At 56.5% G+C, this 54,774-nt stretch carries 65 protein-coding genes, 1 pseudogene and 1 riboswitch (1 of these 67 only partly in view); of the genes and pseudogenes, 45 read left to right on the top strand and 21 right to left on the bottom strand.

Features of this window, described 5'->3' with window-relative positions:
- From ACAW74_RS25855 to ACAW74_RS25790, 14 genes are all read left to right on the top strand, one after another.
- Window positions 1-38, top strand: partial view of a hypothetical protein gene (locus ACAW74_RS25855; RefSeq protein ID WP_370701165.1) — the end only. The gene continues 229 nt to the left of window position 1, outside the view; 38 of the gene's 267 nt are visible here — the last part of the coding sequence; the start codon falls outside the window, past its left edge; its stop codon occupies window positions 36-38.
- A 43-nt stretch (window positions 39-81) separates the two neighbouring features.
- The gene (locus ACAW74_RS25850) at window positions 82-1,044 is read left to right on the top strand and encodes an ATP-binding protein (RefSeq protein ID WP_370701164.1); all 963 of its coding nucleotides are present in this window, start codon (window positions 82-84) and stop codon (window positions 1,042-1,044) included.
- The gene (locus ACAW74_RS25845; protein WP_370701163.1) at window positions 1,034-1,348 is read left to right on the top strand and encodes a hypothetical protein; all 315 of its coding nucleotides are present in this window, start codon (window positions 1,034-1,036) and stop codon (window positions 1,346-1,348) included. The genes ACAW74_RS25850 and ACAW74_RS25845 overlap by 11 nt, the downstream gene beginning before the upstream one ends.
- Before the next feature lie 18 nt (window positions 1,349-1,366).
- Window positions 1,367-1,909, top strand: a complete 543-nt coding sequence (locus tag ACAW74_RS25840) for a hypothetical protein (RefSeq protein ID WP_370701162.1) — start codon at window positions 1,367-1,369, stop codon at window positions 1,907-1,909.
- A complete protein-coding gene (locus tag ACAW74_RS25835; RefSeq protein WP_370701161.1) occupies window positions 1,899-2,291 on the top strand; it encodes a hypothetical protein in 393 nt (130 codons plus the stop codon). Before ACAW74_RS25840 ends, ACAW74_RS25835 begins: the two co-directional genes overlap by 11 nt.
- Before the next feature lie 11 nt (window positions 2,292-2,302).
- The gene (locus tag ACAW74_RS25830; RefSeq protein WP_370701160.1) at window positions 2,303-2,533 is read left to right on the top strand and encodes a hypothetical protein; all 231 of its coding nucleotides are present in this window, start codon (window positions 2,303-2,305) and stop codon (window positions 2,531-2,533) included.
- A gap of 2 nt (window positions 2,534-2,535) precedes the next feature.
- Window positions 2,536-2,991 (top strand): hypothetical protein, encoded by a 456-nt coding sequence (locus tag ACAW74_RS25825; protein ID WP_370701159.1) that lies wholly within the window; start codon window positions 2,536-2,538, stop codon window positions 2,989-2,991.
- 334 nt (window positions 2,992-3,325) lie between these two features.
- Entirely contained in the window at window positions 3,326-3,604 is a 279-nt protein-coding gene (locus tag ACAW74_RS25820; RefSeq protein WP_370701158.1) for a hypothetical protein, read from the top strand.
- Between the two features lie 197 nt (window positions 3,605-3,801).
- A complete protein-coding gene (locus tag ACAW74_RS25815; protein WP_370701157.1) occupies window positions 3,802-4,248 on the top strand; it encodes a nucleoside triphosphate pyrophosphohydrolase family protein in 447 nt (148 codons plus the stop codon).
- Window positions 4,238-4,690 (top strand): hypothetical protein, encoded by a 453-nt coding sequence (locus ACAW74_RS25810; protein ID WP_370701156.1) that lies wholly within the window; start codon window positions 4,238-4,240, stop codon window positions 4,688-4,690. The genes ACAW74_RS25815 and ACAW74_RS25810 overlap by 11 nt, the downstream gene beginning before the upstream one ends.
- Window positions 4,687-4,818, top strand: coding sequence for a hypothetical protein (locus ACAW74_RS25805; RefSeq protein WP_370701155.1), 132 nt, complete (start codon window positions 4,687-4,689; stop codon window positions 4,816-4,818). Before ACAW74_RS25810 ends, ACAW74_RS25805 begins: the two co-directional genes overlap by 4 nt.
- Window positions 4,815-4,991, top strand: coding sequence for a hypothetical protein (locus tag ACAW74_RS25800; RefSeq protein ID WP_370701154.1), 177 nt, complete (start codon window positions 4,815-4,817; stop codon window positions 4,989-4,991). The genes ACAW74_RS25805 and ACAW74_RS25800 overlap by 4 nt, the downstream gene beginning before the upstream one ends.
- Window positions 4,992-5,075: 84 nt before the next feature.
- Window positions 5,076-5,294, top strand: a complete 219-nt coding sequence (locus ACAW74_RS25795; RefSeq protein ID WP_370701153.1) for a hypothetical protein — start codon at window positions 5,076-5,078, stop codon at window positions 5,292-5,294.
- Window positions 5,291-5,740 carry an LvrA C-terminal domain-related protein gene (locus ACAW74_RS25790; protein WP_370701152.1) on the top strand — a complete coding sequence of 150 codons (450 nt, stop codon included), beginning with the start codon at window positions 5,291-5,293 and terminating at the stop codon, window positions 5,738-5,740. Before ACAW74_RS25795 ends, ACAW74_RS25790 begins: the two co-directional genes overlap by 4 nt.
- 99 nt (window positions 5,741-5,839) lie before the next feature.
- Here the strand turns inward: ACAW74_RS25790 and ACAW74_RS25785 are convergent, their stop codons facing one another.
- The 11 genes from ACAW74_RS25785 to ACAW74_RS25735 form a co-directional block, all read right to left on the bottom strand.
- A complete protein-coding gene (locus tag ACAW74_RS25785) occupies window positions 5,840-6,031 on the bottom strand; it encodes a hypothetical protein (protein WP_370701151.1) in 192 nt (63 codons plus the stop codon).
- Between the two features lie 17 nt (window positions 6,032-6,048).
- Window positions 6,049-8,901 carry a hypothetical protein gene (locus ACAW74_RS25780; protein WP_370701150.1) on the bottom strand — a complete coding sequence of 951 codons (2,853 nt, stop codon included), beginning with the start codon at window positions 8,899-8,901 and terminating at the stop codon, window positions 6,049-6,051.
- Window positions 8,902-8,921: 20 nt separating this feature from the next.
- Window positions 8,922-9,596 carry a hypothetical protein gene (locus ACAW74_RS25775; RefSeq protein ID WP_370701149.1) on the bottom strand — a complete coding sequence of 225 codons (675 nt, stop codon included), beginning with the start codon at window positions 9,594-9,596 and terminating at the stop codon, window positions 8,922-8,924.
- Window positions 9,571-10,158: a hypothetical protein gene (locus ACAW74_RS25770; protein WP_370701148.1), complete on the bottom strand. Its 588-nt coding sequence runs from the start codon at window positions 10,156-10,158 to the stop codon at window positions 9,571-9,573. Before ACAW74_RS25770 ends, ACAW74_RS25775 begins: the two co-directional genes overlap by 26 nt.
- Window positions 10,155-10,637, bottom strand: coding sequence for a hypothetical protein (locus ACAW74_RS25765; protein ID WP_370701147.1), 483 nt, complete (start codon window positions 10,635-10,637; stop codon window positions 10,155-10,157). Before ACAW74_RS25765 ends, ACAW74_RS25770 begins: the two co-directional genes overlap by 4 nt.
- Window positions 10,638-11,069 (bottom strand): phage virion morphogenesis protein, encoded by a 432-nt coding sequence (locus tag ACAW74_RS25760; protein WP_370701146.1) that lies wholly within the window; start codon window positions 11,067-11,069, stop codon window positions 10,638-10,640. It abuts the gene before it with no gap.
- Complete coding sequence (locus ACAW74_RS25755; protein WP_370701145.1) at window positions 11,059-11,850, bottom strand: phage head morphogenesis protein; 792 nt, start codon at window positions 11,848-11,850, stop codon at window positions 11,059-11,061. Before ACAW74_RS25755 ends, ACAW74_RS25760 begins: the two co-directional genes overlap by 11 nt.
- A gap of 56 nt (window positions 11,851-11,906) precedes the next feature.
- The gene (locus tag ACAW74_RS25750) at window positions 11,907-13,256 is read right to left on the bottom strand and encodes a phage portal protein family protein (protein ID WP_370701144.1); all 1,350 of its coding nucleotides are present in this window, start codon (window positions 13,254-13,256) and stop codon (window positions 11,907-11,909) included.
- Between the two features lie 113 nt (window positions 13,257-13,369).
- On the bottom strand, window positions 13,370-13,795 hold the full coding sequence (locus tag ACAW74_RS25745) for a phage protein Gp36 family protein (protein WP_370701143.1): 426 nt from the start codon (window positions 13,793-13,795) through the stop codon (window positions 13,370-13,372).
- A 1-nt stretch (window position 13,796) separates the two neighbouring features.
- On the bottom strand, window positions 13,797-15,386 hold the full coding sequence (locus tag ACAW74_RS25740) for a hypothetical protein (protein ID WP_370701142.1): 1,590 nt from the start codon (window positions 15,384-15,386) through the stop codon (window positions 13,797-13,799).
- Window positions 15,383-15,832, bottom strand: coding sequence for a terminase gpP N-terminus-related DNA-binding protein (locus tag ACAW74_RS25735; protein ID WP_370701141.1), 450 nt, complete (start codon window positions 15,830-15,832; stop codon window positions 15,383-15,385). The genes ACAW74_RS25740 and ACAW74_RS25735 overlap by 4 nt, the downstream gene beginning before the upstream one ends.
- A 220-nt stretch (window positions 15,833-16,052) precedes the next feature.
- Here ACAW74_RS25735 and ACAW74_RS25730 point away from each other — a divergent pair, with 220 nt between their 5' ends.
- The 20 genes from ACAW74_RS25730 to ACAW74_RS25635 all read left to right on the top strand — a co-directional run bounded on the left by ACAW74_RS25730 (window position 16,053) and on the right by ACAW74_RS25635 (window position 32,240).
- Window positions 16,053-17,027: an HK97 family phage prohead protease gene (locus ACAW74_RS25730; protein ID WP_370701140.1), complete on the top strand. Its 975-nt coding sequence runs from the start codon at window positions 16,053-16,055 to the stop codon at window positions 17,025-17,027.
- Window positions 17,028-17,098: 71 nt separating this feature from the next.
- Window positions 17,099-18,010 (top strand): major capsid protein, encoded by a 912-nt coding sequence (locus ACAW74_RS25725; protein WP_370701139.1) that lies wholly within the window; start codon window positions 17,099-17,101, stop codon window positions 18,008-18,010.
- 77 nt (window positions 18,011-18,087) lie between these two features.
- Window positions 18,088-19,254, top strand: coding sequence for a DUF2586 family protein (locus ACAW74_RS25720; protein ID WP_370701138.1), 1,167 nt, complete (start codon window positions 18,088-18,090; stop codon window positions 19,252-19,254).
- Between the two features lie 5 nt (window positions 19,255-19,259).
- The gene (locus tag ACAW74_RS25715) at window positions 19,260-19,676 is read left to right on the top strand and encodes a hypothetical protein (protein WP_370701137.1); all 417 of its coding nucleotides are present in this window, start codon (window positions 19,260-19,262) and stop codon (window positions 19,674-19,676) included.
- A 2-nt stretch (window positions 19,677-19,678) separates the two neighbouring features.
- The gene (locus ACAW74_RS25710; RefSeq protein ID WP_370701136.1) at window positions 19,679-20,149 is read left to right on the top strand and encodes a hypothetical protein; all 471 of its coding nucleotides are present in this window, start codon (window positions 19,679-19,681) and stop codon (window positions 20,147-20,149) included.
- Window positions 20,149-20,640: a M15 family metallopeptidase domain-containing protein gene (locus ACAW74_RS25705; RefSeq protein WP_370701135.1), complete on the top strand. Its 492-nt coding sequence runs from the start codon at window positions 20,149-20,151 to the stop codon at window positions 20,638-20,640. Before ACAW74_RS25710 ends, ACAW74_RS25705 begins: the two co-directional genes overlap by 1 nt.
- Before the next feature lie 60 nt (window positions 20,641-20,700).
- Complete coding sequence (locus tag ACAW74_RS25700; protein ID WP_370701134.1) at window positions 20,701-21,060, top strand: hypothetical protein; 360 nt, start codon at window positions 20,701-20,703, stop codon at window positions 21,058-21,060.
- 47 nt (window positions 21,061-21,107) lie between these two features.
- Window positions 21,108-21,242 carry a hypothetical protein gene (locus ACAW74_RS25695; RefSeq protein ID WP_370701133.1) on the top strand — a complete coding sequence of 45 codons (135 nt, stop codon included), beginning with the start codon at window positions 21,108-21,110 and terminating at the stop codon, window positions 21,240-21,242.
- Complete coding sequence (locus ACAW74_RS25690; protein ID WP_370701132.1) at window positions 21,242-23,185, top strand: tape measure protein; 1,944 nt, start codon at window positions 21,242-21,244, stop codon at window positions 23,183-23,185. Before ACAW74_RS25695 ends, ACAW74_RS25690 begins: the two co-directional genes overlap by 1 nt.
- Window positions 23,182-23,631: a DUF6046 domain-containing protein gene (locus tag ACAW74_RS25685; protein ID WP_370701131.1), complete on the top strand. Its 450-nt coding sequence runs from the start codon at window positions 23,182-23,184 to the stop codon at window positions 23,629-23,631. Before ACAW74_RS25690 ends, ACAW74_RS25685 begins: the two co-directional genes overlap by 4 nt.
- A 15-nt stretch (window positions 23,632-23,646) precedes the next feature.
- Window positions 23,647-24,678 (top strand): hypothetical protein, encoded by a 1,032-nt coding sequence (locus ACAW74_RS25680; RefSeq protein WP_370701130.1) that lies wholly within the window; start codon window positions 23,647-23,649, stop codon window positions 24,676-24,678.
- Between the two features lie 54 nt (window positions 24,679-24,732).
- Window positions 24,733-25,287 carry a hypothetical protein gene (locus ACAW74_RS25675; protein WP_370701129.1) on the top strand — a complete coding sequence of 185 codons (555 nt, stop codon included), beginning with the start codon at window positions 24,733-24,735 and terminating at the stop codon, window positions 25,285-25,287.
- Entirely contained in the window at window positions 25,284-25,562 is a 279-nt protein-coding gene (locus ACAW74_RS25670) for a hypothetical protein (RefSeq protein WP_370701128.1), read from the top strand. Before ACAW74_RS25675 ends, ACAW74_RS25670 begins: the two co-directional genes overlap by 4 nt.
- Window positions 25,555-25,839, top strand: coding sequence for a LysM peptidoglycan-binding domain-containing protein (locus ACAW74_RS25665; protein WP_370701127.1), 285 nt, complete (start codon window positions 25,555-25,557; stop codon window positions 25,837-25,839). The genes ACAW74_RS25670 and ACAW74_RS25665 overlap by 8 nt, the downstream gene beginning before the upstream one ends.
- Window positions 25,840-25,851: 12 nt before the next feature.
- On the top strand, window positions 25,852-26,676 hold the full coding sequence (locus ACAW74_RS25660; RefSeq protein WP_370701126.1) for a hypothetical protein: 825 nt from the start codon (window positions 25,852-25,854) through the stop codon (window positions 26,674-26,676).
- Between the two features lie 3 nt (window positions 26,677-26,679).
- Window positions 26,680-28,638 (top strand): hypothetical protein, encoded by a 1,959-nt coding sequence (locus tag ACAW74_RS25655; RefSeq protein ID WP_370701125.1) that lies wholly within the window; start codon window positions 26,680-26,682, stop codon window positions 28,636-28,638.
- On the top strand, window positions 28,638-30,092 hold the full coding sequence (locus tag ACAW74_RS25650; protein ID WP_370701124.1) for a hypothetical protein: 1,455 nt from the start codon (window positions 28,638-28,640) through the stop codon (window positions 30,090-30,092). The genes ACAW74_RS25655 and ACAW74_RS25650 overlap by 1 nt, the downstream gene beginning before the upstream one ends.
- A 1-nt stretch (window position 30,093) precedes the next feature.
- Window positions 30,094-30,690: a hypothetical protein gene (locus ACAW74_RS25645; RefSeq protein ID WP_370701123.1), complete on the top strand. Its 597-nt coding sequence runs from the start codon at window positions 30,094-30,096 to the stop codon at window positions 30,688-30,690.
- Between the two features lie 3 nt (window positions 30,691-30,693).
- Window positions 30,694-31,329: a hypothetical protein gene (locus ACAW74_RS25640; RefSeq protein ID WP_370701122.1), complete on the top strand. Its 636-nt coding sequence runs from the start codon at window positions 30,694-30,696 to the stop codon at window positions 31,327-31,329.
- Between the two features lie 104 nt (window positions 31,330-31,433).
- The gene (locus tag ACAW74_RS25635; protein ID WP_370701121.1) at window positions 31,434-32,240 is read left to right on the top strand and encodes a DNA adenine methylase; all 807 of its coding nucleotides are present in this window, start codon (window positions 31,434-31,436) and stop codon (window positions 32,238-32,240) included.
- 74 nt (window positions 32,241-32,314) lie between these two features.
- Here ACAW74_RS25635 and ACAW74_RS25630 read toward each other — a convergent pair whose 3' ends face one another.
- The 7 genes and pseudogenes from ACAW74_RS25630 to ACAW74_RS25600 all read right to left on the bottom strand — a co-directional run bounded on the left by ACAW74_RS25630 (window position 32,315) and on the right by ACAW74_RS25600 (window position 38,539).
- Window positions 32,315-32,512: a hypothetical protein gene (locus tag ACAW74_RS25630; RefSeq protein WP_370701120.1), complete on the bottom strand. Its 198-nt coding sequence runs from the start codon at window positions 32,510-32,512 to the stop codon at window positions 32,315-32,317.
- 60 nt (window positions 32,513-32,572) lie between these two features.
- Window positions 32,573-32,827: a hypothetical protein gene (locus ACAW74_RS25625; protein WP_370701119.1), complete on the bottom strand. Its 255-nt coding sequence runs from the start codon at window positions 32,825-32,827 to the stop codon at window positions 32,573-32,575.
- Window positions 32,828-33,137: 310 nt separating this feature from the next.
- Window positions 33,138-33,539 (bottom strand): hypothetical protein, encoded by a 402-nt coding sequence (locus ACAW74_RS25620; protein ID WP_370701118.1) that lies wholly within the window; start codon window positions 33,537-33,539, stop codon window positions 33,138-33,140.
- Between the two features lie 217 nt (window positions 33,540-33,756).
- On the bottom strand, window positions 33,757-33,972 hold the full coding sequence (locus tag ACAW74_RS25615) for a hypothetical protein (RefSeq protein WP_370701117.1): 216 nt from the start codon (window positions 33,970-33,972) through the stop codon (window positions 33,757-33,759).
- A 405-nt stretch (window positions 33,973-34,377) separates the two neighbouring features.
- A pseudogene (locus ACAW74_RS25610) lies at window positions 34,378-35,874 on the bottom strand (DUF7133 domain-containing protein); the annotation flags it as partial.
- A 242-nt stretch (window positions 35,875-36,116) separates the two neighbouring features.
- On the bottom strand, window positions 36,117-37,124 hold the full coding sequence (locus ACAW74_RS25605; RefSeq protein ID WP_370701116.1) for a homoserine O-acetyltransferase family protein: 1,008 nt from the start codon (window positions 37,122-37,124) through the stop codon (window positions 36,117-36,119).
- Between the two features lie 98 nt (window positions 37,125-37,222).
- Window positions 37,223-38,539 (bottom strand): O-acetylhomoserine aminocarboxypropyltransferase/cysteine synthase family protein, encoded by a 1,317-nt coding sequence (locus ACAW74_RS25600; RefSeq protein WP_370701115.1) that lies wholly within the window; start codon window positions 38,537-38,539, stop codon window positions 37,223-37,225.
- Window positions 38,540-38,708: 169 nt separating this feature from the next.
- Window positions 38,709-38,818: riboswitch (SAM riboswitch) on the bottom strand.
- Window positions 38,819-39,002: 184 nt separating this feature from the next.
- Here ACAW74_RS25600 and ACAW74_RS25595 point away from each other — a divergent pair.
- The 11 genes from ACAW74_RS25595 (at window position 39,003) to ACAW74_RS25545 (ending at window position 51,916) form a co-directional block, all read left to right on the top strand.
- The gene (locus ACAW74_RS25595) at window positions 39,003-39,830 is read left to right on the top strand and encodes a rhomboid family intramembrane serine protease (RefSeq protein WP_370701114.1); all 828 of its coding nucleotides are present in this window, start codon (window positions 39,003-39,005) and stop codon (window positions 39,828-39,830) included.
- A 179-nt stretch (window positions 39,831-40,009) separates the two neighbouring features.
- Window positions 40,010-40,723: a C40 family peptidase gene (locus ACAW74_RS25590; RefSeq protein WP_370701113.1), complete on the top strand. Its 714-nt coding sequence runs from the start codon at window positions 40,010-40,012 to the stop codon at window positions 40,721-40,723.
- A gap of 59 nt (window positions 40,724-40,782) precedes the next feature.
- Complete coding sequence (locus tag ACAW74_RS25585) at window positions 40,783-41,775, top strand: YheT family hydrolase (protein ID WP_370701112.1); 993 nt, start codon at window positions 40,783-40,785, stop codon at window positions 41,773-41,775.
- A gap of 135 nt (window positions 41,776-41,910) precedes the next feature.
- A complete protein-coding gene (gene serA / locus ACAW74_RS25580; protein WP_370701111.1) occupies window positions 41,911-43,842 on the top strand; it encodes a phosphoglycerate dehydrogenase in 1,932 nt (643 codons plus the stop codon).
- A gap of 137 nt (window positions 43,843-43,979) precedes the next feature.
- Entirely contained in the window at window positions 43,980-45,062 is a 1,083-nt protein-coding gene (locus ACAW74_RS25575; protein WP_370701110.1) for an aminotransferase class V-fold PLP-dependent enzyme, read from the top strand.
- 173 nt (window positions 45,063-45,235) lie between these two features.
- Window positions 45,236-45,964, top strand: coding sequence for a hypothetical protein (locus ACAW74_RS25570; protein WP_370701109.1), 729 nt, complete (start codon window positions 45,236-45,238; stop codon window positions 45,962-45,964).
- Window positions 45,965-46,100: 136 nt separating this feature from the next.
- On the top strand, window positions 46,101-47,111 hold the full coding sequence (locus ACAW74_RS25565) for an SDR family NAD(P)-dependent oxidoreductase (RefSeq protein WP_370701108.1): 1,011 nt from the start codon (window positions 46,101-46,103) through the stop codon (window positions 47,109-47,111).
- Between the two features lie 115 nt (window positions 47,112-47,226).
- Window positions 47,227-48,888: an alpha-glucan family phosphorylase gene (gene glgP / locus ACAW74_RS25560; protein WP_370701107.1), complete on the top strand. Its 1,662-nt coding sequence runs from the start codon at window positions 47,227-47,229 to the stop codon at window positions 48,886-48,888.
- A 45-nt stretch (window positions 48,889-48,933) separates the two neighbouring features.
- A complete protein-coding gene (locus ACAW74_RS25555; protein ID WP_370701106.1) occupies window positions 48,934-50,046 on the top strand; it encodes a D-TA family PLP-dependent enzyme in 1,113 nt (370 codons plus the stop codon).
- Window positions 50,047-50,166: 120 nt separating this feature from the next.
- On the top strand, window positions 50,167-50,781 hold the full coding sequence (locus tag ACAW74_RS25550) for a trimeric intracellular cation channel family protein (RefSeq protein WP_370701105.1): 615 nt from the start codon (window positions 50,167-50,169) through the stop codon (window positions 50,779-50,781).
- A gap of 28 nt (window positions 50,782-50,809) precedes the next feature.
- Window positions 50,810-51,916 (top strand): dipeptidase, encoded by a 1,107-nt coding sequence (locus ACAW74_RS25545; RefSeq protein WP_370701104.1) that lies wholly within the window; start codon window positions 50,810-50,812, stop codon window positions 51,914-51,916.
- A 105-nt stretch (window positions 51,917-52,021) separates the two neighbouring features.
- Here ACAW74_RS25545 and ACAW74_RS25540 read toward each other — a convergent pair whose 3' ends face one another.
- The 3 genes from ACAW74_RS25540 to ACAW74_RS25530 all read right to left on the bottom strand — a co-directional run bounded on the left by ACAW74_RS25540 (window position 52,022) and on the right by ACAW74_RS25530 (window position 54,661).
- Window positions 52,022-52,954: a bifunctional riboflavin kinase/FAD synthetase gene (locus tag ACAW74_RS25540; protein WP_370701103.1), complete on the bottom strand. Its 933-nt coding sequence runs from the start codon at window positions 52,952-52,954 to the stop codon at window positions 52,022-52,024.
- A 31-nt stretch (window positions 52,955-52,985) separates the two neighbouring features.
- Window positions 52,986-53,675: a tRNA pseudouridine(55) synthase TruB gene (truB, locus tag ACAW74_RS25535; RefSeq protein WP_370701102.1), complete on the bottom strand. Its 690-nt coding sequence runs from the start codon at window positions 53,673-53,675 to the stop codon at window positions 52,986-52,988.
- Between the two features lie 122 nt (window positions 53,676-53,797).
- Window positions 53,798-54,661: an undecaprenyl-diphosphate phosphatase gene (locus ACAW74_RS25530; RefSeq protein ID WP_370701101.1), complete on the bottom strand. Its 864-nt coding sequence runs from the start codon at window positions 54,659-54,661 to the stop codon at window positions 53,798-53,800.
- Window positions 54,662-54,774 lie beyond the last annotated feature (113 nt).

Here is a 54,774-nt window from a genome sequence, read left to right as displayed (position 1 = left end):
TTAGTACCCGTTTAGAGACCCTTGCCGCCGCCGTTTAAACGGCGTTTAAACGCTTACTAGTACGCTTAACAATACATCGAGATGATTACGAACGAACAAAAATCAACCATTCAAGCGGCCGTCAAACGGGAGTACCAAACTCTCGGAAGCTGGTCGAAAGTCGCCACCAAAACCGGCGCATCTACATCAACGCTCAGCCGGGCGATGATGGACTCAACGTTGTGGCACGAAATATCGGACACGATGTGGCTACGCGTGGCCAGCGCCCTGGGGGTGGCCATTCATGCCGCCGAGTGGGCAATCGCCAAAACGCTGAACACTCAGATTGTTAGTCAGGTACTGTCGGACGCTCAAAACGAGGCCATGTTCATGGCGATCTCGGAGAAGGCGGGATCGGGCAAAACCGCCTCGATCAATCACTACAAGGCCAACGATCAGGAGGGCATGGTGTTCGTGCTCCAGTGCGAAGAATGGCACAAGCGGCCGTTTCTTTTCAAGCTGAGCGAAACCCTGGGCGTGGCTACGCGGGCCGATATGAACGTCGACGCCCTGACTGATGGGGTGGTAAAGTTTTTCAAGCGCAAAGCAAAGGACGGCCGACCACTGCTAGTGCTCGATGAGGCCGATAAGCTGCGGCCAGCGGCGCTCCGGTTCCTCATTGTGCTCTACAACCGGCTCGAAGATGAGATCGGCCTGGTGGTGGCCGGAACCGAGTTTCTGAAGCGGCATATCCAGGCGGGTGTAAAGCGCGCCCACAAAGGATATGACGAGATCGACAGCCGTCTCGGACGCACTTACATCGAATTAGTTGGCGCACAGTACAATGATGTGGTGGCCATTTGCCAGGCAAACGGCTTGGCTGACACATCAGCGATCGGACGGGTATGGGACGAGTGCAAGCCAGAGCAGCGGTCAATCGAGGTGCCTGATGAGAAGAGTCAAACAGGCAAAACGAAGAAGTATATCCAGGTCGTGGACGATCTGCGTCGCGTGAAACGGATTGTCAAGCGTGAACGTCTGGCTCTGTCGCGCAATGGCTACTAACCGCTTCAAGGTGAAGGTCTACCTCAAGGAGGAAGTCAATCGCACCAAAGGCCAACCGCCTGTAAAAGTGACGCGCTGGACTTACATGCTGGCACACAGCCGGGAAGAGATCAGTAGGGTGAAAACCAACGACGGCGTGATCATCATCTACCGCTACTTCGGACGATACGCGAACGGTGCACAGTGGAAACTACGCGACATCGACGCCTTCGTCAACCTGGTCGACGCGGTATTTCAAGGACGCTATAAAGTGCATGACAGGCCCATCAACGCGGGCCTGGCGCACAAAGACGATAACGAGTAACTCCCCAATCCAATCCCAATGAAAACGCTAAAACTGCAAACTGACATCGAAGTACGCGTCGTTATGGCCGCGCTGGAGCAAACGCGCCAGGATATGGGTGCGATCCTGCTGAATCCGGGCCTCAACTGCCTACAGGCAGCCAGTTACGGCATGACTCAGGACGTCGCCCACCAGTTGATCGAGCGCCTCTCTGAGCAACCTGTAATGATCGACGTAGAAGCCCTCAAAAAGGTAATAGTTGAGATGGGTAGCAAGGCTTACGAATTTCAATTGATGCCGGATCAGTATCGGGCCTACATTCCGCCAGTTGGCCACGAGCTTCTGCTTGGGCACATCGATCAGTTGGATCGGTCAGGGCTGGAAGAGTTTCTCGGTCATCAGTCCTATTTCACCAACTACGCTACAGCCCGACTCGATCAGATGAAGATCGAGGCTGAGCACGAGCAGACCCGCGCCATATGGGGCGGGGTTGGCCCGCTCCGGCCAGTTAACTCGATAGTCGCCGAAGAAAATGCAGCCCTCGCCCGTCGCGGCGTTAGCGACTCCGGCCGTGCTGACTAGGCAGATCGTATTGAAGGGCAACCGGCAAATCCTATTCAGATGGGAAGAGGTCGAGGGCCAAACGCAAACAGCCTACTACTACCCTGCGCCAGATGCTGATCTGGCCGGGGTGGTCGAGTGGCTTACCAGTGTCCCCTTCGTACATCCTGCAAAACTGGTCGACGGCGCAAGGCCCGCGCTCTCAGGTGATTCGTATGGCCCTTCGGCCGTCTATCGACTGGTCGTCTCGAAGCGGCAAGACGGCCAGTACCGTGTCACACGCTACGACAAAAACGGCAACGGCGACGGCGTCGAGATCGTCGGTAAAGAGCAACTCCGAGGCCGGATCAACGCCCGGCTCCGGCAAATCGAAATCGAAACAGGCTTTCAACCAATCAACTAACCAATACCCCAATGACTGAATACGAAAAATTAGAAAAGCTCGGCAAGGATGTGACGAAGCTGTTTAAGGACGCTGGCTTCGACCAATTTGTGGTGATGGGCCACAACTGCCAGAAAGACCAGGTGTGGATCGGTCGGTCAAGCCAGATGTGCAACTTCACTCGGACCGTCAACACGGTGGTCGAGTCTATCAATGCGAGTGCCGGTGGTATGAATCTGATGAACAACCAATCTCAAAACTGACCATGAATCCAAGCAAAGCACAACTCAGAAAGCTGGCTGAAAAGATCGCCGATTATAACTCCCGGAACGCCTCTAAAATCCTCATGGATCGGCAAGTTGAGACGATGAAAAAAGAGCTTGAGGCGACAAAGGCCGAGATCATTCAGATGGTCGAGCCGTATGCCGATCAGTTCATCGATGGCGAGTGGATCGTGCTCGATCCGGATGCCGCCAACCGGGTGGGTACGTTGAAAGCCAAGTTTAGCAGCCCCAAACTAGTCCTGGCTGACTCGGAAAAGAAGCCTTCCGACGCTCAAGTCGCTAAGCTGGTGAAGGCCATACCAAAGCGGTACGTGGGCGTCAAATTGAACCTGGCCCAAATGCGCGAGTCGATGGAGACCGACGAAGCGTTAGCCAAAGCCCTCACTGAAGTCGGCGTCACGGTGGTCCGCTCTGTCGAGTACGAGGTCAAGTTATGAAGCGTAAGCCTTGTGCAAAAAAGATTGCGTACAGCAACGCACAGGAAGCTATAAACGCGGCTGTGAACTATCAGGAGCAGCACGGGAACAGTAAGCCCAATCGCCACTACAAATGCCCCCACTGCTACAAATGGCATTTGACATCGAAGGGTAACAGGCAACTGATAGGAATCAAGGCTGAAAAACCTAATCCAACAGCCGACTACTGGAAGCATCGACTCGGAGTGAAAGACGAGTAACGGGCGCGTGACGCGACGGCGGGGATGGTCTTTGGGGTTCGACTCCCCACCCGCCGCAATGGCAATAGTGCCAGATTCTAAACCAGTTCAGCCACATGGCTAAGCAGCAAACACCTCCACCGGCTCCGGCCGCTACTCCAGAGACGGCTCCCGCCACAACGGGAACCGTTTCTCAGCCCTCAAAAACGGGTACGTTTCAGGTAAACCACGTCGACGGCGGCTCGGCGCACCTGGGCAGTCTTCAGGCCGTCGACGGTCGGCCGACCGATCTACTCGGCGCAATGAGCCTCAACAGTGCCGACGACGGCTTCTTCGTGTCAGGCTCCAGCTACACGGTGACCGTTACGAAGAACGCACCCAATCAGATGGTGTAGGTTTTACCGCGACGGGGGCATCAGCTCCCGTCGCTCTTATCAAACAACGAGATGATCCTGAAGAACAAACCAACTCAAACCGTGACCCTAATGCGCTGTGTGCGCTGTGGTCACACCCTGCTGATCGCCTTGCCGATCAAGCTGTCTAACCCGCTCTACGGCGCGGAATCTGCTCACGTTTGCAAACCCTTATACCCATGAAAGAGCAAATTATCAGTATGATCCGGGCCGAGCGCGCCCGGCAAATTCAGAAGTGGGGCCATCAGGATCAGCCACTTTTTGTCTGGCTGCTTATTCTACAAGAAGAGCTAGGCGAAGCGGCCAAAGCCATGCTAGAAGAAAAGCAGATCGATGAGATCGTTGCCGAACTGGTGCAGGTAACTACGGTGGCGATCCAGATTGCAGAGGAGTTTGTCAAAGGCGACAACAAAATGGAATGGCTCATCGAGAAGCGTTTCAAAGTGATTTACCACGACGTGTCTGTGGAAAGTGCCTTTATGAAACTGTGCGAGGGAGTCGGCAAACTTGCCAGCGTCATCCATCGGAATGAATGGGATTATACCACCTTCAATTTCCTGAGCTACATCATTGAAAAAGGGGCTACGACCATTCATGAACTAATGAAAAAGCAGGATGAAAAATAACCCCAACGAACCGCGCACCCTCTGGCAGAACAACCGCTTTCATCAACTCATCCAACAGTGCAAGCTGGAGAAAGATGAGAAGGAGGAACTCGTGTATCTGGTCAGCGGGGAACGTACCCGCACCAGCGCCGAGCTGACCTTCCACGAGATGGATAAGGCCATCAAACGCCTGGAAGGCCCGATCAGCAAGTCGATCAAGAAAATGCGGGCCAAGATTTACGGGCTATACCGCGACATCGCCGAACTGCCGCCAATGGAGGAATACACGTTCCAACAAAAGGACTTCGACGCAGTGAATAGCTTCCTGGTCAGATGCTTCAAACTGAAGCTCCATGAACTCGACTACAAGACGCTGACCAAAGCCGTCACGGCAATGGAGAAGTGGCATAAATGGGGAATTGACAAAGCAGTTAAACGCATCTTAAACGATCAGCAACAATGATACTAATTAGCATTCTCACCCTCGCCGGTGCCTTTATGATGGGCTTTCTCGGTGGTTATCTCTATCGGGCACGAGATCAGCGCAAGTACGGCCCTTATGACAGCTATCATTCAGACAAAACGCCATGATCTACTTAGCTATAATAGGCATCGGCATCGCGCTGGTGATCTACGGATTATTGATGGTCTATCTGTGGATCGAGCAAAGGCGGCTGAAAAAAGCCCTTGATCATCAAAACGACGTTTGGGGCCAGATTTGGGCCAACATGCAAAGCAAACTGACGAGTTATACCGAACTATAAATCAAGTATTTACACATGAAAGCATTAGGGAATTACGTTGTTGTGTGGTTAATTGTACTACTCTTTTTACTCAGCACACAATCAATGACACCTCAACAACTGCGTCTCCACCAGCGCAACGAGGCAATCCGCTCTAAATACTTTTCGCGGCATGACAAAGGGTTTCGCAACGAGATCATCGTGGCTGACCTGGCAATGGAGTTTTTCCTGTCGTTGGACACCGTGCAGAAAATCGTTTGGCAGCGCGGCCACTACCGCCAGCGCGAGTCGACTGTGGCCACTCAACAAACCTTACAGGCATGATCACGAAAATCTACGCCCTGTCGAGTGACAGGTATGTGGGGAAGGTGATCCTCAAGTATGGCGGTCGCGATGAGTTGCGCGAGTTCAGTAATCAGGCCGAGCTTTCGGATATGCAACTCGACTGGTTTAAGCAGATGTTACCCATGTCGCACATGCAGTTTCAGGCGTTTCTCACGCAATATCCGAACGCCTTTAAAGTGAATGTGATCCCGCCCGATCTGAGCTTCGAGGTCTTTTGGGAAGCCTACAACAAGAAGGTTAAGAAGGCCCGGACGCAACGGTTGTGGGAGGCCATGAATGACTCGGAGCGGATCGCCTGTTTGAACTCACTGTCGGGCTATCACTATTATCTCGACAAAAAGAAGATCGCCAAATGTTATCCCGATACGTACCTGCGGGATAAACGGTGGCTCGAAGATTACGTCGCGCTGGCCAAACAGCGTTAACGTTCATTAGTATAAGTTGTTTGACAAAAAAGCCCGTCGGCAATGCTGACGGGCTTTTTCAATACATGAGATGATTTGAATGAACAAATCGGGACAAAGCTACGCCTCGTTGAGTTCGCTCAGTTCAATGGCCACTAAAATGAGCGCCTGGGCGCAAAGCAGCGACTGAGTTACCCAGGTGGGCGCGGTGGTCAACGAGGCCAGGATCGGCGCAACCAGCCCCTTTTGAGCCAGGATCAGGATGCCGTAGAATTTTCTCGACATCCGAAAGCATTTGGGCAGTGGATTCATGGTGGATAGGGTGGCGTTTAGCGTAAATAACCTTTAACGTCGACACTCCAGGTCTGAGTCGTTCCCTGTGCGGGGCCGGTGATGTTCAGCTTGAGAGGCTTGCCACTGTTGATCCAACGCCGGGCCGCGATTGGCGTCAGGGTGTAGGTGCCTTCCTGAAACGTCAGGCCGGTCAGAGTTTGCGACGCAAACTGGTCGTTGGTGCTGTTGTCCTGCCCCACCTCGACCGTCGCTGGAGCGGTGATGGCGGTGCTGACGTTAGCCCGGATCACAATCTCGGTAATCACTGCCAATCGGGTCGAGGGCACCGTGTAGATCGTGGTCACGCCCGTCGTGGTGCCGCTGATCCCTGACACCGTCGCCAATACACGAGGCTGGGTGGCTGGGCTGATCCAGCTTGTGCCGTCCGCGACAACCGGGCCGGTGGGTACGTTTACCGCGTTGGCCGTCGCTACGAACGAGTTACCGGCTGTCGTGGCCACGATGGCAGGATCGATAGGCAGATCGAGCGTCACGGCGTTGATCACCTCCGAACCGGAGCGCACGACGGCCGAGTTGTTCCAACCAGTCCATCCGCTCCCTTTGATGATGAGTGAGGCACCGCCAAACACGTAAAAGGGGTTGTTCTGCGTGCCATTCAGGGTGAGATTGGTGTAGTTGACCCGGACGTTAGCGTTCGACTGTACGATGCGGTTCATGCCGTTCAGCGTCAAGTTCGACAGGTTCAGCGTGGTGGTTACCGATGTGCCAGCGGTCGACTCAAAAAGCCGCTTCATCGTGTTACAGGTCGAGCCGTCGACGTTAATGACGCTTACCGATCCTGGTCCCTCGACCAGTGCGGCGGTGCTGTAATCAAGGCCCGTAAAATCGCTGTTCCGCACATTGATGGTGCCGACTGTCGTGCTGCCTGGAGCGTTGATAACGGGTACGGTAGTGACCACCGTGTTGGTGACTACGTTGTTAAGCGTCATCTGGTCGACGCGCCCATACAGTCCGGCCATTGGTACGCGAAGGGTAAGGCGCGCGTTGTTGATGGCCAGTTGTCGGATACGGCTCGACAGGGCTGACATGCCCAGGACACCGCGCTCAGTGACGCGCGGGCTGTTGATGATCAGATTGTCGACGGTCGCATCCGTATCAACCACCACCAGGTTGTCGGCCGCACCCGTCAGACTGGCAATGTCTGAGACAAAAAGCTGTTCAATGTGGCACGTACCGTACACGTTCCCGCCGCCGAGGCCCGGATCGCGGCTATCCCGCGCGGCCAGCACCACGTTTCCCTTCGCTGTGGCGCGGGCAATATGCACCTTGCCAATGTTCTGGTGGCGAATCTGGATCGAGCCAACGGCGTCCTCGATGGCCAGGTCGTCAATGCGGCCCGTCGTGTAGGCACCGTCACCGGTGGTCACGGCGGGAATGCCGACAGCCCGCTGAATGACGTTCCGGACTATGACGTTACGGAGGGTATCCGAAACGACCCCAAACGTGAGTGCTCTGGTGTTGTTAAGGCCAACTACGCCGTCCACATAAAACCCATCGATAGTGCCTTTCGAGTCGTTTAACAGATCATAATCCTGCGTAGTAACTCCGACAATGTCGTCGCCAAACTCGCCGATCACGTCATGCACAAACGCGTTTTTGCCCGGACCCGTGAAGTGCAGACAGTCGCTTCCGGTCTTGCCTCTGATGTGCTCAGCCACCACGTTGGTATAATTCGCAAAACTGGCGGCATATTTGGATATGTTGGCCGGGGTGTAAAAGGTTACGTAGCTCAGGGTTACGTTGTCGCAAGCCCGGAAAAAGAGGGTGTGGTTCTCATTGCCCACGCCACCATTGACGCCCCTATCAAACGTTGTGTTTCGGATCGTCAGGAAGGACGTGCGTCCAGTACCGCTTACTCCTGCGCGGGTGCGAAGCATGTTGTTACTCGTGTTGGGCAGGGATCGGAAGTAGGCACCGCTGATCGTCGTATTGCTGCCTGCGATCAGATACCCGTTAGTGCCACCATAGGCATACGTCGTATTAACTGGTCCCTGCAAGGTGCCGCCACCAATCGCCTCGATGTAAGCCAGGCATCGGTTTAGAGCGGCCAGGTCGTTGGTGCTATTATCACCCTTTGCGCCGAAAATTTCGGGCGCAAAGACGTTGTTTGCGACACGCCGTTTGTAGCAGTACAGGCCGTTGGGGGCTGTGCTCATGTAACCCTGGCCGATGGTGGTGCTGAGCGCGCCGGTGGGAATGCGTTCCCAGGTGGAGCCGTCGTAATAGATGTACAACTCGGTCCGGGTCTGGAGCGCCGCAATGCTGTTTACCTGGGGCAGAAGTACCCGGCTGATGTCGCTCACCTTTGCCGTATCCGCTTTCGTGCCCATCTGAAAGATGGTGGCATAACTCGCGTCGTTGGCGAATACGCTGACGTTTGTCGGCTTTCCCGTCAGGTCGGCGTAGACTCCCGACGTAGCCACGGGCTTAAGCCCGTCGATGGTGCTGGCGGGCTGAGTGCCGGTGTGGTTGGCCCGTTGAGTGGCGTCCACGTTGGGCACCAGCGGCAAACCGACTTGCGCCTTTGTCACACCGTGCGGATTTAGGATGTTGTTGGCGTGACCGAGCAGGTTGGCGCTGGTGGTGTTGAGCTGCGTCTGAAACGAGTTATTCAATCCGTTCTGCGTACTCAGGTAGTTGTTAAACGACAACAAATCCAGTTTAAGCGCAAGCCGGTTGCCCACCCAGGCGGTGGTTGGGATCGGCTGCGTCACGGTGGTTGTTCGGCTCCGGTAGGTGATCAGCCCGTCAGGCGTTTCGTTGCCGAATTGAGCCAGGCATTGCACACTAATGCACAGGCAGAAAAGCAATTTGATGTACTTCGTCATTGGGTGGATAGATTGAAAAATTAAAGCAATTGAGTTAAGAATTTCAGGCAGCGGCCGTCCGGTTGTTTGATGCACCACACGTCGGTCTCGTCGCCTTCCACGTCGCTGGCCACGACAAACAGGGTGGTCCGCTCGACGGGAATTTCCCGTACCGCCTGAATGGTCGGCGCGTTGCCGAAGCCGATGTTCAGGCTGGCGGCGATTGATTGGGCAAGGAGTGCGGCCTGTTGCGCCAGGCTGGCCTGAAGCTCCGCGTTCTGGAGGGCGATGTTGGCTTCCTCGGCGCTGGTCTGAGCTGCGATCCGGGTGGCTGACGCTTGGGCGATGTCAGTATTGACTAAAGCCGTCACGTCGGCGTCGACTAGCCAGGACGTTCGACGGGGTGCGTCGGCCCACATCGACGGTGTCAGTGGGCTACTGATCCGGAACAGCCCGCGCCAGAACACTTTGAGGATGTACACGCCGGTTTCGATGGTGGCGGTCTGCTCAGCCGAAAAGGTGAACGTCACGTCGCCGGTGCCTTCCTGCGGTGCCTCTTTGGTAGGCCGAAGGCTCTCCTCCTCCTCGGCCGGTGAGTAGCGGTGGTATACACCGGCCGTCACGTCGTCGGGAATGCCCCATTTGAAGCGAAGCGCCAGCGTCCAGGCGTTACCAGGAAAGAAAACGAATTCACTCGTTTGTTGCTGTTGGCACATCGTTAGGGTCGGGTTTGACGCGTTTGACGAAAGGCGACTGGAGCTGGTAATAGTGCCTTAGTAGGTAGCGGCCCAAAAAGAACAGCCCAGCCAATAGAAGTAAACCCAGGCCAATGGCGATCCACATAAACTTGTTGGCCCGACGACGGTTGTTATCGGCTTGCTGATGATACTGCTCAGCCAGCTCCTGGTATTTTGGATCGACGCCCCATTTCTCAGTGACGGTTTTGACCATGACCAGCGTGTCTTTTTCGGCTCCAGCGCAATCGGCCAAGACGGTCGTGTTGGTTGGCTCCCGGATGATCGTGACGGTGGCTCGGCCTTGCGTCTGTTTTTGCGTCAGTGGCGTCGTCGCGGTGGGCACGACTAGACTGGTCGAGTCGGCTGGTACGGCCACCGTGATAAGCTGGTAGGTGGTGTCGACGTGCGTGGTTTGAAAGCGGGCTTTCGCTCGGTTATAGAGCGATGTACAGCCCGACAGGCAACCGGCAATCAGGATATAGCTGGCTAGGCTGAGTAGAGTGGCCACGAGGCCGAAGCCCCATTTGGGTGTGGTTTTCACGCGGTGGGTGGATTGGTGGAGGTGGACATAAACGCGGTGACGTGCGGAGTCAGGGAGACGTAGTTATACGACGGGCCTGACTTGAAGGCAACCTCGAAGGTTTCCTCCACGACGAAGAACGAACCAGATGAATACTCTCTCGTAGTGAGCCGACTCATCACGCCGGGCACACTCAGGATCGTGGCGCGCACCCGATCCGCGATGGTCAGCTTCGCCAGGTTATCCTGAGCGGTGGGGTGACTGATGTGGGTGGCGGTGGGCAGGGTGAGCACCGTCTTCGTGGTGACGGTGCCCTTGCCGAGTTGATTGCGGCCTGCTAGTTGGCTCCAGGTGAGATCGGTCTGGCCAATAAGCAGGGCGGGCGGGATCAACGAGTTGAACTTGTCCGGGTTGTCGAGCTGACCTTTGTCGAGGTCGACCCATTTGAGACCCGGCACGTCTAAACAGGCGTTGCCGAGCAAGAGGTAGGTGGATAGCATTTAACTGTTGTTTAAAATACGCTGGAAGTCACGGTCGAACTTGGCGACGATCTTGTCGTCGAGGGCTTTCGATGGCCCCATAAATTGACGTTGCGGCATGACATTGTCGCCCTCGTTGTGGCGCTTCGCATACGGCCGGTCGCTGCTAAAGACCACGTCCTCATCGCCGTCATTGCGCGCCGTGATGCTGTTGCCCAACTTGCCGGTGTCGGTCAGGATCGGCGGAAGGTTGCCGTTTTTCTTCCGCTTCTGATCCTTGCGGGCATTGGTGATGTCGGGCCACTTTTCGAGCGTTTCGTCGGTGAAACCTTCGTTCCGGAAGGACTCTTTAAAGTGCTTGGTGCCCTCGACCCGAACCACCGTTCGCGCGTGGTTCTCGATGTAGTTGCTGATCCGACCAGCCAGGGCCGCGAACAACTTGTCATTGTTCATCGTCCATCAGCTTTTCACCTTCCTCATCGATGGCCTTGCGCTCCTTGTCGGTCAGGCTGTCGCTGTATGGGTGGGTTTTCGAGAATAGCTCACCGGTTTTGCCCACGTTGTGATCGAGACCAGGCGCGGCCTTTGGCGCTTTGCCCGGTACGTCGGTCACCTCATCGTCGGTCTGCTCGACGCCGCACATGCAGTTATACTCCGAGGGCGGGAAGTGATGCACCCAGAAGTCGTCATCCACCGGCCGCACCACGTGGTAGAAGGGCTTATGCTCATCTCTGGGCGTGGCCGCGCGCGACGGCGTATAGATGAGGTTGGGGTACACGTCGACCTCGGCCTCGAAGGCTTTCCACCGGCTGGCGTTATAGGCGCTATTGACGGCCGTGTTATACTCGACCTGGAGCCACGTCTGATTGTAGGCACCGGCGACGGGTTGGGCGGCTTCCTGGAATTGCTTCCAGGTGCGGAGCTTGCCTTTGTCGTCGGCCAGGAGCGCGGCCAGATCGATCCGTTGGCGGTACGTCTTGCGGGCAGCAAACCAGGCGGCTGATTTGCGTAGCTGTTGCACGAAGTCCCAATTCGGATCGCCGGTTTTCACCTTGCCGAAACCGGCCGTGATGGCATGGTCGAGGGCGTCGAAAGTGAGCCGGAATAGATTCGGCTCGACCAATCCCTCGAAGCCGTCAAACAGGTTCTTCAGCGCGGCCCGTACCAGCTTCTTGATATTGAGAAAGCGCGGCAACTCATTCTCACCAGCGGCCAGGTGCAAATGATGCCCCAAGTACAGCGTGTGGAGGTCGGCCCCGAATGAGCTAAGCTGGCTCAGCTCATCGGGGCCTAGCGAAAATTTGCAAACGGATCAGAGCCGAACACCTTTCTAAACCAGTCGGTTGCTCTGGCCTTCAGCTCCTCGAAGCTCGGCGCGCTGTTTTCCTGCTTGCCCTTCGCTGGCTTCTCCTTCTTGTTGGGCTGCTCAGCCGCGTCCTCTTCTTCGGGATCGTCTTCCCCTTGCTGGCCCTTGCCTGGCTCCTTCTTCTTTGCCGTCTTGTCAAATTCGACGTGATACTCTTCGGCGAAATACTCCTGCGTCAGTGGGCCGACTTCCTTGTGAATCTTCAAATCGCCGTCGAGGCGATCCTTCCAGGCAACGCTTTCCTCTTCGTCGGCAAACTGGAAGTTTCCATCGGCCGGAATGCCCTGCGCGATAAGCATGGGTTTAACAAGGCTTTCCAGTACCAGGATCACGAACTGGCGATCGGACATGCCCACACGGTCACCCACGCGCTCGTGAACCTCCGACTGGCTTAATGACGATCCTGAGTCTGTGGTCATGGTCTGCCCTACAAACAGCTTGCTTAGCTCCTTGTCAAAGTGATCGATGGCCATGCTGTACGTGGTGGCCGATGCGGTCTGGTAGTTGCCCATCACCTCCATGTTAGCGCCTTCCGGAATGATCGAGTAGCCTGCGCGGCCCTGCTCATTGGCCATCCGCTCAAGTTGCGCTTTCTGCTCGATGGATGAGTAGGTGTACTTGCGGTGGGGTTGCCCGAAAATCTCGTTAAAGCTGCTCCAGTCGGAGACGTTGCCCCGCTTGAGCAGCACCAGCGGCGCGGCCTTAAGCAGCTTGCCCAGGTCGTCGGGGTTGCCCACGCCCAGGTACAGGTTGGTGTACGGGGGCTGCGTGTAGTCGGTGCCGTCGAAGGAGCCGGGCTGTTCGACCACGATCCCGAACTGCGGCACCACGTGCGCGCGCGGAACCAAGTCGACGGCCGGGCCTCTGGGCGCGGTGAAGTCAGCCCGGATCAGGCTATACCCATACGCCACACTGTCGATGATGTGACCGAGCAGCGCCAGAAAGCCCAGACTGTTGATCAGGGCGTTGATCTGCTCGTTGGGTTTGCCGTCCTTCTGGAAGAGCAGCGCCGAGGTCGTGATCGCCAGGCGACGCTGTTCCATGACTGAGGTCAGGTGGCCGTCGAGCGTGATGTCGTCGTAGAGATCATACAGCAACTTCCGGTTGGGGCTGAGTATGCTTTCTGCCGACTGGAGCGCGGCTTTCCAGCGCCCTAAATCTTTCGGGGTGCGGTCGAGTGTCCGAAGCTGAATCCCGAAATCGTTAACGACGATCTGCTTGGTATTGGCGACGGCGGCTGGCTTTTGCTTCGCTTTGTTACGGTTCTTGGCCATTTTTCAAAACAGGCCGACAGGGCGGCGATTGATTAGCGGGTGGGTACTTGGACTAGTTGTGTACCGTTTGCCTGTTGTCGGGCGTTTTAAACGGCACTTAAACGGGGTAGGGGTTAAAGCACGTCGGAGAGTTGGACGCGTTTCTTGCCCGAACCCCACGCAATGGCCCCTGCACCCTCGGCGGGTAGCTCGGTCGGAACCATCGGGACGCCAGGCAAGGCGCTCTCCCCTTTCTGGATCAGGCGTAGGATGGCGATGGCCTGATCGTAGCGTTTCTCCCGGTGCTCCGGGATTGTTTCCTGAAGAGCGTACAGGTGGTAGATCGCCAGATCGCGCGCCAGGCCGAGCAGAAATTCGTGTCGCGCTTCGCCGACCTTTTCCAGTTCCGGCCGGATCAAATACCGGTTGGCCAGGTACGTCTCGATCTCACCTTCAGCCCTGGCGAGTTGCATCCGGATGATGGTCTCGGAATAGTTGGCAATGGCTCCGGCGATTTCGGGGTAGAGCGAGGCCGATAGGTCTTGACGGGTCAGAAACATATTAGTAGCGGGTGTTACGCCGGTAGGAGCCATAGACAGCACCGGCCGACGTGCGGTTTTTTTCGTTGGTCTTGAACACGGCTCCCTCCCAGGCATCCGGGCCGTCGTCGTGGCCAGTGGGGAAGTTGAGGAGCTGATCGGTAAAGGCCCGGTGATCCGGGTCACGTTTGAGGGCTTCGTTGATGCGGACGACCTTGCGCTCAAACAGCGGCGAGGTGCCCTCGATCCGGGCGTACTTGTCGGGCTTGTCGCGTTTGTCTTCGCGCACCGGCAGCATGAACCCGGCCGTGATGGAGTGCTCGGTGTAGTCCTCCATGATCAGGTCTTGCAGGAAGTTGGCTTCCATCCAGTGATCGATCAGCTTCGCGCCTTTCTCCTTCAGCCGGGCATCCATGTCATAGTGCGCCTGCACCATCGCCGTGCGGGTGGCCTGACGTACCCATAGATCAAGGATGTCGTAATACTTGCCCACTTTGCCCACCGCGACGATGGCCTTGAAGTCGCTTTTCTTCGTAGCCTTGAAGCTCGGATCGACGTACACGACGATGCTCTGATAGACAGACAGGTCGGGCATGGGCGCGTAGAACAGCCAGTCCCGTTTGAAGACCTTGCCCTCGACAATGTGCTTGTGGAAGTATTCGCGCTGAGCAGATCGGTAGCCAATTTTCTCGAACTGCTTCTCCAGCTTTTTGCGGGTGAACCGCGACGGCCAGGCGGGTTTACCCTCTTCGCTCTGATCTTCGGCGTGGGTCTTCGGGTCTTCCAGGGCGTAGACCTTGACGCGGGTCACGGCCGGGTTGACCGGATCATCCTCCTCGACGTCGCCGACCAGGTGCGCCAGGATACTCGCCTGGTGGATGCGGTTGCCCACCAGTAGGAACCGGCCTTGCGTCCCGTCGAAGCACCCCATCAAATCCTCACGCACCCAGGCAACGGCCTCCTCGACGCGCTCCTGATTCTTGCAAATCTCCTTATCATCGATGTCGTCACAGATGATCAGGTTGGGGCGGCGTTCGCCTTTCCGGGTGCCACGCGGTGACTGGCCACGACCATACGCCCAGAAGCCGATCCCGGCTTTGGTGCTGAAGCTACCCTCGGCCCAATCGCCGTGCGTCTTCTGCTCACCGAAGTCCGCGATAAACTTGGCGTTGCCTTCGAGCTGAACCTGAATATCGATCAGGAGTTGGGTGGCTTTCTTCTCGTTCTGGCTGGCCACGATCACGCCGTCGAGTTCACCCTTCGCCAACAGATATAGGACGATAAAGACGTTGGCGAAGACCGATTTGGCATGGCCGCGTGGCCACTCCAGGGCGGCAAAGATGTCCGGGTCGTTGATGATCAACTCGGCCGCTTTGTTGTGAAACCAACCGAACCGCACCCGCTTTTTGGTCTTGCGGTCGGTCATGTAGTTGGGACAATAGTACCAACAGAACGCCTCGAAGTTACCAGGTGCCAGGAGCATGGCGATCCGCTTTTGGCGGTCGGCGGTGGACTCCTTCGGATCGGCTCCGGGCTGCGCGGTCTGAATGACCAGGGCGGCGCTGTGATACTCAGCCAGCGCCTTTTTGTCTTTGGCAGTTAGCTGGCTCATTCGGCGGCTTGGGTGGCTAAAAACTCGTTGGTGTAGGGCACCAGCTCACGCGCCAGGTCCGGGTTCTGTGCGGCCACAAACTGAATGATCTCTTTGACCAGGTTGACGACGGCGGCATAGGCCATGTCTTTCCCTTTGATCTGAGCGTACATCTTCGACAGGGCATCGACCTGCCCTTTGTCGAGCGGCTGAAACGTACCCGCCGAGCGGTTGGTCTTAACGTGTTCCCGGAGCACGTCGACGGCGTACTCGATGACCTCTAGGAGGCCATTTTCGAGGCTTTGCTTCAGGGCACGGCCCTCGGCGCGCTCTTCCCGCCAGCCGTTTCTCTTCACCCAATTCGATACGGTGGTTTCGCTCACGCCGAGCGTCGAGGCAATCTTCTGCCCGGACACATCGAGCATGTAGAGCAGTTTTCCAGCCTCCTGGAGTTGGGCACTAGTCATTGATTCGTCGGTGGGATATGGGTCAAAATTGCCCATTAGACAGACGATCGGCCACTCGCATGGGTAGGGATAGTCGCCCATTTCGGAGCGCCTACGGAGTCGCTGATGCTTACTCCGGAAGGGCTACTCGACCCGGTTGGCGTGGGCCGAACCGCGCCCAAACTTTGGGTCAGTTAGCGGGCTTTCCGTACCCATCCACACCGTTCATTCCCTATTACCAATGGCCTTCTGCGTCAGTGACGAATCAGTCAACTCACACGGCTTCCGCGTCCTCCAAAGTGGCGCGGACACCGAAGCGTTTGAACGCAACCCCATCATGCTGTACATGCACCAGCGTGGAAAGGTCATTGGTAAATGGGAAAATCTACGGTGGGAAGACGGCAAGCTGTACGTCGATGAAGTGTTCGACCTGGATGATACATCCGAAGGAGGCGGCAAAGAAATCGGCGGCAAAGTAGAGCGCGGGTTCCTACGCGCGGCCAGCATCGGCCTGGTGGTAATCGAGTCCGCTTGGGACGACGCGCTTCAGTGTCCCGTCGTCACCAAATGGCGACTTCAGGAGATCAGCATTGTCGACGTGGGCAGCAACAGCAACGCCCTTCAATTGTACGACCAGGCTGGTGAACCGCTGGGCGAAATGCAGCTCTCGGCCCTGCTCAACAAGTATCGGCCCCCGGCCACATCCACACGCACACAATCCCAAACAACCACAATGGAACTTGCCACCGTCCTGACGGCGCTCGGCCTGGCTGCGACTGCCAGTGACACCGACGTCCTCAACATGGCCGCGAAAGCGGCGGGCTACGATGCCCTGAAAATTGAGCACGACAAGCTGCTGAAAACGCAAAAGGAGACGCTCGAACTGGAAGCGAAAACCTTAGTCGATCAGGCTCACGTCGAGAAACGCATCACGGCTGAACAGAAGCCGATTTACATGAATCTGTTCGCGGCCGACCATGCCAACGCCAAGCTGGCTCTGGAGGCACTCCCCAAACCCAAAGACCTGGTCGCGCTGGCCGCAAACGGCGGTGCTGCTGCTCAGGGAGATGACGCTACACGGGAAGCTGACAAAAAGCGGTTTCACGAACTCGACAAATCGGGTGGGCTAATGAAGCTGGCTCAGACCGACCGCCCCACGTTCGAGCGGCTGTATGAAGCCGCGCATGGCGTAAAGCCAACCAACGTGCAGGTGTAGCCTTGGCTGCTTCTGCGATCACCTCCAGTGCCTAGTACGCGTACCACACCACACCACACCGTAACATAATCATGGCATTACAGCCGGAAATCTGGGTTGCCCAGCTTGTAGAGAATTTCTACAAGGACAACGAGTTTATGCAGCATGCGACTCCTCATGACGAGTTCGTGCTGGAGGGCAAGGTCGTCCACCTGGCACAGGCGGGAAGCCCGTCAGGCGTGTCGGTTAACCGCACGTCGCTGCCCGCGACTATCTCGGAGCGTACCGACACCGAGACCACGTATGTGATCGATGAGCTGACCAGCGACCCCGTCCTGATCCGCAACATCGACGTCATTCAGCTCTCGTATGATAAGCGCCAGTCGATCATCTCGAACGACATGGCCAACATCAAAGAGAAAGGGGCTGAAAACCTGCTCTCACGTTGGGTCGCCAACCTGAACGCCAACAACATCATCCGCACCACTGGCGCGGCGAGGTCGTCAGCCATTACCGGCGCTACGGGCAACCGGAAGGCGTTCGATAAGTCGACCATGTTTGCGATGAAGGTGAAATTCGATAAGGATAAAGTGCCTGCGGCTAATCGCAAGTGCCTGCTTTATCCGGATCAGATCGACGCCCTGCTTCAGGACAAAGACCTGGCCGTCAACTTCGTCAAATACGCCGATCTGGCGGCTGGTATCGTCGGCCGGGTGGCCGGGTTCGACATCTTCATGCGTGATACGGTGCTGCGCTTCAGCAACGACGCCACGCCGGTGGTGAAGTCACCGTCGTCGGTGGTTGCCACTGACGAAAACGCGGGCGCACTCTTCTGGCATCCCTCATGTGTAGCCCGCGCAATGGGTGACGTGAAGATGTTCGAGCGCCTGAACGATCCCACCATGTACGGCGACGTGTACAGCTTCCTGCTGATGTTCGGCGGTCGCGGTCTGCGTGCTGACGGCAAAGGCATCGGCGCGGTTGTCGAAGCCGCATCGGCTTAATAAAGGGGTTTCATGAGGTCGCTATTGGACCGGCTCGGCTGAGCCGGTCCAATGCTTAACCAACTAATCGCACACACATGGCACTGCCTGACGTACTTATTAACCTCCAGAATGGAGGTCTCGGCCGGATCGCTTTCGCAGATGATCGCGTGGTGGGTCTGGTGCTGAACGGGACGCCCCGCGCGCCGTTCATGGTCCGCTCGATGGATGACTACTTTGACATCGTCAACCCGACCCGCGTCGTCCAAACTTCCTATGGTCTCTACTGGCAACAACAGGTGCAAGACTTTTTCCTTGCTGCTGGTGAGGGGGCTGAGTTGTGGGTGATGATTGTTGATCCTACCGTTTCGCTGGCTGACTTATTTACCGGCACGACCATCACTACGTTGATGGAGGCGGCTGAAGGGCGGCTCAATGTCATCGGGGTTAGCCGGTTGTTGGAAGCCGAAACGCCGACCCTGACCGAAGGGCTTCACCCTGATACGCTGGCGGGTATGGATGAGGCGTTCGCCTGGGCGGAAGCGCAAAACACGCTACATCGACCGTGCCGGATTCTGCTCGACGGTAAGTTTCTCGACCCTGCGCTGGCCAACCTGCGAAACCTTAAGACCCACACGTTTAACCGCGTGGGTGTGGTAGTTGGCACCAACCGGGCGGGTCGTAACGCGGCAATGGGATTGGCCCTGGGGAGCATTGCTGCCATACCAGTCCACCAGAATCTTGGCCGATTCCGAAATGGTTCGCTGCCAATCTCGGAAGCTTACACGACCAATAACATTGCCGTGAAGGCCAACAGCACACAGGCCGTTACGCTCGATCAGAAGGGGTACATCTTCCTCCGGAAGTACCCGAATCAAGCCGGGTATTATTGGGTGGGTGACCACATGGCTTGCGCCGATACTGACGACTTCAACAGCCTGGCCAATGGCCGCGTGGCGGATAAAGTCGCCCGGCTGCTGTACACGAACCTGTTGCCTGAACTGCTCGACAACGTACCTGTCGACACCGAGACCGGTAAGATTCCCGCGACCTGGGTGAAGAACCTTCAGGGTAAGCTCGACCGGGCCATTAGCCTGGGTATGATCACCAACGGCGAGAGCGAGATCAGTGGGGTCACCACCTTCATCGATCCGGCTCAGGACATCCTGGCACTCTCTAAACTGGAGGTTACGTGCCGCGTGACGCCCCTCGGCCTGGCGCGCGACATCGTCGTAACTCTTGGTTTCTACAACCCTAACGCCTAACGATCATGCCACAATTTAATAGTGAACAATACTCTTGGTCGAGCGTGACGGTGCAGATCGGCAGCGACATCATCGTGGAGTGCCAGGGCATCAGCTACAAGACCAATCAGGAGAAGGGCTTCGTGTACGGTAAGGGCAATAATCCCCTCTCGATCCAGCGCGGCAACAAGTCCAACGAGGGTAGCGTGAAGGTGCTCCAGAACACGCTCGAACGCCTGATCCAGAAAGCGCCCAACAAAGACCTGAATGATTACCGGGGTCTGACCTGCTCGATCAGCTACGAGGCCGAAGACGGCCGCACGGTGGTCGACAACATCCTCGGTATGGAGTTCACCGACGTCGAGAAGGCCATCGAGCAGGGCAAGACCTTCATGGAGGTCGACTTGCCCTTCATCTTCCTGCAAATGAAGTACGACGTGTAATTATGAGAAAATTCTGGAAATCGTTCGATTCATCGAACCTGCCTTTAATCATCTTCAGCATTGTCGCCAGCGCGGTCATGCTCTATCCGGATGCACTGATCCTCAAGCGGACGATGCTGTTAATCGAGAAGGCGTGGGACGCGCTTGAGCCGAAGCAGATTTCCGTGATTTTCTTCAGCCTATTGGCCAGCGTCCTGGCATCACGTCAGGATGCTGGTCTGGGCTTCGGCTTCTGGCACCGCGTCAGTAACATCATCTCCGGGTTCGCCGGGGCATCGCTGGTAGGGATGGGCCTCCTGGAAACCGGTTGCCCGCAATGGCTGGCCACTGGCCTTTCTTACCTGGCTGGCCACTGTGCGAACCGAATCATCAACGCCGTCATCACGGCAGCCAAACAGGCTGAAGGCGATCCGATTGACTTCGCTAAGCGAGTCATCGCCTTAGTCTGGTTCTGGAAAAATCCGAACTCCTAATGGGCGTTTCACGCGACATCAAACAGTGCGTACCCCTCCTTCAAACGGTATGGAAGTACGTCAGTGAACACTATCCGAAACGGTATCCCGAAGCGCCTCGACTGATCCTGGTCGAGACGTTTCGGAGCCTGGCCGTGCAGGAAGCCTACTACGCTCAGGGCCGCAAGTCTCAGGCCCAAATCAACAAGCTGCGCGAAGCGGCGGGCCTGTACCTGCTCGATGCCGACGAGGCCAAGCGGATCATCACCAAAAAGCAGCCCGGCACCAGCAATCACGGTGCCGTCGACGCCAATGGCCAACCGGCGAGTCGGGCCTTCGACGTGGGCTTCGTGGATAAGGAAGGCAAAATGGATTGGTCGGAGCGTAATTATCAGCGCGTGGCCACCATCATCCGGGAAGCCTTTCCAGCCGTGACCTGGGGAGCCGATTGGGACCAAGACGGTCAGACCAGCGACGAGAAATTCATTGACATGCCTCACTTCGAGGTCTAGTGCCTGGCGTTTAAACGCCGTTTAAACAGTTCGTTTCCACACCCCAATAAGTTAAATCCAATGCCTAAGCAGCAACCCAACGACCTGACGGTCGAGCAACTCAAAGAAAAGTACGGCGAGGTTCATCAGATTTCGGTCGAACGCAAGCCCGTCAAGTACGACCCCTACAAAGCGCCTACGGCCGACGACGAGGAGATTGAAGACGCCGTCGTTGCCTACATCCGCAAGCCGAATGACCGCGAACTCGGCCACGCCATGTCGAAGCTCCCGGCCATCATCGAGGCGGGGAAAGTGATCGTAAAGAACTGCTTTGTCGGCGGCGATGAAGCGATCCTCAATGAACCGGCGCTGCTGACGGCGGCGGCGCTGCAATGCGTCGAGCTGCTTGAAACCCGGAACGCCCGGATAAAAAAGCTCTAGACGACTGGCCTCCGATCACGGACCAGTCGGGCGGTGGGCTTACCGCAATGGGTGCCCAAATCCGCTACCTGTTTAAGATCGATCCGGATACGCTCGATGAGGTCGAGTTCGTCCGGCTCTGGCGCGAAGCCGATTACATCATCAAGTCATTCAAGCTGATTACGGCTGACCCAAAAAAGTAATGAACTACGAGTTCCTCTTCAAGCTGCGCGATCTGATCAGCCCGGCCCTGATGCAAGTTCAGGGCCGGTTTGATGGTGTCCTGGGCCGAATGCGGAACGGGATGTCGCGCTTTCAGGGCATGATCAGCCGCTCGGCGACGACCATCGGCCAGTTGCGCGATAAGCTGATGGGCCTCGGCTCGGCCAACCGCACCATCGACGGCCTGAACAAACGTCTCGATGAACTGACCAAACGCCGCGATGTGACCACCTCCTGGTCGGGGCTTCGCACTCTAAACCGGCAGATCGAGCAGACCGAAAAGAAGCTGGAGCGAATGCGGTCCGTTGGAAGGACGGACGGCGAGAAAGGCTGGTTCGGGAACATGATGGGCAAGGCCGCGCCGTTTTTGGGTGCGGCGGCGCTCGGTGCAGGTGCGATCTCGTTTGCTCAGTCGGGCATGGATCGGGAGCAGACGAAGGTTGCGTTCGAGCAGTTCGTCGGCAAACAGGGCGTCGACCCGCTCATGGGGCAGCTCAACAAGTTCGCCGACGTGACACCCTACAGCAATGAGGATGTGTACGGCTCAGCCCGGACGCTCCTTTCGGCGAAGGTCAACCCGGCTCAGCTTAATTCGGTGATGACTCAGATCGGCAACATGGCCGCTGTAAGCCAGAAGGATTTTGGTGAGTTATCGGCGGCTTATGGCAAAATCTTGCAGAAGGGGTTCATTGACGGCGGCGAGCTTCACCAGGAATTTGGTGGTACTGCCTTGATGGACCAGTTGAAAAAGACCCTGAAGGTTGACGGCGAAGGGCTGTTTAAGATGGCCGAGAAACGCCAAATCAGAGCCGCCGATGTGGCCACCGCTATCGAGAATCTATCCGAAAAAGGTGAGCTGTATTCCGGTGGTCTCGACAAGCTCAGCCAAACGGCGGGCGGCAAATGGTCGACCTTCCTGGGTACGCTGGAGAACAAGTTCGCCACCTGGGCGGAAGGCTTGAACCCGATGCTCGGCAAGCTCTTCGACTTCGGTACGGACCTACTGAGCAAGATCGATCCGATGCTGGAGAAGCTCCAGCCCGTCTTTGCGGTCATCCGCGACGGCATGATGCAGGTCTGGGATGCCACCGCTCCCCTGCGTGATCTGTTCGGCCAATTGTGGGATGTGATCGTGAACCTCTTTGCTGCCTTCGGCAACCTGACGGGTGGCGCGTCGGGTCTCTCGACGGTTTTCGACATCCTCTCGGCCGTAGTCTGGACGATCTCGACCGCGCTGAAGTACGTGGGCCAGTTGGTTCTCTGGCTGGCCGACTCGTGGATCGTGAAGCTGATCGGCGTTGTCTGGCTGTGCGTCCGGGCCTGGTCGGCCTTAAACGTGGCGATGGCTGCGAACCCGATTGGTCTGACCGTCGTCGCCCTGGCGGCGCTAATCGCCGGGCTGAAATACGCCTGGGACCATGTCGAAGGGTTCCGGCGCGCGATCCTGACGTTGTGGGAAGTGGCCAAATCGATCTTCAGCCGCCTGGGTCAATTGATGCTGGCGGGCATGACGATGGATATCCCCAAAATCATCAGCCTGGTCGCCGACGCCTGGAAAGAAGGGACAGCGAAGGGTGGCGCTGCTTACCGGGCCGATCACGAGGAGCGGTTCGGGAAACTGGCCGACCGGCGCGCTGGGCGCAACAAACGCTTGGCCGAGGTCAACCCGACCGGTGTCGGTGCGGCGGCGGGTAAAGGGGCGGCGGGTGCGGCGGGTGGTGGCGGTACAGTAGGCGACAAAGCGGGCCTCTCAGCCACGACGGGCGGCACCAAATCAACGACCGTTAACATCCACCTGGAGGCACTGGTGAAGGGCTTGACCATGAACGTGGCCGACGCCAAAGTGGGCGTCGAGGAGCTGAAGAACATGGTCATCGATGAATTAACCCGCGTTCTGGCCGGTAGCCAGGCAGCGGCGCAATGAAGAGCGAGGTAATTGTTCCGTCGACCGGCATGGTCATGCAGTGCCCGGTGTCGATCTCGATCAAACGCGACGGCTCCGATGCCTGGACATTGCCCCTTGAACCCACCGTCAGCGTCAGCGGTGGGGCCACCATCGTGCGACGCCAGGTCAACTCAGCCGCTGGCCGGGTGGGCAGCGTCAAGGAGGAATGGAGCCAGAACGATCCGCAAATCAGCGTGTCGGGTGTCCTGATTGGCGAAGGCGAGTATCCCGAAACCGACGTCGCGGACCTGAAGAAAATGCTCACGTCGGGCGTCAACCTGCAAATCCGCTGCGTGTTGCTCGACACGCTCGGCATTACCCAAATGACCGTCGAGAGCTGGGATTTTCCCGCCACGTCGGGCCTTGAAAATCAGACCTACACCTTCAGCGGCTACGCTGATACGGACTTTGAGCTTTTAATCTAACCAATCCACAATCCAATGAAACGCTTCCTAGTCATCGGCACCATCGGTGCCACTCTGGCCGTCTCTCACCTTGCCACCGCTGCTATGTTTAAAATGACGCACGAGATCACGATTGGGTCTCACAAGCTGTCGGCCGTCGAGTCGGTCGTTGTCGAGTCGTCAACTGAGTTGCTGGCCGACGAAGCCACGATCACCATTCCGGCCAAATACCTCAACCAGGCGCTGGCCATCGAGTCACAGATTAAGCGCGGCGACGCGGTCACGATCCGGCTTGGTTACGACGGGCAAAACCCCGTCCGGTTTACCGGGTTCGTGACGGCGCTGAAGCCGAACGCGCCTTTTGTGATTAAGTGCCAGGATGGAGCCTACCTGCTCCGGAAGGGCATACCCGACAAGACCTTCAAAAAGTGCAGCGTCCGTCAGGTGCTCGATTACGTGGTCGACCAGGTCAACAAACAGGGTGAACAAAGCCTGACGGTTGTTGGCGACGCCGGGCAAATGCAGCTCGACTCCTTTACCATCGTCTCGGCCACCGGCATCCAGGTGCTGGAGAAGCTCAAAGACCTCGGCCTGGCGCTCTATTGCAAAGGCAACGAGGTGCGGTGCCACCTGCGCTATACCGAGAAAACCGGCGACGTCCGCTACGACTTTACCCGGAACGTGGAGACCAGCGACGATCTGGAGTTCGTCCGGGCCGACGACATCAAGGTCAAAGTCGAGGTGATCGGCGGCGGTAAGAAGAAGAAAGGCAAGGCCGAAGGTGGCCAGGATGGCGGCGAGAAGGTAACGCTCCACAAACCCAATGTGAGCGACACGGCCACGCTGAACAAGATCGTCAAGGAGGAGCTGAAGAAACGATCGTTCGACGGGTTTCGCGGGTCGCTGAAGACCTGGCTCGTGCCGTTCGTGGAGGTCGGCTACACCGCGCGCCTGGCTGATCCTAGTTATCCGGATCGTGCCGGTGCCTACTATGTGACGTCCGTGAAAACCGAGTTCAGTTCGTCGGGTGGGCGGTGTACCGTTGGCCTGGGCATCAAGGTCTCCTAACCAAACAAAATTCTGAACAGATCCGTCGGCCGGCCGAGGATATCCAAATAATCTATGGAACGTGAAGCCAACCTAGTCGGCGCATTCAAAGGGCTGGTGCCTCCGGCTCCTATTCAGGTACGTCCCGCGACGGTGGTTTCTGTCGAGGGACGTACCTGTACGGTCGACATTGTGGGCACGGACTTGACGTCGGTCGACGGCGTGAACCTGTGCGCCGACGAGGAAGGCGAGGAGGGGCTACTACTGACGCCGAAGGTCGGGAGCCTGGTGTACGTGGCCATGCTGGAAAACTCATCGGGTTCGCTGTTCGTGTGCCTGGCCACTGAACTCGAAAGCCTCGACGCCACGATTGGCAAAGCCTCGATCCACCTGGAGGCCGACGAAACGACGGTGCAGCATGATCAGGCCGTGATCCGGTTGTCGGGTGGCGTGGTCACCATCGAGAACAACACCACTAACCTGGCCAGTCTATGCGCCGATCTGCTCGGCATTCTGGAATCGTTTCAGGTCGTTTGCGCCTCGCCAGGCGCGCCATCGCCATCGGTGTTTCCGGCCACGCTGGCCAAGATCACGACCCTCAAAGCCAAGTTTAAGCAGCTTTTAAAATGAAAGACCTCCAACTCATCGATGGCGAGGTGACCATCGTCGGCGGCGCGATCCAGGCGCACGACAGTGTCCAGCGCCACCGGGTCGATCTGCTTCGCTTTAATAAGGGCGATAACGTATTCTTTCCTACGCTCGGCGTGGGGATCATGAGCTACCTCAACGATAACGAGACGCTGCCCGGCGTCGGCGGCGCGCTCCGATCCGAGTGCAACCGCGACGGGATCACCCCACCGCGCAAGGTCGACGTCGTCGGCCAAACGATTACCCTCTATGACTAGCAGCTACACCGTGCAGGAAGGCCAGAGCCTGGCCAACATCGCCGTCGAAGTATACGGCGACGTGGCGGGCGTGTTCTGGCTGCTGGCCGACAACCGCGACCTCAAGCATCTGTCGGATCGGCTGTTTGCCGGTCAGGTACTCACGCTTCGGGCCGATGTGCTCAATACCCGCGCCCGGACGTACCTGGCCGACTTTGCCCCCTTCGCCACCATCGAGGACATCGACAAGCCAGTCGGTATCGGTTACTGGCGGATCGGGGAATTTCCAATTTCTTAATTAGCCACACCCATGCGTACCGAAGCACAGATTATCGCCGAGCAGGATGCTGTCCAGGCCACTATACCCGAACTGGCCACGCTCGACACCAACTCATCCACCGGGTTCTTTCCGTACCTGAAGAAAATGTTTGCCCTGCTGACGATGGCGCTCGAAGCCCTGATCGATCAGTTGGGCGCTGACCTGACGGCTGAGCTGGATGCCAAACAGGTGGGCTCGTTAACCTGGTACGTCGCTCAGGCCAAAGCGTTCCAGTATGGGGAACGTACCCAGGTCATTGGCGGTCGCGTGGGTTACGCCACCGTTGATGCCACCAAACAGATCGTTAAACAGTCCGCTGCCGTCGAGGAAGGTGGCAGGCTCACCATCAAGGCCGTGAAGGCGGGCGGCGGTGGGCTGATCCCGTTGACGGCCGATGAACAGACTGCTTTTGCCGAGTACATGGGTCTGGTCAAATACGCCGGGGTTCAGCTCTCGATCCTGTCGCTCTTCGCCGAAGAGTTGGGCTTGGACATCAACGTAAAGATCGACCGTCAGGTGCTGGCTCCCAACGGGGCGCTGCTCAAAGACTCGGCCCGGTTCCCGGTGCTGGAGGGCATCGCCACGTACCTGGCGGCGTTGCCCTTCGATTCGGTGCTCTCCTGGACGCTGCTCACCGACTACATGCAGACGGTGCCAGGCGTGGTCGACTTCGTGATCGTTCAGGCCCGGAGCCGCGCTGGTCAGGCCAACGACCCGATCAATGGCCTGACGTGGGTGCCCTTCGTCGGCTCTTACACGTCGCGGTCTGGTCACATGCGCCTGGTTGCCGCTGAATCTACCATCCGTTACGCCTAGCCCATGTTCGATCTAATCAGTTTTATCCGGCAATACCTACCGCCGACGTGGCGGAAATCGCGCACCATCGCGATGATTCAGGTCTTGCTTTCTCCGATCACCACGCTGTTCACCCGCGCTCAGGTGCTTTCTGAGACGCTCCTGTTCAAGGCCGGTGCCGGTGGTCAGGTGGCCACGCTGGAGTATGCCCTGAACCTAGCCGCTGGCCTGGACAGTGGCGTGATCTACATTGTCGACGGCAACTTCATCGACCACGAGTTTCAGATCGTTGTACCCGCGACGCTGTCGGCCAACGTGATCAGCCAGCTTCGTGACACGGTCGACGCGCTGAAGCTGCCGTCCAAACGGTACAAGGTTGTCACCGAGATCGAGTGGGGGGGCGGCGGCGATCCGGGCACCGGTGGCACCGACTTCGCCTTCCGGCCAGGTTATCCACGCATCGAAAACGGTCAGATCATTGTCGGCCTGGAGCCGGGTGGTGAGTTCGAGATCGGCTTCAGCCGGGAAGGGGTGGCGCTGGCGACGCTGCCCTATACGCTGTACACGGCCCTCGATGAGATCGTCTGGCCGAACGACTCGGCGTTGTCTGATGGCCTGTATAAAGTAACGGTGCGCGGCCTTGTCGTGACGCCGACGTCGGGTGAGATCGTGGCCACCATTACGGTCGGTTCGGGCCGGGTGTGTGACCTGGCATTTGACGACTCGACCAACGGCGGTATTTCGTTTTATGCGAACGCGATCGGAGCGGCGAACACCGACGCCACCCGCCAGGTCGAAATGTACCTCCGCTATTACAGCGCCTACCCGAACCTGGCACCGTTTGCCTACATCGTGCAGAAATCCGATGGCGCGTCGGTGGTCACCCGTCAAGGCTTCACCACCAACCCAATCCGGGAAACGATCACCCTGGCACCTGGCAACTACCGTGTGCGGGGCCGCGACAAAGATGGGTGTATGACCTCCTGGAAAGAGTTCACCGTGCCGGTGTATGCGCCAGAGGTCTGCGATTTGGCTTGGGCTTTGAACAATCCGCTTCAGGTCGTGCGCTCAGCCAGTGGCCACAATGTGACCGTCCGGGTGACGTCGACCCGGTCGGGCATTGCCCCGTATACGGTGCGGATTCGCGATAGTTCAAACAACGTCCTGCAAGCAACGGAAGTGACCACGATGCCCGCCACGGTGGCCGTGCCTTCATCCATCAGCGGCGGACTGACCATCGAAGTGAGCGACGCAAAGGGCTGTTTGGCAACAGCTCGGCCGCTGTTTTTTCCGGCAAACAGTGCCGTGAAAGGGGCGTTCAACCGCTACGGGCCGTCACGCGGGATCATGTTTTATCTCAACCCACCCGACGACGCGGGCTGGTCGGTGACGCTAATCGGGCCGAGTGGCAACGTGCTGGCTAACCTGGGCGGCGAGCGACTGATGACTCAGGTCGTGAACGAGGTGTTCCTGAATCAGTTCTGGACGCGGATGTACCAGTACAACCCTCCAGGTGGCACCACGCCGGTGGAGGCCGGTACGTACCAGATCGTATTCACGCGACAGGCTGAACCCCGCGATACGATCACCTATAGCCAGACGCTAACCAATGACAATACCAGCGGTGAGTTGACCAATGCCCCAACGCAACCACCTCCAGGCGAGGAGGAGTTGACGAGCCGCACCTTCACCGGCCGCGTCGAAATGGGCTGGCAAACCGACCCCAACTACCTGAACGTGGTGCCGGTGCTTGGCAACGATGGCATCGTGCGGGTGACGAACTCGGCCAGCTTTAGCGTGCCCGGCGACCGGCTGCTCAAGTACGTCGTCAACGGTGGGGTGCTGGACTCACTGTCAGGTTGGCAAGGGCTACCCGGTGAGCCGACCCTGATCCTGATGCTGTTTGTCCGGCCGTCTGATCCTGATTATACAGAGCGCGGCAATTCATCTATCCACATCGAGAGTTCTTTCACCGTATACTAATGACTGTAGTCGCTAAAGTGTTGCATTACCCGGAATTGTCGTATGGCCAGCTCTCGCAAGGCCATACGCTCCGGACGACCTTGCCACCTGGTAAGAAATTGATTTATACGCCACCGCTGAACCTGAACCCGCAAGAGTATTTAGCGGCCGGTGCCACCGCGATCAATGTCAATGATGGGGTCGTGGGGACGAACTTTAATATCGGCTCGGAGCTTCGCGGCGTGTGTGGTAACTCGGATTTTATCCGGGAATATGGCATCAACGTATTGGGGGGGAAATGGCTGAAAGATTGGACCGAGCAGGAGGTTCGGGACTGTGCCCGTCGTCACCTGTCTAATCCCGTTCAACTGAAGAAGGAATGGACGAGCCAGGCGGGTGAAGCGTATGGCGAAAACATCCCCTTTGGTCTGGCTGATGGCTCCTGGCAGAAACGAGTACTCGAAGAGGAGACAGCCAAGATTCTGGATTCGTATGGCTATAATTATTGGAGCCAGTACCGGGGCGTGGTGCTGACGCGTTCGTTTACGACTGACTTCGACAAAAACGCCATCGAGGTGCTTCGGCCGGGCTTCACAAACACCGCTGAGGCGCTTCGGCTTTGTCGGATGTCGACGGCCGACGACTACTTCTGGGAAGCCTGGAAATTCCGGAGGGCTATCATTACCAGCTACTACTCCGGGAATATCAATCCTCAGAAGTTTTTCGCGGGTCATTTGACCGACATAGCTCTCTATCGTCAGGCTTGTATCGAGTTAGGCGCGAAAGCCGTCGCCAACGACGTGCTCGGCTTTGGCTGGTATGGCGAATACCAGACAATGGACCAGGACGTCTGGCATGTTACGTATATAGTAACCGGCTATCCCGATGGTGGCTTCTCGCTACATACGCGCCCGCCACGTTACCCCATGCCGGTGAACGTGGGGCTGGCCTTGATCGACCTACTGTTACTGACGGGTTTGTTTGCCTGGGAGTCGACCTTGATGGTAGGCACTAATAAGAACTACATCTACCCTAACAATAGGGACATCGGCAATGCAGGGCGTTATTATGGCGGCTCAAATCCGGCGTTTTCTGAAGGGACAGCCTACTGGCAACCTTCCCACAACGCCGGATATGCTCCTCATCCATTAGGCTATCAGGATGCCCCGCTGGTTGCCGGAAAGTGGCTGTCGATTGCCTACCGACACGCGGGTTTAGGGAATATTCGCTGGTGCCGGGGGAAACGCTCCAGCTCTAACAATTTCTTCAGCAACGATCCGTCGTATGTGATCGATCGCTACCAACAAGATCAGCCCTGGTTTCTGGAGGGTGGCAATGGCTCAAAAGGCTGGCTCCTGGTCCTCGACTTTTCGGGCACCTACGGCGAGATCAGGGATTGGGACATCGATACGTCGCTAGGTATTACATCAATTCGTCACGCGTCGGGTACATCCCGGCTCTATCTCCTTAACTAATATGGCTGTTGTAAGCAGAGCCACGCTCTACACCATCTTCGGGGTGCTCGGCAAGATTCCCGGCGCTCAGGACTTCAAAAACTGGCTGGACTCCTACGTCCACAAAGACGAATTGGCCGAAGTGAACGCGGCCACCATCAACCGCAAGATCACTGCCTACGATCAGGGTTTGCGAACCGAATCGAACGCGCTGTTTGTGTCGACCCTTGGTGATATGCTGAAGGCTTTCGCTCAGTGGCCACGCGGTCAACGCCTGATCGATTTTATCACGTCGGCGGGCTTGGATTGGTCGAAGATCAACAACCGTCCGGCAGCGGTGGCCCTGCGCTGGAATGAGCAGATCGTCTCCGTCGACCCGACCTCGACGGCGTTCGGTGCCATCGGCTCGTACCGGCCGAGCGACTTCACCGTCACCAAATGGCTGCTTAGCGAAGTGGCGGCACGTACCACCGGCACGATGGTGATCATCGACATGCAGGTGTCGCGCAAGCTCACCGGTGCCACCACTGAGACGAACTCAGTCGTCACCCCTGCAATGGTGGTCGACGTCATTACGAAAGTCAAGATCGGGGTTAACCCATCTGTTAACTTAACTTAGGTCATGGAAACCAGAATTTTGATTGTCAATAAAGACGGCTTCTTCTCGGCATTGCCCTCCGAGGCCGAATACCTGGAAGGTGGTTACCTCGACCACGCCAGCATGTTTCTTACCTATAAAATTGTCGTCAGCCCGGACGATTTTATGATGATTCACGCCCTTCGCAATGACTTGATCATCATTGGCCCGGACCTGCCCATCAAACACCCGGAGCAGATCATCGACGTCGACCATCAGTATGTCGAGCTGAAGCCCTACGGTGCGGACGCCTGGTCGTTCCAGCGCGTGACGATTCCGGAAGCGGCTTACCTGGCTGAAGCCAAACGCGGCCGACTAAGTCAGTTGGCGAATGAGGAGGGTAAAGGCTTCAGCGTAACGACGCCGCTGTTTGGGGAAGCCCGCACGTTTGACAGCGCGACGCTGGCCGGACTTCGTTCGTGGGTGGTGCCCGATGGCCAGACGATCAACTTGCCGTCAACGCGTCAGGGCATGACCTCGGTCGATCCCTACAATCAGGAGCAGATCACGCAACTGATAGCCCTGTATGATCAGGAGCGGGCAACCTTCCATAACAGCTTAATGGCGCGGGTTGGTCAGGTTCACCAGGCCACGTCGCGGGCCGAGTTAGCCGTCATTTAAACGGCGTTTAAGGGGTCGTTAAAAATAGCCAGTCGAACCTTTGGTCGGCTGGCTATTTGCTTTGTAATATGCATTCAGTTTCATCTAAAACATCCACACGTAACATGACACAGACTGCCACACCCCCACCCGTCCGCTACTACGGCGGCAAAACGCGGATGCTGAAGCATCTGCTCCCACTGATCCCGAAGCATCGCACCTACGTCGAGGCGTTTGTCGGCGGCGGCTCTCTCTACTGGTCGAAGGAGCCGAGCGACTTCGAGGTGCTCAATGATACCAACCGCCAGGTACTGGATTTCTATAGAGCGATTAAGTATGATTTCAAGTCGCTGGCCAACTTGATCGATCAGACCTTTCACAGCCGCCATCAGTACAACGAGTCGAAAGAGGTCTATAATGATGAAGAGGCCACGACCCTCGATATGGCTTGGGCGGTGTGGGTACAGGCAAACCAGGGCTTTGCAGGTATTATGAACCACTCTTGGGGTTATAGTCGGGATGCGTCCTCAACCCTAGCGGTTTACAACAAGAAGAAGCGGTTTATTGATGCCTACCAGCAACGCATGAAGCACACGACCATCGAGTGCCGCGACGCGCTGAAGGTGATCGAGGTCTTTGACTCACCCAACACGTTTATCTACCTCGACCCTCCCTACGTCAGCAGCGACCAGGGCCACTATGGCGGGTATACTGAGCAAGACTTCCGCAACCTGCTCGACAGGTGTGCGACGATGCAGGGCAAGTTCTTGCTGAGCAGCTACCCGGAGTCGATCCTAAAGGAGTACCGCGAACGCTACGGCTGGCAGACTCGTGACATTGAGCAGACGTTGGCCGTGACGGGTAAGCGCACAGGACCAGCCAAGAAAAAGGTCGAGTGCTTGACTTGGAATTACGACCTGAAGCAGGTGTAGCTATGTTTTCACCGCTAGTAAAGAGAAACGCCCGGACCAGTAATGGTCCGGGCGTTTTGTATGGGTAGTTGACCTTATGCAGCGTATTCGTAACCGGCCTTGTGCAGAATGCTGGCGTCGCGGTTTGACAACACCCAAAATTTGCCGTTATCGCCAAGTACCGTGGCCCATTTTGAAGGTTGATGGCATCCGTAGATGTAAGTCTGAGCGGCGGCGGGTGATGAAAATTCGGCGCGGAGGCTACGGGTGGCGGTGATCTGCTGAGCGGTCATTGTCTGTGCGTTTTAGTATGTCTAAGGTACGTCGGACACGCCGCGACACCTCATCAATTCTCACACATTGATCGTGTGGCCCTGACACGCCGGGCGTTCGTAAACCTCGACGCCACCAGGCATCTGGTAGGTCTCAGTATAGTCGGGTTTCGTCTTCCTGCGCCGCTTCACGCATCCGCACTTGGTGCAGGTCGTTTGTTCGCCCCATGCCGGTTTGCCGTCCCATTTGTGGCGTTCGTGGCCAGGCACCACGCGCGGCGGTTTGGCCTCGAAGAGGTGAAAGGTGCCGAGTTCGGGTGTGTAGTAGAAGCTCATCTTAGTAGGTGCTCATGCTCGGTTCCTGCGTACCGAACTGCCAACATAATTTTTAACGCATTGGAACCGCTGAGAGCCGCATTCTTAATTGCTTCGGCTAGTCCTTCGGGCGATCCGTATCGTTCGTGTTCTTGCTCGAAAATGCTAAGGATGCCGTTTACCTCAACCTCAGTAAAGAGTTTGCCTAGCATAGCACCTAACTCTTGCCTCGCTACTAATAGGCTTCTTTGCTTTGCATCATAGTCCTGACCCATTATCATCCTACTGATTGCGGCCAAGTCTTCCCGTGTAAACATGCGGCGCTCCGTGTTCATCGTTTCCCGGCGTTGTGGTTAAAGGCCCTGGTGGGTTTGTGGAACGCGGGTTCGGCTGAGGCTATCGTTGTGATAGGTAGTCGAACGACGATCATAAACCATTCTACCGCCATGAACGCCGTCTTGCCGGTGACGTCTTCAACGATGGCCGTGTCGTTGATAACCTGCTTTAGCTTGTAAATCCCAACACCGCCAACCGGCGACCAAACGAGTTGATCTTCCTTGATCTGGCCACCCATCCGAACATACTGCGCTAAACTTATCTGTGCCTCTATTGTGGCATCAGGATCGACGGGTGGTCGACGTGGCTCCATGCGGATGTTTTCGTAAGTGCCGAAGTAAGGGTCGTCACTGGATAAGTGATGGACGACCTCTTCGTTGATGTTTATAGGTCTCATCGTACAATCACTTCTTCGCGTTCAACATCTAAAGAACGTAATATGGGATGTCCCATAAACTTGCCCGGTGGATTGATAAGCGACAGATTAAACCGGGCTTTTGAGTCGTGTACTAATTCCTCCCAGGCTTCGGGGTGCATAACTATCGTCTCAGTCGGAAGGCCCCGATTCCTCCTCTCTCTAATGGCAAACCATATTGACTCTGCAATGCTCATTGCTACTGTTTTTCTGTTAGACGAAGCTGAAAACTAAAATCCGTGCCACCCAAAGTGCCACCACCACCAGATACTTCCAGCTTTCGCCCATCATCTTGCATCAATCTGTACAATCGTTTCAATACAGTCCCGCCGAGGTTTTTGTTGTCACCTGAGCAGACCAGGTAAGGCTCTCCAGTATGTTCACTAAGCACTATCTTGATTGTCGTGTTGTCCATGCTTTAGCTTGGGTAAAAAAAGATCGTCGTTCTGACGTCAATTTAAACGACTCTTAAGGCGAAAGGCAAATCGGCGCTCCAGTTCGAGACCTTCATTTGTGCAGGTTGGCGGGATGCGCTGAAGGGGCAAAATTGGACTGGCGAGGAAGGTGGCAAATCTTCGATCTGAGCGATTTGACCATTATTCTCTTAGAAAAGCAGGGCAAAAAAAAGATCGCTAAACAGCGATCAACTTAAACGGGTCTCCGTCGAAAAAGTCATTTTTGGGCCTTTTTTTGGTGTGGATAACTCTTGTCCAAGAAAGTTGATCAGCTTGTCCGGATTCGCGGGAAAGTGCAAAATCGGGTTTTAATGATTCTTTCTTTTTGGAAGTGTAATTCTTTCTTTTTCGTTTTGTGATTAATATGAGGAACTGGTCAGGCCGGCCAGGAATGGCTCTAGCGGTACGGACGCTGCAAGTGCCTTGCGGTCGGCCAGAGCGCGGAGCGCATATTCCTGCATCGTTTCGTCAGCCGTTAGTTTGACCAGATTAGGGATTCCGGCATTACCAGCTGACTGCGCATACGTATACATGGCCGCAATGCGACCCGGTAGGGCTAACCGTTTATCGGCAGCAATCGGCCAAACTGTTTTCGGTACGTTGGCATCGGCTCGGTTCAACAATTCCTGTTGAGCCGCCAGCCGGGCTACGGCGCTGTTTGAGCGCAGCAACTGGGCCAGTTTTTTGACCGACATTTTCTTGACGTTGCTAAAAGGTACGTATGTCCAGTCCTTCGGAACGGCCCGGGCTACGTACCCTTTACCAGCGTTGCCGGTGTAGCCAGCGCCGTCCCAGGCGGCTAGGTACATCCGCCCGGAGCCATCAATATCGACGTCGGTGATCTGAGGGAGTTTGATGAAGGCTTCCTCTTTTTGCGCAAAGCTGGCTCCGTCGCTTGTCACCCGGTGCAGGTAAAGCTGGTTGCGGCCCCAATCAGCCATCATCGGTACATGGTTGTATTTTTCGGGCCACGAAGGTTCATCCATGTAGAGCGAGCCAGTGCCAGATCCTCCACCCACATCGACTAGCGCTGGAATGATTTCGTTAGTAAAATGCTTAAACAGAACGGGATAGCCGTACTCGCCCGACTGAATGTGGTGTGAGAATCGAATATTCCAGCCTCCTCCGTCATTGGTGTTGTCGCGGGTAAACGTATTCATGTACGGATCGATGGCTATGTCGTAGATGTTTCGGGTACCGTGCGTGTATACCTCCATTTCGGTCCCGTCGGGCTGCACCCGGACGATACCGCCCCCTAGCATAGTCAGTTCGTTACCCGTCCGATCAACTGCCTTGTGAAACCCAAAATCGCCCACCGCAATATACACCCAGCCATCAATGCCCATCCGAATGCCATTGGTAGCGTGGTCTGTACCGCGCTTCTGGATAAAGTTTACGTTGCTGATATGCTGAATCAGGGGCTTGGACGGTCCATCGGCGACCCCATCCTGGTTTTTATCCTCAAAAACGACCAGATCCATGCCGGTCGCTTTTTTCGTTTCCGGCGAAAAGGTGGTGTGCAACACCAGTAACTGATCGCCCAGCGGCAAAATCCCCCGTGGGTTATCGACCTGAGCGAATTCCGTGTGGCTGTCCATCCGCCCATCGTTGTCTGCATCGATGAGCCGCACAATGCTTCCTTTACCGGGCTCTTTGCCCAGCGATCCCATTTTATCGACGCCCACATACACTTCGCCCGTAGGCGCCACGGCTAAACAAGCCGGGCTGGGCGTTAGCGATGGGCCTGCGAAGGCGTTCAACAGTAACTCATCGGGCCAACTGGCCGCTTTCAATAATGTATCAGGGCCTTGCCGAAATAGCGATCCATTCATTCGGAAGGAAGATGACTCTTTGGTTATCATTCCAGCCATTACCCCGAGGGTTGCCGCCCCTACTACTATTGCCCGTAACCTCATTGATTTTGATCCAGTGAACCTGCTTACGTAAGTAACACTAGGCGCATTACCTACTTGATAAGCATGGTGTAAATGTTCCTTTTTTCCCACTTATCGATTGATACCGATCTTAAAAACCTCTTTTTAAGCGACGAATGGCTGCGCTGTTGTGCTAACAGACGTACCTGGCACTAGCCAATCAAACTGGGTTAACTCATCCACTTCCGGATGATCTGGGCGAGGGGTTTGAACTCGATCAGGAAGCCGTCGTGGCCGTAGAGCGACTTGATTTCTTCGTACACCGCGTTGGGAATGTGGCGCGCCATAAACTGCTGTTCCGACGGCGGAAACAGAATGTCGGAATGAATACCGACCACCAGCGTGCGGGCTTCGATAAGGCCCAGTGCGTTGAGGATACTGCCCCGGTTGCGCCCCACGTTGTGCGAATCCATGGCTTTAGTAAGCAGCCAATACGTGAAGGCGTTGAAGCGGCTCACCAGTTTTTCGCCCTGGTATTGCTGGTAGCCCGCCGCTTTGTAATTATCCGTCTGCTCGTTGTTGTCGAGCGCCTGCGTAAAAGCGTAGGTTTCGTAGGTCCGGTAGGAGATAAGCGCCATCGACCGGGCCGCTTTCAGGCCTGCCTGACCCGCCTCAGGTACGTTGTCGGCCCAGGTAGGATCGGCTTGCAGGGCCATGCGTTGCGCTTCGTTAAAGGCAATGCCCCAGGGCGAAAACACGGCGTTGGTCGCAATCAGGATCAGGTTCTGAATAAGTTTGGGCTGCATGATGGCCCATTCAACGGCCTGTTGCCCACCCACCGAGCCGCCCACGCAGGTGTGAATCTGCTCGATGCCCAGCTCCTGCCGTAGCAGGTCCAGCGCCCCCACCATGTCGCGGATCGTCAGCGTGGGGAAATCATGGAAATAAGGTTTGCCGGTCAGCGGGTTTTCTGATAACGGTCCCGTTGAGCCGTAGCAGCCTCCGAGTACATTGGCGCACACGATAAAATACTGCGCCGGGTCGTAGAACTTACCCGGCCCGACCAGCCCGCTCCACCAGTCGCCGGGGTCGGCGTTGCCGGTGAGGGCGTGGCAAATCCAGACGACGTTGCTGCCATCCGCATTAAGGGTGCCGCGGGTAGTGTAGCCCAGCCGAAAGCCCGGCAGGGTGTCGCCCAACTCTAACGAATACGAAAACTTATAGTCGAAGTACTGCAAGGGAAGAAAGGTTGCAGTTTGAGGTTTGAGGTTTATGGTTTGACGTTGGGTTGCAGCTAGTTTAGCAGAACGTCAAACCATAAACCTCAGACCTCAAACTAAACAGAAACGGCGTCCTTTACGCTGGCGAAGGCCTGCGCGAAATCGGCTTTGATGTCGTCAATATGTTCAATGCCAACCGAAACGCGCAACAGACCCGGCTCAACGCCCGCCGCCGTTTGGTCGTCGGTCGAGAGTTGGGAGTGGGTTGTGCTGGCCGGATGGATAATCAGCGTTTTGGCGTCGCCTACGTTGGCCAGGTGGCTCACCATCTTCAGCGAGTTGACCACCTGATCGCCCGCGTCGCGACCAGCTTTGAGCTTGAAGGCCAACACGCCACCCGCGCCGCGCGTGAGGTATTTCTGCGCCAGCGCATGGTATTGATTGTCGGGCAGGCCGGGGTAATTAACGTACTCGACCTCGTCCTGCTCCTGAAGCCACTGCGCCAGCGCGAGTGCGTTTTCGCAGGTACGTTCGGCCCGGAGCGAAAGCGTTTCCAATCCCTGAATCAGCAGCCAGCTGTTAAACGGGCTTTGCGACGGCCCCCAGTCGCGCAGGCCTTCGACCCGGGCACGGATGATAAACTGGATGTTGCCGAAGGGTCCTCCGAAACCGAACACATCGTTCAGCACCATGCCGTGGTAACTGGGTGATGGCTCGGTAAACTGCGGGTATTTGCCATTGCCCCAGTTATACGTACCGGCATCGACAATGACGCCGCCCATGGTGGTGCCGTGGCCGCCGATCCACTTGGTAGCCGACTCCACCAGAATGTGCGCGCCGTGTTTGATGGGTGCACAGATGGCCCCGCCCGCCCCGAAGGTATTGTCGACGATCAGCGGAAGGTCGTATTTGTTGGCCAGCGCGGCAAACGCCTCGAAATCGGGGATGCTGAAGCTGGGGTTGCCAATGGTTTCGAGGTAAATAGCTTTGGTCCGCTCGTCGATCAGCGGTTCAAAACTCGACGGATCGTCGCCGTTGGCAAAGCGCGCTTCCACGCCGATATTCCGAAACGAATTCTTGAACTGATTGTACGAGCCACCATACAGAAACGACGTCGTTACGAAGTTGTCGCCAACGGTTGTGATGTTGTTGATTGCCAGAAACTGCGCCGAGTGGCCCGATGCCGTGGCCAGGGCCGCTACTCCACCTTCCAGCGCCGCGACGCGCTTTTCAAACACGTCGGTGGTGGGGTTCATCAGGCGGGTGTAGATGTTGCCAAACTCCTGCAAGGCAAAGAGCCGGGCACCGTGGGCCGAGTCGTTGAACTGGTAGGCCGTGGTTTGGTAGAGAGGCACGGCCCGCGAATGCGTTACCGCGTCTATTTCCTGTCCTGCGTGCAGTTGCAGGGTTTCAAATCTGGGTTGAGAAGTCATACGAATGCTGCTATATGTGAAAAGAAAACGAGTAAGAGGTGCGTTGCGCCAGATGGACGGCGTACGCAGAGGCGCTGATGACTCATGAAGAGCAACAGGCGGGAGGTGACGGATCAGTAGCCCGGTTGGGGCATTCGTCGGCAGCAGTGAGTGAGCATGTCGGTATGTTGGTTTATATCTCCCAGCAGCACCATGCTGTGGGCAGGATGTAGCACCTTGCCATTGGGTAGGTTGCCTGAGGTTCGCAGAGCCTGGTCTCTCCCCTCATCTGTATAAATCAACGGGTGCCTGTATCGCCCGAACGGGCAGCACCATATTGACTTGAAGCTGCAAGTATACGGCTGAAATCCGGTTTGCACAACGAAACGGGGCGGGCGCGTTTCGCGTTTATGGGGTAACGGTTCGCGTTGGTGCCTGCGGATAAACGGCACGGCGACGACCGTTCGACGTCAATCCTTTTCGTATGGCTTCCACCGGAACAATAGGCTTGCTACTGGCCATTATCACATCCCTGATTACGTTTAGCGCGTTTCGGCGCCCCTCGGTATTCGAGCGCTACGCCTTTACCGTCGATGGCATTCTGACGCATCGCGAATACAGTCGGCTCATTTCCGCCGGGTTTGTGCACGTCGACTGGCGGCATCTGTTTTTCAACATGTATGCGCTGCTGTCATTTGCGGGCACGGTCGAGTGGGTCGTGGGGCTCTGGAAAGTGCTCGTTCTTTATCTGGGCAGCCTGATCGGTGGCAACCTGCTGTCGCTCTACATTCACCGCAACGACAGTTCGTACCGGGCCGTTGGTGCGTCGGGGGCGGTCGCCGGGCTCATTTTCGCAACCATCGTCTTGTATCCCGGCCTGTCGATCAGTCCGCTGTTTTTACCGTTTCGGATGCCCGCCTGGGTGTTTGGCCTGGTTTATACGCTGTTCTCGATCTACGGGCTTAAATCACTGAACGATAACATCGGGCACGATGCCCACCTGGGCGGGGCGCTGGCCGGTATCTTCACCATCTGCCTGCTCGATACCGACGTCGTGCGCGTCAACTGGCCCTTTGTGCTGTTGCTGACAGCCCCGACGCTGGTGTTCCTGTTTTTTATCATTAAACGCCCCGACTGGCTCTATATCCGTGGCTTTTCGCTCAGCCGGCATGAGCCCGAATCAAAAGACGAACGGTACAACCGGGCTAAATTTCAACGGCAACAGGAGATTGACCGGATTTTGGACAAAATCAACGAACACGGCATGGGTAGCCTCACCGAGCAGGAGCGGAGGTTACTAAAAGGGGATTAAAATTTCTGAGCGAATGGTTGGCTATTATGAGCTAACGGTCAGTTAGTTAAGTATAAACAGTGTGGTGGGTATTCCCCAATTATGTGGAACGTGCACCACATTTTTTCAGTTGAAAATTTGGTCGTACGGGCCGATGGGCATAGTTTCGTTGCAGCAACCCCAACGAAATAGCCTTTTCTATGTGTAAAAGATTGCTGGTTACGGTGCCCGCCGTACTCGTTTTTGGAATTGCCAATGCCCAACCTCTGCACGATTATTCACGCGATACCATCCGTGTAACGGCCCAATGGAGCCACAGCGCAGAAACCCCTGCTAACCACCGTGCTGTTGACGCCCGCCTCACGCGTGCAAACACTATTGTCAGCGCATCCCCGATTGCCCAGATGGCAGTATTGCCCACGGCCATCCAGAAACAGGTAGCGCTGGCCAAACAAACGGAAGCAGCCCCCGAGGTGGTTGCGCCTGAAGCCGACGAAAGCTACGATATACCAGTTATCCAAAATCTGTTGGGGTTTGCCCGTAAGCACCTGTCATCGCGGTATCGGTCGGGTGGCACCTCGCCGAGTGGCTTCGACTGTTCGGGTTTTGTGCGGTACTGCTTCACAAAATTCGGGGTGAGTCTGCCTCATTCGAGCGCCGCACAGGCCGGCATCGGTGCCAAAATTGACCGTGAGTTTGCCAAGCCCGGCGATCTGATCTTCTTCAACGGGCATGCGGCGAGTAAGTCGCGCGTTGGGCATGTGGGCATCATCACTGAGGTGATCAATGACCAGATCAAGTTTATCCATTCGGCCAGCAGCGGCGGGGTGAAATTCGACTTCCTGAACGCCGATTATTACCGCAAACGCTTCGTGACCATCCGGCGGGTAGCCCACATGGTTGCCAACAAATAAGCCACAAGCCATACCTTTGCAGGGCCGTTGCTGATCAGCACGGCCCTTTTTTGTTGGGTATGCCCCTGAATACAACCCCTTCGTTCCGGCCCACGGCCTACCTGCCAAACGGGCATTTGCAAACGGTGATTCCGTCGCTGTTTCGCAAGATTCCGGTCAGGTACGTTCGGACGCGGCTGGAAACGAATGACCACGACTTTCTGGATGTTGACTTATGCCGACAGCATTCTGCCGATGAGGTGGGTACGTCCCCGCCGGGCGGCGCGCCGCTCGTGATTATTTCGCACGGGCTGGAAGGCGACTCTACTCGGCAGTACATGGCCGGGATGGTTCGTGAACTGACGCGAGTGGGCTTCGATTGCATGGCCTGGCATTACCGGTCGTGCAGCGGTGAAATGAACCGACTGCCCCGTTTTTATCATATCGGCGAAACCGGCGATCTGCAAACGGTGATCGATCACGCGCTGGGGCTGGGCTACCGGCAGATCAGCCTCGTGGGGTTCAGTGCCGGGGGTAACATTACGCTCAAATACCTGGGCGAACGCGGCGCGGCGGTTGATGGAGCGATCCGGCGGGCTGTAGCGATTTCGGTGCCGCTCGATCTGCTGACCACCGCCGACCGGCTGGAGAAGTGGGACAGCATGGTCTACAACATCCGGTTTCAGCGGACGCTGAAAGAAAAAATCAGGCAGAAAGCGCCCCTGCTACCCGACACCATCCGCAACGTGGATATGGCCAAAATCCGCTCGCTCCGGCAGTTCGACGACCTCATTACGGCCCCGCTGCACGGCTTCGGTAACGCCGATACCTACTATCGGGTAAACAGCTCGCTGGGTTTTCTGACGAAAATAACCGTGCCTACGTTGGTCATAAACGCCCGGAATGATCCATTTTTGTCGTCGGAATGCTTCCCGGAGGCCCTGGCTAAGGAACTGACCTCGGTCTGGATGGAGTTTCCTGAACAGGGCGGTCATTGCGGGTTTACCACCAATGAGGGCCTTCAGGCGCCCACCTACGCCGAGAAACGTACCGCCGCGTTTCTGACACAGTAACACTTCACCATACAGACAACAGCGGTTTGCTTGACGAGAGAACAGATTGGCACGACGTAAAACCCGCCCCAATACCTTGTTCATCTGGTCGACTGAGCCCATCGTGAGACTAAGTTTTCTGTAATCTTTTTCTGTATGTTAACGCAATCGCCAACACTGGAATCGACGGCATCGGCCCCCGATCAGACGTATTACATCATTGATTTCGACAGCACATTCACGAAGGTGGAAGCCCTCGACGTGCTGGGGGAAATCTCGCTGTCGGGACGGCCCGATCGCGACGATGTACTCGATCAGATCCGAACCATCACCGACCGGGGCATGGCGGGCGAACTCTCGTTGGCCCAATCGATTCAGCAGCGGCTTAAACTGCTCAACGCGCACCGCGACCAACTCCCCGCGCTGGTCGAACGCCTCTCGACGATGGTGTCCGACTCGTTTCAGCGCAACCGGGTATTCCTGACCGAACACGCCGATCGGATTTTTATCGTGTCGAGCGGCTTCAAGGAGTTCATTGTACCCATCGTGACGGCACTGGGTATCAAGGCCGAAAACGTTTATGCCAATACCTTCCAGTTTGATGAGTCGGGTAGCATTGTCGGTTGCGACGAGACGAACCCGCTATCGCAGGACAAAGGCAAGGTGAAGCTGATCCGGGAATTGAATTTCGACGGCGACGTGTATGTGATCGGCGACGGCTATACCGACTACGAAATCCGCGAGTCGGGGCTGGCCAACCGGTTTTATGCCTTTACCGAAAACGTGGTGCGCCCGTCGGTGGTGGCCAAAGCCGACCACATCGCCGCTTCACTGGACGAGTTTTTATTCGACAACAAATTGAGCCGTAGCCAATCGTATCCCAAGAGCCGCATCAAGGTGCTGCTGCTCGAAAACGTGCACCCCATCGCGCTGGCCCTGTTCGAGAAAGAGGGGTTTATTCTGGACGTGCGGAAAGGAGCCCTCGACGAAGACGAACTGATCGAGGCGCTTCAGGGCGTGCATATCCTCGGTATTCGTTCGAAAACCAACGTAACGCGCCGCGTGCTCGACAACGCGCCCAAGCTCATGACGATCGGGGCGTTCTGCATCGGCACCAACCAGATTGATCTGACGGCCGCCACCGAAAAAGGCATTGCGGTCTTCAACGCGCCGTACAGCAACACCCGCTCGGTGGTGGAACTGGCCGTGGGCGAGATGATCATGCTCATCCGGAACATCGTGCCGAAGAGCAACAAAATGCACGAGGGCATCTGGGATAAATCGGCGACAAACAGCTTCGAGGTGCGCGGCAAAAAGCTGGGTCTGGTAGGCTACGGCAACATTGGCACGCAACTATCGGTAGTGGCCGAGGCGCTGGGCATGGAGGTTTACTTCTACGACATCGTGGATAAACTGGCCCTTGGTAACGCCCGAAAATGTGGGTCGCTCGACGAACTGCTGGCCGTTTCAGACGTGATTACGCTGCATACCGATGGTCGGAAGGAAAACAAGAACCTGATTGGCGCCCGCGAATTCGGCCTGATGAAGCAGGGCGTAATTTTCCTGAACCTGTCGCGGGGGCATATCGTCGACGTACCTGCGTTGGTAGACGCCATTAAATCGGGCAAAGTAGCCGGGGCCGGTGTCGACGTGTTCCCCTACGAGCCCAAGACCAACAACGAAGAGTTTATCAATGAGTTGCGCGGCCTGCCCAACGTGATCCTGACGCCGCACATTGGTGGCAGCACCGAAGAAGCGCAGGCCAACATCGGGCAGTTTGTACCAACCAAATTACTGGCTTACATGAATAACGGCAGCACCTACGGAAGCGTCAACTTCCCGGAGCTTCAACTGCCGTTGCTGCATGATTCGCACCGGCTGCTGCACATTCACGCCAACGTACCTGGCATTCTGGCGAAAATGAACAACATCTTCGCCAAGTATCACATCAATATTCAAGGGCAGTACCTGAAAACCAACGAAACGATTGGGTACGTTATCTCCGACATTTCGAAGGAGTACGCCGACGAAGTGGTACAGGAACTGAAAGACATCGACAATACCATTCGGTTCCGGTTATTGTATTAACATAAGTCTTGACAGTCAGTAGAAATAGAAGTTCCGAGTCTGGAAAGTCTGTATAGGTATTGCTTACACGAAGCAGATGCATAGACAACTTACCAGACTTTGGACTCTGCTATACGGCTTTCCAGACTATTCATCTTATGAGCAACACCTACTTTACACCCGGTCCGGCTGAGCTGTACCCGACATTTACCCAACACCTGCAAACGGCCATGAACGAGCAGATCGGGTCGATTTCGCACCGGAGTCAGCGGTTTCGGGATATCTATAAGTATACCGACGAGCAGCTACGCACGCTGCTGACGATTCCGGCTACGCACGACATCTACTTCATGGGGTCGGCGTCGGAGGTGTGGGAGCGGATGCTGCTCAACTGCGTGGAGCATGAGAGTTTTCACATGGTGAATGGCTCCTTTTCGCGGAAGTTTTACGACTATGCCCAGAGTCTGCGCAAGTTTGCCTACATCGCCGAGAAACCCTTTGGCGAAGGCTTCGACGCGGCCGATGTCGACGTACCTGAATATGCCGAACTGGTCGCATTAGCGCACAACGAGACATCGTCGGGCGTGCAGATGCGGCCCACGGAGATTCATAAGCTGAAGCGGAAATACAGCAAGAAGCTGTTCTGCGTTGATATGGTATCGTCGGCACCTTACCCTGATCTGGATTATGGCCTGATCGATTCGGCGTTTTTCTCGGTGCAAAAAGCGTTTGGGATGCCCGCCGGGCTGGGCGTCTGGATCGTGTCGGAAACCTGTCTGGAAAAAGCCGAACGCCTGCAACAATACGATTCGATGACGATCGGGGCGCATCATACGCTGCCGGTGTTGCACAAACATTACCAGACGTTTGAGACGCCAGCCACGCCTAACGTACTGTATATCTACTTGTTAGGTAAAATTGCGGCTGACCTCAACAAGATCGGAGCTGGTGCCGTTCGGAAGCAGACCGAAGAAAAGGCCCGGCAGATTTACAAGTTTCTGGAGCAGACGGATGGCTACGACCCGTTCGTGAAGGAGGAGCGCCACCGCTCGCAAACGGTGATCGTGGCCAACACAACGCGCCCAGCCAACGAAGTAATCAGTGCGGTGAAAGAAGCCGGTATGGTCGTGGGGAGTGGCTACGGGAAGCACAAAGACAGTCAGATTCGGATCGCCAATTTTCCCGCTACGTCGGCGGAGCAAGTCGGTAAACTGCTCGATCGGCTGAAGCAGGTCGGGTAAAGAAGCGTTCGTTCGGAGATCAGCGTCCAGCGCTGAAGGTGAGTTGTCGGGGCCGGATGGCGCTCGTCAAAACAGCCTTCGGCGCTGGACGTTGCTCGTTAAAGCCGTCCTGCCTGCCAAACCAAACGCAACTTACTCGGTTTATAGGGCAGAAGTGCTTACTCAACGAACCAATGAAAACGATTTTCTACACAGCTGCTTTAGTAGCGGCTTGCCTGGGTACGTCGGTTGCTCAGACCAACTCACCCACCGACTCATCGCGCTCGAACCGGCAGAGTGACCGGCCGCTGATCGACGAGCAAACCCGCGAGAATGTGCGCGAGAAAGCGCAGGACGTTAAGCAAGACGTCAATCAGGCGGCCGACAAAGCCAAGGTGCGGATCCGGGAGGAATATGAAGTGAGCCGCTCGTATCAGGAGCGCAACCAACTGACCTGGTTTCAGAAAGGCAGCACTATGGCGGGCGCCTCGTTAGGCTTCGGTACGGGGTCGGGCAGCGGTACGTACCTGGCTTTTTCGCCCAAGGTTGGGTATTTTTTCCAGCAGGGCCTGATTGCCGGTTTGCAAATGAGCTTCGATAGTCGGCTGAATACAAGCTACAAGGCGACTCAGACGGGTGTTTTTCTGCGGTACTATCCGTGGCGCACCCGCATCAGCGGCTTTGGTGGTGTATCATACAACATTGGCCGGGAACGGTCGAGCAACATCGGTGCTGATCAAAAAGCAACGTACAGCAGCGTAGCGCTGGAAATTGGTACGATGCTCTGGCTGCGCCGCAACCTCGGCGCCGAACTTGCCCTCGAGAGCAACTACTTCAACCAGGCCGATGCCCTGGCAGGCCGCAACAAAGGTGGCCGTTTCCGGTTCGGCGTAAATTACTTCTTCGGTCGTACCAATCGGTAGGGTGACTGAACAATGTATAATGTACGATGTACAATGAACAATGTACAGTGGCATTCGCGCTAGCGGTCCGCCCCATTGTGCATTGTTCATCGCAGTCCGCCGCTGCGGTGCATTGTATATCAAACACGCAACGTTTATGAATCAGAAGAAAGGAATCGGGAAAACGGCCCTGATCACCGGGGCATCGAGCGGGATTGGTCAGGAATTGGCCAAACTGTTTGCGCAGGATGGCTATAACCTTGTGCTAGTAGCACGCAGTGTGGAAACCCTGCACCGGCTGGGCGAAGTCTTCGAGATGAACTATGGCACCGAGGAAGTGCTGGTTATCGAGAAAGACCTCTCGGAGGAAGACGCCGCCCGCGATGTCTACGAGCAGGTCAAAGCCAAAGGCATCACGGTCGACGTGCTGGTCAACGACGCTGGGGTGTCGACTTACGGCAAGTTTGCTACGGAAACCGACTGGGAGACAGAAAAATCGCTCATTCACCTCAATGTGCTCACGACCACGCTGTTGACCAAGCTGTATCTGAACGATATGGTGGCCCGCAACGAAGGTAAGATTCTGAACCTGGCCTCGCTGGTGTCGATCACGCCGTTCCCGTTGCAGGCTGTATATGCCGCCACGAAATCCTACGTCTGGAACCTCACGCAGTCGTTGGTGAACGAGCTGAAAGACACCAACGTAACCGTAACGGCCCTGATGCCCAACGCTACCGATACCGACTTCTTCAATAAAGCGGGCGCCTCGGATACGCTGGTCACGGAGATGCTCGATGACCCCGCGATGGTGGCGAAGGACGGTTACGACGCACTGATGGCCGGCAAGCCCAAGGTGGTGCCGGGCGGCATCAAGAACAAAGCCTTCGAGGTAATGGCCTACACCATGCCGCAGGAGATGCTGGCGAGCCAGATGCGGAAGTTCAACACGCCGAAGCAGCAGGTGAAAGAAGAGGCCAAATCGTCGGGGCTGGCCATCGGTATCGGGCTGGCGGCGGTGGCGCTTACGGGCATTGCCCTGGCAGCCCTGTATCGCAACGCTTCGTGGGCCGATAAGCTACAGGCGCAATACCAGTACGGCAAAGCCAAATACAAAGCGGGTAAAGCCTACGATCAGGTAAAACACGCCGTGAGCGAGGTGCTAGCCTAAAAGCAATGGTCGACGCGGGCGTTCTGTAAACGAGCGGTTTAAACCACCCGTTTACAGAACGCCCGCGTTGGTTTTAAACCTGTACTTTTGTCATTTCCCATCTGGTAACTTCTCTATGAACGCTACTTTACCGGCCGCTTTCCGGCACCCGTACGCCTTTGATCAGGCCTACAAAAAATCCGTTGCTTACTTCTCGATGGAGTTTGCCATCGATCAGGCCCTGAAAACCTATTCGGGCGGGCTGGGCTTTCTGGCCGGGTCGCACATGAAAAGCGCCTATGACCTGAAGCAGAACCTCATCGGTATCGGCATGCTCTGGAAGCAGGGGTATTACGATCAGGTACGTCGGGCCGACAATGCCATGGACGTGCAGTTTCGGGAGAAGATCTACTCGTTTCTGGAGGATACGGGCGCGCACTTCACCATCCATATTTTTGGTCGGCCTGTCTGGGTACGTGCCTACTACCTCAATCCGAAGCATTTCAACACGGTGCCCATGTTCTTCCTGACTACCGACGTAGATGGCAACGACGAACAGACGCGCGCGATTTCGTACCGGCTTTATGACAACGACCCGACGCTGAAAGTCGCGCAGTGCATGGTGCTGGGCCTGGGTGGTGCCAAATTTCTGGACGAAATCAACTACAGCCCCGAGGTGTATCACCTCAACGAAGCCCACGCGCTGTCGGCTATTTTTCATCTGTACCGAACCTTCAACGGTGTGAAAGACGAAATCACCAAACGGCTTATTTTCACGACCCACACGCCGGAAGAGGCAGGTAACGAAAAGCACAACATTCATTTTCTGGAAAATCTGGGCTTCTTCAATGGCCTGACGCTCGATCAGGTTGGTGAACTGACGGGTATTCGGGAAGATATCTTCAACCATTCGCTGGCGGTGTTGCGGGTAGCCCGCCGAGCCAATGGCGTATCGAAACTGCACGGCGAAGTTGCGCGCGAGATGTGGGCGCATTACCCAGGTACGTGTGAGATTACGCACGTGACCAACGCACAAAACCAGCGGTACTGGGCCGATGCTCAACTGGCTGATGCCCAGCAGCAACGCGACGCCGATCAGATGGACATTCGGAAACGGACCATGAAGCAGTTGTTGCTCGACGTCGTGGCCGATCAGGTCGGGAAACTCTTCGACCCGGCCGTGCTGACGATCGTCTGGGCGCGCCGGTTTGCCGCCTATAAACGACCTGAGCTGCTGCTGTCTGACTACGAGCGCTTTACGCGGTTGCTCAATAATCCCGACTACCCCGTGCAGATCATTTGGGCGGGAAAACCGTATCCGTTTGATGAGGGCGCGAAGCAGAACTTCAACAAGTTGTTCTACCGCAGTCACCTGCACCCCAACATGGCGGTGCTGACGGGCTACGAATTGCGGCTGTCGAAAATTCTGAAAGACGGGGCCGACGTGTGGCTGAATACGCCCATTGTACCGCGCGAAGCGTCGGGCACGAGTGGCATGACGGCGGCGATGAACGGCGCCATCAACCTCTCGACCAACGACGGCTGGATCTCGGAGTTTGCCAAACCGAATGAGAACAGCTTCATCGTACCCCTGGCCGACCGCAACGCTACCGCCGACGTTCGCGATGCCCACGATTGCGCGGGGCTTTATGACCTGCTGGAACAACAGATTTTGCCCCTATACTACGACCGGCCCGCCGAATGGCAGGGGATGGTGGCCCGTAGCATGACCGACGTAAACGCCTTCTTCGGCGCCGACCGGATGGCGCGGGAATACTACGAACGGGTCTATGTGTAGATAAGTCAGTGGCGGCTTGTACGCAAAAACTGCGTATACTGCGTTATGACACGTTTGTTTACTGCCCCACCCACAGCGCCGCTGGATCAGCTCGATTCACCGGCGCTGCTGGTTTATCCTGATATCATCGCCGCGAATATCGATGCGGTACTTGCCCTGACAGCCACCCCAACCGGTAACTGCCTGCGAGCGCACATCAAGACCGTGAAATGCCCCGAAATTGCGGTTCTGGCCATTCAGAAGGGGATCAATAAGTTTAAATGCAGCACCATTGCCGAAGCCGAACTACTGGGCCGGGCGGGCGCTCCCGATGTGTTGCTGAATATGCAGTTGAGCGCCATAAAAGCGCAGCGATTCGCTCAGGTACGTCAGGCGTTTCCAGCAACGACGTTCGCCAGCCTGATCGACAACGTACCCAGTGCCCAACTCCTGTCTGACTTGTTTGCCGATGCGCCACTGAACGTGTACATCGACGTAAACGTGGGCATGAACCGCACGGGTATCGCGCCCGCTAACGTACCTGCGCTGATCGAGGCCATAAAGGAACTGCCGGGTATCCGCCTCGTTGGGCTGCACGGGTACGACGGCCACGTGCATGACCCGGAGGTGGCAGTCCGTCAAGCCAAAACCGACGCGATTTATGCCCAGTTGCGACCGTTGCAGCTACTGGCGTCTGACCGACTCGGCAGAACGATTACGTTGGTGCTGGGCGGGTCGCCGTCGTTTCGGTTCTATGCCGGCAAGCCCGATGTCGAATGCAGCCCAGGTACGTTCTTTTTGTGGGATGCGGGCTACGGCGGGTCGTATCCGGATCTGCCGTTCCAGCCCGCCGCGTTCATCCTCACCCGCGTTTTGTCGATTGTCGATGAGCACACCCTGTGCTTTGATTTGGGTAGCAAAGCCGTCGCGGCCGACCCACCACTGCCACGGGTTGTATTTCCTCAGGTAGCGGCATACGAGGTCATCAGGCAGTCGGAAGAGCACCTCAACGTGCGCGTGCCCGACAGTGCCGATTATCAGGTCGGGCAGGCGTTTCTGGCCATTCCGATGCACGTTTGCCCCACGGTGAACCTCTACGAGCGGGTTGTTCCGGTCGTCGATGGGCAGCCGGGCGAACCCTGGCGCATTGTCGCCCGCGATCGAATGATCACCATGTAGCTCCTTTTATCAGCGAATAATGGGCAACGGATGCGTATGTTGTGCAGACCAACCCGGCGTACAGCGTACTTTTGCCGACGAATTGCTGCCCGCGGGTACTACCCGCCGTGCTTTTTTTACATGACGATCTGGTACGTAATTGATTTGGTTGGTACGAGTGTCTTTGCTATTTCGGGCGTGTTGTCGGCCCTGGGCAAGAAAATGTACCACGACATTGTCGCGCTCTTTTTTGTCGGTTTTCTCACCGCCGTCGGGGGCGGCACGGTGCGTGACGTCATCATGGGCGCCTACCCGATCGCCTGGATTCGCGACCCCAATTACCTGATCGTGATTGCCGCCAACGTGATCGTGGCTGTTTTCTTCCGAAAATGGTGGCGAAGCGCGCTCCACCGGCCTCTGTTGCTTTTCGATACCATCGGCATCGGCCTGTTTACCATCTTGGGTATGCAGAAAGCCCTGACGGCTGGCGTAAATGACTGGGCGTCTATTCTGCTGGGCATTATCTCGGCTCTTTTCGGCGGTGTGATTCGGGATACGCTGGTCAACGACTTACCCCTGATCTTGGACCGGCAATTGTATGTAACACCCTGTCTCTTCGGCGCGCTGCTGTACCTCCTTAACCGATCAATGGGTATGGACCCGACCCTGAACGTGATTATATCGGTAGGCCTGATTACGCTGTTCCGCCTGTTGGCTATCCGGAACGACTGGACGCTGCCCCGTATCCAGGATTGACGTGTAGCTGCCCCTAATTGACTCACTTATGCCAAAACGCTTTCTTGTTGACGCTCACCTCGATCTGTCGACCAACGCCATTGCGCTGAATCGGGACCTGACCCAGCCTGTTCACGCCATTCGGGCCAACGAAATCCGGCTGGGCTGGACCGACACACCCGACCGGGGCAAAGGCACGGTGGCGCTGCCCGAACTACGGGCGGGCAACATCGGGCTGGTGTTTGCCACCATGATCGCCCGCGTGACTGAACCCGGCTGGCCCGCACAGGCAACGCGCCTGCCGGGCTGGCATTCGCCTCAACAGGCCTATGCCGACGCGCAGGCGCAGCGCTGCTGGTACGAACAGATGGAAGCCCTCGGTGAGATGGTGCCGATACGTACCCGGGCTGATCTGGTGCAGCACCTGGCGCTTTGGCAGGACGACGCCAACCCCGACGCGAAGAAACCCATCGGCTATATACTGGCGCTGGAAGGGGCCGACTCTATCGTGTCGGTCGAGTACCTGCATCGCTACTACGAACAGGGGCTGCGCTCGATTGGGATTTCGCATTTCGGGCCGGGCCGCTACGCCGCCGGGACGCATTCCGACGGCAGTGGCCTCACTCGGCTGGGCATCGACCTGCTGACCGAAATGAATCGTCTGCCCATGCTGCTCGATCTCACGCACCTGACGGATAGGGGCTTTTTCGAGGCGTTGGATGTGTTTGGGGGCGCTGTCATTGCCAGTCATCAGAATTGCCGCAGCATCATTCTCGGTGAGCGGCAATTCTCTGACGAGCAACTCAAGCGGATCATCGAACGCGGCGGCGTGATTGGCGGGGCGCTGGATGCCTGGATGCTGTATCCCAACTACCGGCAGGCGCAGCAATCCCCGCAGGCGCTGGGCATCAACCTCGAAAAGCTGGTCGATCATTTCGACCATATCTGCCAACTGGCCGGATCAAGCGATCACATCGGCTTTGGTAGCGATCTGGACGGTCTGTTTGGCACGGAGCAGTCGCCCTACGACCTGGATACCATCGCCGACCTGCAACAGTTCGAGGCTATCCTGCAACGACGCGGCTACACCGACGCCGATCTCGACAAGATTTTCCATAAAAACTGGGTGAACCTGCTGAGCCGGGTGCTGGAGTAAAGCGTTTTTTGTCATCCCGACGCATGAGAGATCTTAAAGCATCCTTACCCTCAAGCTGAGAAACCCCAAGACCCCTCATGCGTCGGAATGACAACGATTTGCTATTTATTTCGTCAGCAGCGCTCGTGCTTGTTGCTCATCCTGCTGAAGTTGCTCGACGAGCGCAGGCAGGCCATTGAATTTCTGTTCGGGACGCAAAAACGCGCGGAATTGCAGCGTCATGTGCTCGCCGTAAATGTCTTTATCGAAATCGAAAATGTAGGTTTCGATCGTCTGATGCTCTCCTGCCACCGTCGGCCGGAAGCCAATATTGAGCATACCGCCGTAGGTACGTCCGCCTTGTTCCACATCCACAGCATACACGCCGTTGGCGGGAATCAGCTTCACGGGATCATCGACTTGCAAATTGGCCGTTGGGAAACCGATGGTGCGCCCCAGTTGACGCCCTTTTACGATAGTGCCCGTCAGCGAGTAGGGGCGGCCCAGAAAGCGCGTAGCCGCTGCTACATTGCCCTCGCTGAGCGCCGCCCGGATTTTCGACGAGCTGATGCCCACCGCTTCAATATCCTGACGGGGAATTTCTTCAACTTCAAAGCCAAATTCGGCCTGATGCGCCCGGATGTAATCGAAACCACCCTCGCGGTCGCGGCCAAAGCGATGGTCATAGCCAATTACGAGCTTGCGCGTCCCGATGCAATCGATCAGAATCTGGCGGATAAACTCTTCCGAGGTCAGCTGCGAAAACGAACGGGTAAACGGAATCACGATCAGGTGGTCAACGCCGGCCTGTTCGAGAAGGTCAATTTTTTCCTCAAGCGATGACAGCAGCCGCAGATCCTGACTATCGTTGGACACCACTGTGCGCGGGTGAGGCCAGAAGGTCATCACCACCGACTGCCCGTCGGGATGACTGCGGGCGACTTCGTTGAGCCGTTGCAGAATTTTCTGATGCCCCAGGTGCACGCCGTCGAACGTACCACTGGTAACGACCGCGTAGGGGAGGGGAGACAAACTGTCAATGCCGCGATGGACAAGCATAGGTTGAAGGTCATTGAAGGCCAACTGACCATCAATGACTCGTTAAATAGTCATCAATAAACCCGTTCACCGTTTGGGCGTCTTTCACGTCGAAATCGCCGATGCGGGTGCGGCGAAGGGCCGACATGTACGCGCCGTTGTTAAGCAGGAGCCCCAGATCGCGCACCAGGCTGCGAATGTACGTGCCTTTCGAACAGACAATGCGGAAGTCGATCGTCGGGAAATCGTCGGTCAGTACGTTGAAAACGCTCACCGTGACGGTCCGGCTTTTGATCCCGCCTTCCACCTGATCGGCCGTTTCGCCGCGTCGGGCGCGTTCGTAGAGCCGCTCGCCGTTGACGCGTACCGCCGAATAGATGGGCGGAATCTGCTGAATGGTGCCGGTGAGTTGGGCGGCGGCGTCACGTACCATATCGGGTGTAATGCCTGATACGTCGAACTCAGCGTCGAAGTCGGTTTCCAGGTCAACAGAAGGGGTGGTTTTGCCTAGCACCAACGTACCTGTGTATTCTTTTTCCTGTGCCTGATAGCTGTCGATCTGCTTGGTCATTTTGCCCGTGCAGAGAATCAGCAGCCCCGTTGCCAGCGGGTCAAGCGTACCGGCATGCCCAATCTTCTTGAACTTACAGGCCCGTCGCAACTTGTTCACCACGTCGAACGACGTCCATTCACGCGGTTTGTCAATCAGAATCAGCTGGCCGGGATCGGTTTGTTCCGTCATAAAAAGAGAAGAACGCAAAGGCGCAAAGGGAGCGCGAAGGGCGCAATGACTATTATTTCTTCTGGTCGATACCCTTCGCTTACTTTGCGATACCCTTTGTGCCTTTGCGTTCAAATGAATAATCACAAAATATCAATCTTCACGCCGGCGGCGACCAGCCCCAGAATGGCCAGGCCAACGATGATGCGGTAGTAGCCGAATACCTTAAAACCATACTTGTTGAGGAAACCGACAAAGCCGCGAATGGCCAGTAGTCCTACCACAAAGGCAATGGCGTTACCGATGAACAACGTCTGAAAATCGGCCGGCTGAAGGAGTTTGTAGGTTTTCAGGAGCTTGTAACCCGAAGCAGCTGCCATTGTAGGAACCGCCAGAAAAAACGAGAACTCGGCCGCCTGTTGCCGGGTAAGGCCCTGCGTCATACCCCCAATGATGGTAGCCGCTGAGCGCGATACGCCGGGGATCATGGCGATGCACTGGAAGAACCCCACCTTGAGCGATTCCGGGAAAGTAATGTCGTAGTCGCGGGTTACGTTTTTCTCGATAAGTCGGTCGATGAAGATCAGCACGATGCCACCCAGCACCAGCGAAATAGCCACAACGACCACATTTTCGAGCAAACTATCGATGAAATCGTTGAGCAGAAAACCAATAACCGCTGCGGGCAGAAAGGCCACAAACAGTTTCAGGTAAAAATCAAGCTGCCCCGAAATCGGGCCGAGCATCCGCCGGATACCATCGGGCAGGGCGTTGTACCAAACCATGTCTTCGCGGGTGCGGGTGTCGCGCAGGAAGCGGCGGTAATACAGCACCAGCACCGACAGGATGCAGCCAAACTGAATATCGACGGTGTATAGCTTGGTGAATTCGTTGCCACTGATTCCCGCCAGCGACGAGTAGATGATCATGTGGCCGGTCGATGAGACAGGTAAAAACTCGGTCAGGCCCTCGATGATGGCCAGCATAATAGCATGAAACAGACTCATGGAAGCAGCGAAAGTGAGCCGCAAAGCTACGAGAAGATTTAAACGCAAAGGCGCAAAGGGGGCGCGAAGAACGCGAAGAGTCATTTTCTAAGAAAACTCTTCGCGTTCTTCGC

Source organism: Fibrella musci (genome assembly GCF_041321105.1).
Taxonomy (GTDB): domain Bacteria; phylum Bacteroidota; class Bacteroidia; order Cytophagales; family Spirosomataceae; genus Fibrella; species Fibrella musci.
Note: the sequence above shows the minus strand (reverse complement) of the source record. Positions and strands in the feature narration are given on the sequence as shown.

Coding starts and splice junctions, on each gene's coding strand:
- ACAW74_RS25630 (WP_370701120.1), bottom strand. CDS start 32,512: ATGACCGCTCAGCAGATCACCGCCACCCGTAGCCTCCGCGCCGAATTT.
- ACAW74_RS25640 (WP_370701122.1), top strand. CDS start 30,694: ATGGAAACCAGAATTTTGATTGTCAATAAAGACGGCTTCTTCTCGGCA.
- ACAW74_RS25685 (WP_370701131.1), top strand. CDS start 23,182: ATGAAGAGCGAGGTAATTGTTCCGTCGACCGGCATGGTCATGCAGTGC.
- ACAW74_RS25675 (WP_370701129.1), top strand. CDS start 24,733: ATGGAACGTGAAGCCAACCTAGTCGGCGCATTCAAAGGGCTGGTGCCT.
- ACAW74_RS25695 (WP_370701133.1), top strand. CDS start 21,108: ATGGGTGCCCAAATCCGCTACCTGTTTAAGATCGATCCGGATACGCTC.
- ACAW74_RS25635 (WP_370701121.1), top strand. CDS start 31,434: ATGACACAGACTGCCACACCCCCACCCGTCCGCTACTACGGCGGCAAA.
- ACAW74_RS25600 (WP_370701115.1), bottom strand. CDS start 38,539: ATGACTTCTCAACCCAGATTTGAAACCCTGCAACTGCACGCAGGACAG.
- glgP (WP_370701107.1), top strand. CDS start 47,227: ATGAACGCTACTTTACCGGCCGCTTTCCGGCACCCGTACGCCTTTGAT.
- ACAW74_RS25850 (WP_370701164.1), top strand. CDS start 82: ATGATTACGAACGAACAAAAATCAACCATTCAAGCGGCCGTCAAACGG.
- ACAW74_RS25650 (WP_370701124.1), top strand. CDS start 28,638: ATGACTGTAGTCGCTAAAGTGTTGCATTACCCGGAATTGTCGTATGGC.
- ACAW74_RS25710 (WP_370701136.1), top strand. CDS start 19,679: ATGAGAAAATTCTGGAAATCGTTCGATTCATCGAACCTGCCTTTAATC.
- truB (WP_370701102.1), bottom strand. CDS start 53,675: ATGACGGAACAAACCGATCCCGGCCAGCTGATTCTGATTGACAAACCG.
- ACAW74_RS25625 (WP_370701119.1), bottom strand. CDS start 32,827: ATGAGCTTCTACTACACACCCGAACTCGGCACCTTTCACCTCTTCGAG.
- ACAW74_RS25815 (WP_370701157.1), top strand. CDS start 3,802: ATGAAAGAGCAAATTATCAGTATGATCCGGGCCGAGCGCGCCCGGCAA.
- ACAW74_RS25570 (WP_370701109.1), top strand. CDS start 45,236: ATGAAAACGATTTTCTACACAGCTGCTTTAGTAGCGGCTTGCCTGGGT.
- ACAW74_RS25820 (WP_370701158.1), top strand. CDS start 3,326: ATGGCTAAGCAGCAAACACCTCCACCGGCTCCGGCCGCTACTCCAGAG.
- ACAW74_RS25690 (WP_370701132.1), top strand. CDS start 21,242: ATGAACTACGAGTTCCTCTTCAAGCTGCGCGATCTGATCAGCCCGGCC.
- ACAW74_RS25705 (WP_370701135.1), top strand. CDS start 20,149: ATGGGCGTTTCACGCGACATCAAACAGTGCGTACCCCTCCTTCAAACG.
- ACAW74_RS25645 (WP_370701123.1), top strand. CDS start 30,094: ATGGCTGTTGTAAGCAGAGCCACGCTCTACACCATCTTCGGGGTGCTC.
- ACAW74_RS25615 (WP_370701117.1), bottom strand. CDS start 33,972: ATGGACAACACGACAATCAAGATAGTGCTTAGTGAACATACTGGAGAG.
- ACAW74_RS25655 (WP_370701125.1), top strand. CDS start 26,680: ATGTTCGATCTAATCAGTTTTATCCGGCAATACCTACCGCCGACGTGG.
- ACAW74_RS25795 (WP_370701153.1), top strand. CDS start 5,076: ATGACACCTCAACAACTGCGTCTCCACCAGCGCAACGAGGCAATCCGC.
- ACAW74_RS25575 (WP_370701110.1), top strand. CDS start 43,980: ATGAGCAACACCTACTTTACACCCGGTCCGGCTGAGCTGTACCCGACA.
- ACAW74_RS25665 (WP_370701127.1), top strand. CDS start 25,555: ATGACTAGCAGCTACACCGTGCAGGAAGGCCAGAGCCTGGCCAACATC.
- ACAW74_RS25730 (WP_370701140.1), top strand. CDS start 16,053: ATGGCCTTCTGCGTCAGTGACGAATCAGTCAACTCACACGGCTTCCGC.
- ACAW74_RS25760 (WP_370701146.1), bottom strand. CDS start 11,069: ATGAACAATGACAAGTTGTTCGCGGCCCTGGCTGGTCGGATCAGCAAC.
- ACAW74_RS25825 (WP_370701159.1), top strand. CDS start 2,536: ATGAATCCAAGCAAAGCACAACTCAGAAAGCTGGCTGAAAAGATCGCC.
- ACAW74_RS25765 (WP_370701147.1), bottom strand. CDS start 10,637: ATGCTATCCACCTACCTCTTGCTCGGCAACGCCTGTTTAGACGTGCCG.
- ACAW74_RS25680 (WP_370701130.1), top strand. CDS start 23,647: ATGAAACGCTTCCTAGTCATCGGCACCATCGGTGCCACTCTGGCCGTC.
- ACAW74_RS25565 (WP_370701108.1), top strand. CDS start 46,101: ATGAATCAGAAGAAAGGAATCGGGAAAACGGCCCTGATCACCGGGGCA.
- ACAW74_RS25585 (WP_370701112.1), top strand. CDS start 40,783: ATGCCCCTGAATACAACCCCTTCGTTCCGGCCCACGGCCTACCTGCCA.
- ACAW74_RS25845 (WP_370701163.1), top strand. CDS start 1,034: ATGGCTACTAACCGCTTCAAGGTGAAGGTCTACCTCAAGGAGGAAGTC.
- ACAW74_RS25785 (WP_370701151.1), bottom strand. CDS start 6,031: ATGAATCCACTGCCCAAATGCTTTCGGATGTCGAGAAAATTCTACGGC.
- ACAW74_RS25545 (WP_370701104.1), top strand. CDS start 50,810: ATGCCAAAACGCTTTCTTGTTGACGCTCACCTCGATCTGTCGACCAAC.
- ACAW74_RS25660 (WP_370701126.1), top strand. CDS start 25,852: ATGCGTACCGAAGCACAGATTATCGCCGAGCAGGATGCTGTCCAGGCC.
- ACAW74_RS25550 (WP_370701105.1), top strand. CDS start 50,167: ATGACGATCTGGTACGTAATTGATTTGGTTGGTACGAGTGTCTTTGCT.
- ACAW74_RS25720 (WP_370701138.1), top strand. CDS start 18,088: ATGGCACTGCCTGACGTACTTATTAACCTCCAGAATGGAGGTCTCGGC.
- ACAW74_RS25740 (WP_370701142.1), bottom strand. CDS start 15,386: ATGAGCCAGCTAACTGCCAAAGACAAAAAGGCGCTGGCTGAGTATCAC.
- ACAW74_RS25590 (WP_370701113.1), top strand. CDS start 40,010: ATGTGTAAAAGATTGCTGGTTACGGTGCCCGCCGTACTCGTTTTTGGA.
- ACAW74_RS25780 (WP_370701150.1), bottom strand. CDS start 8,901: ATGACGAAGTACATCAAATTGCTTTTCTGCCTGTGCATTAGTGTGCAA.
- ACAW74_RS25830 (WP_370701160.1), top strand. CDS start 2,303: ATGACTGAATACGAAAAATTAGAAAAGCTCGGCAAGGATGTGACGAAG.
- ACAW74_RS25790 (WP_370701152.1), top strand. CDS start 5,291: ATGATCACGAAAATCTACGCCCTGTCGAGTGACAGGTATGTGGGGAAG.
- ACAW74_RS25725 (WP_370701139.1), top strand. CDS start 17,099: ATGGCATTACAGCCGGAAATCTGGGTTGCCCAGCTTGTAGAGAATTTC.
- ACAW74_RS25670 (WP_370701128.1), top strand. CDS start 25,284: ATGAAAGACCTCCAACTCATCGATGGCGAGGTGACCATCGTCGGCGGC.
- ACAW74_RS25735 (WP_370701141.1), bottom strand. CDS start 15,832: ATGACTAGTGCCCAACTCCAGGAGGCTGGAAAACTGCTCTACATGCTC.
- ACAW74_RS25530 (WP_370701101.1), bottom strand. CDS start 54,661: ATGAGTCTGTTTCATGCTATTATGCTGGCCATCATCGAGGGCCTGACC.
- ACAW74_RS25540 (WP_370701103.1), bottom strand. CDS start 52,954: ATGCTTGTCCATCGCGGCATTGACAGTTTGTCTCCCCTCCCCTACGCG.
- ACAW74_RS25745 (WP_370701143.1), bottom strand. CDS start 13,795: ATGTTTCTGACCCGTCAAGACCTATCGGCCTCGCTCTACCCCGAAATC.
- ACAW74_RS25595 (WP_370701114.1), top strand. CDS start 39,003: ATGGCTTCCACCGGAACAATAGGCTTGCTACTGGCCATTATCACATCC.
- ACAW74_RS25555 (WP_370701106.1), top strand. CDS start 48,934: ATGACACGTTTGTTTACTGCCCCACCCACAGCGCCGCTGGATCAGCTC.
- ACAW74_RS25715 (WP_370701137.1), top strand. CDS start 19,260: ATGCCACAATTTAATAGTGAACAATACTCTTGGTCGAGCGTGACGGTG.
- ACAW74_RS25840 (WP_370701162.1), top strand. CDS start 1,367: ATGAAAACGCTAAAACTGCAAACTGACATCGAAGTACGCGTCGTTATG.
- ACAW74_RS25775 (WP_370701149.1), bottom strand. CDS start 9,596: ATGTGCCAACAGCAACAAACGAGTGAATTCGTTTTCTTTCCTGGTAAC.
- ACAW74_RS25620 (WP_370701118.1), bottom strand. CDS start 33,539: ATGAGACCTATAAACATCAACGAAGAGGTCGTCCATCACTTATCCAGT.
- ACAW74_RS25750 (WP_370701144.1), bottom strand. CDS start 13,256: ATGGCCAAGAACCGTAACAAAGCGAAGCAAAAGCCAGCCGCCGTCGCC.
- ACAW74_RS25800 (WP_370701154.1), top strand. CDS start 4,815: ATGATCTACTTAGCTATAATAGGCATCGGCATCGCGCTGGTGATCTAC.
- ACAW74_RS25810 (WP_370701156.1), top strand. CDS start 4,238: ATGAAAAATAACCCCAACGAACCGCGCACCCTCTGGCAGAACAACCGC.
- ACAW74_RS25805 (WP_370701155.1), top strand. CDS start 4,687: ATGATACTAATTAGCATTCTCACCCTCGCCGGTGCCTTTATGATGGGC.
- ACAW74_RS25700 (WP_370701134.1), top strand. CDS start 20,701: ATGCCTAAGCAGCAACCCAACGACCTGACGGTCGAGCAACTCAAAGAA.
- serA (WP_370701111.1), top strand. CDS start 41,911: ATGTTAACGCAATCGCCAACACTGGAATCGACGGCATCGGCCCCCGAT.